Raw genomic sequence first — 57,671 nt, 5'->3', positions numbered from 1 at the left:
CGCATCGAATGGCTGAGAGCGGATTGCGACACGCCGATCTGCGCCGCCGCGCGGGTGAAGCTTCCGGTCTGCGCGACGACCACGAAGGACATCAGGTCGGTGATGTTCTCTCTCAGCATTGATGACCGGCCCTCATGACGCTCTCTCGATTATAGCGCCCGCTCAACCTCCCGCCATGACGTTGGCCGTTCCATTCGCTGGCGTCAGACTCGTCTGCCCAACCGCTCGAATGAATGGCCTCATGAGCGCCGCTCATAAGAGCGTGCGGCGAGGCAACGGTTATCATGATGCACGTTCGCGGTAGGTCTTGGGACAACTCAAGAATGAGCTCAGGAAAGGAAGATCGCCATGAAGATCACCCGCGCGGGCACCAATCCATCTAGTCCCGGACCACAGGACTGGTTCACCGGCACGGTGCGTCTCGATCCTCTGTTCTCGGCCGAGGAGCCAGGTCGCGTCGCCGGCGCGGCGGTCACCTTCGAGCCCGGAGCGCGCACGGCATGGCACACCCATCCGCTGGGCCAGACCCTGATCGTCACGCAGGGCGTCGGCCGGGTTCAGCGCGAGGGCGGCCCGGTTGAGGAGATTCGCCCCGGTGACGTCGTCTGGTTTCCGGCCGGTGAGAAGCATTGGCATGGCGCCGCACCCAACGTCGCCATGACCCATATCGCGATCCAGGAAAGCCTGGACGGCTCGGCCGTCACCTGGATGGAGAAGGTCAGCGATGCCGACTACGTCGGCTAACCGGCTGCGGCCTAAAGCGAATATCCTCCCCGGCAACATGCTCATGCGCCGCCGGGGAGGGATGGGGAGCCGCCTACATTTTGCCGCGGAAGACCGGGAAGGCGCTCGCGTCCTCGTAGTCGACGGGCTCGATGACCTTCAGCGCCGCCATATCCGCGTCTGAAATCTCGAAGTCCACATCGGCATTGGCGCGCATGTGATCCGGGTTTACGGTCTTCGGTAGCGGCAGCAGGCCGAGCTGAAGGCAATAGCGGATGCACAGCTGCGGAATGCTGACGCCGTACTTTTCCGCCATTTTCGCAACCGCGTCGTTGTTGAGGATCTTGCCGTGGGCGACCGGTGAATAGGCCTCCATCAGCAGCCCCTTGCTCGTTCCATAGTCGATCAGGTCGAACGGTGTGTTGCCGACATGGGCGAGGACCTGGTTGAGCATCGGCTTGACGGAGACGTTGTCGAGCAGATTGTCGAGATCGGCCTTCTGGAAGTTGGAGACGCCGATCGCCCTGAGTTTGCCGGCTTGATAAGCCTCTTCAAGCGCCCGCCAGGCTTCGAGGTTGCCTTCGAAGAACCGATCTTGGCCGTTGAACTTCTGCCAGGGCTGCGGGCTGTGGATGATCATCAGATCGATGCGGTCAAGCCCGAGCGCCCGCAGAGAGCCGTCGATCGCCTGTTTCGCGCCGTCATAGGTCTTGATTTCGGCGGCGAGCTTCGTCGTCACGAACAGCTCCTCGCGAGCAACGCCGCACGAGCGAATCCCTTCGCCGACGCCGCGCTCGTTGGCGTAGGCCTGAGCCGTGTCGATGTGCCGGTATCCGAGCTTCACGGCCGCCTTGATTGCCTGACCGACCTTGGCATCCTCGATCATCCATGTGCCGAGACCGAGCTTCGGGATATTGACGCCGTTCGACAGCGTGTAGGTTTCCTGCAGGATCATTCGTCTTTCCTTCGTCGAGACTCGCGGGCCGTTCGCCTTGCAACGTCAGCCGCCTCGCTCCGATGCTTATGGTTCGGGGCGTCTGACGACGGTTGGCACCGCGATCCGATCCAACTTGGCGCGTCGGGCGCGCCAAGATAACCGAGGCCGGCCTGAATAGACTTATGAAGAGAGCGCATAGACCGGGAGTGCCGTAATCCCCACTTACGCTGGATCGAAGGAGCGCAACCACCAGCATGGAAATGTCAGGAGTTGCCGATCCTATCATCCGATCGATCGGCGTCCTGTTCCAGGCGTTGCAGCCGTGGGAGCGTTTCGTCGGCGGGAGGCGTCGCAGATTGTTGCAGTTCACCCGGTATCTTTCTACCGGGATTCGTCCCAGGCACGAATCACCTTAGAGAGGCCGATGAGGCGCCAGCTGCCGCCCTGGACGGTGCATGACAGGTGGTCACCATTGATATGGTGGTGAACGGTGGCGGTGCTGCTGGACAGTCAGCGGCCTCGGTGATGGTCAGTTGCATGGCGCTGTATAGCTTCGCGGCGGGGATGTTGTGATCATCTTTGGGACCGGAAAAGCATGCAATCCGATGGGTGGTGCTGCGGCGGCTTTTAGCTCGTCGATTGTCCATCCAGCTTCGCAAGAAGCCGCTCGGCTACCTTGGTGGCGTGCGCTAGATAGGCCACCTTGTGCGCGTAGTCTTCGTCCCTGAGCGAGAGCTCTTCCATCCGTCCTTCCTTCTCCGCAGCGCGCTCCTGCAGGCATACAAGCAAGCCCCGAACAATCGAGTGCCATTGTTGCCCACGGAGAATGAAGTCTTGCAAGAATCCGACCGGATCTTCGCGTCGGTGTCCATCGCGAATGTTGGCGTGGAATAGGCGGTAGAAATTATGGACAATCAAGTTTCGGTCGTCGACGAACTCCTCTAGCTCCGGACTGGAGATCAGGAATGCATCGCCGAACACGGCGGTGATCTCTCCAAGGGTGGCTTTGAAGTCCGCTGGATCATCGCGCAGAAAAGCTTCGGGGTTTATCTGCTTGAAGCGCTTCTTCCGCTGAGCAGCCGGCAGGTGCGAGACGTGCGACGCGATGCCGTAAAGCGCCCACTCTACCTTCTGAGCTTGGTATATCGCCGCCCCGATGAGAGTAATTTCGTCTGATGTAATCGGTGTAGGTTCCAAGTTCATCGTATCCACATCGAAATTGGATGCTCCGCCTGCAAGCGGGATTTCTATCAGGAACTTCAAGTCTTAGGAGGATATCTGAATCGGTTCCACTAGGTGCGTTCGCACCGGCCATTGATGTCGCAACGGATCACGTTGCCGTAGTCTGGCTAAGAACTGATCGGCTTCGCAGTTTGATTTCCGGAGAAAGCGAGGGCTACGGCTGCTGCTGCCGGCGCCTCACAAGCGGCGTAATCATGAAATCCGCGATTCGTCTATAGAGCTCGAGGAAGCGGGCGAGCGCATCCTTTACCGGTACCGATGGGCAATCATCTCCTGAGAGTAGGTTGTCGCCGCTGAGCAAAGCCGTGAAGAACGTCAGCCGGAACCGTCCGATGGAGCGTGTTGCCCAGGTGATACCCGAGGTGCTTCAGTCCACACGCTGGCTTATCGAAGTCATTGAAATTGTTGGCGCACCCGACAGGATTCGAACCTGTGACCTCTGCCTTCGGAGGGCAGCACTCTATCCAGCTGAGCTACGGGTGCCCGGCTGCCGGGCCTGAAGGACGGCAGCGATGTCGGCTTTCGTATCTCATCGGTGTTCGGCAGGCAAGGCCGCTTGCGCGAGATAGAGGTGAGGGGGCTGCAGTGGAGTTTGTGCACACCTCCGGCGGCAGAGGTCACAGGTTCGAATCCTGTCAGGTGCGTGGGTGTGGCGGGGCTGTGGCGGAGGGGCGCTGTCACGGCCGCGACGGTTCCGGAGGGGATCGAGCGCCGGGGAGCAAGGTAACGAACGAACCCCAGCCGAAAGCGAACAGGCGAGCGATGCGGATGGCCCTGGACCAAAACCAAATGGCCGCGTAGCAAAGGCCTTCAGCCTCTGGCAAACTCGGCGCGGCTCAAAGGGACGCATACAGTGACGACGCTTACCCTCTCGCAGCTGGAGAAGCATCTCTGGCGGGCTGCGGATATCCTGCGGGGATCGATCGATTCAGGCGATTACAAGCACTACATTTTCGGCCTTCTCTTCTTCAAGCGCCTCTCGGATGTCTGGGAGGAGGAGTATGAGGAGCGGCTAGCGCGTTATCAGGACGCCGATCTTGCTGCCGATCCTGACGAGCACCGTTTCGATATCCCCAAGGGCCACTTCTGGAAGGATGTGCGCAAGCACGCGACCGACATTGGCACACATCTGAATGCGGCCTTTCATGCGATTGAAGACGCGAACATGCGCCTGCGCGGCGTCTTCCAGGATGTGGATTTCAACAACAAGGAACGCTTTCCCGATGCCATGCTGGAAGAGCTGCTCCAGCATTTCGAGACCCATCGGCTGCGCAACGACGATGTCGAGCCCGATATGCTGGGCCAAGCTTATGAATATCTGATCGCGCAATTCGCCGATGATGCCGGCAAGAAAGCAGGTGAATTCTATACGCCAAGAATGGTCGTGCGGCTCATCGTCGAATGCCTGAAGCCGGAAGAAGGAATGTCGATCTACGACCCCACCTGCGGCTCGGGCGGCATGCTGCTTGAGGCCGTGCATCATCTGGAGCGGCAGGGGAAGAACTCCAAAAGCCTGTCACTGTTCGGCCAGGAGCGGAACCTCAACACCTGGGCCATCTGCCAGATGAACCTCTTCCTACATGATATCGACGACGCTGCGGTGGCCCGCGGCGATACATTGCTGGAGCCCAAGCATCTCACCGGCGACAGCGTAAAGGCTATTCGCACCTTTGACCGTGTGTTGGCCAACCCGCCCTTTTCGCTGAAAAGCTGGGGACATGCTGTCTGGTCGAAGGGCGACGCCTATGGGCGCGATCGTTACGGCTGCCCGCCAAAATCCTACGGCGACCTCGCTTTCGTGCAGCATATGGTGGCCAGTCTGAAGGACGATGGCGTCTGCGGCGTGGTGCTGCCGCATGGTGTGCTGTTTCGCGGTGGCGCTGAAGGCAGAATCCGCGAGGGCTTAATCAAGGATGATCTAATCGAGGCCGTCATCGGGCTGGCGCCTAACCTGTTTTACGGCGCGGGCATTCCGGCCTGCATCCTGATCCTGCGCAAACAGAAGCCCGCAGCGCACAAGGGCAAGATCCTGATCGTCAACGGCGCCGAAGAGAAGGTGGATGGCAAGAACCAGAACCACCTGTCGGAAGCAAATCTTGCCACGCTTGCGAACGCCTATGGCGACTTCACCGATGCCGAGCGGCTGGCGCGTGTGGTGCCGGTCAGCGAAATCGAGGCTAACGACTTCAACCTCAATATTAGCCGCTATGTGCATCTGGGCGAAGAGGCCGAGGAGGTCGACGTCGCGGTGGAAGTGGAAAAGCTGGTCGTGCTTCAGGCCGAGCGGGACACGGCGGAAGCGCGGATGATGGGCTTTCTGCGGGAGCTTGGCTATGTCGCTTAGCCTTGAAGTCATCGAGGACCTAAAAAATGAATGGCTGAGCGAGCTTCCATCCGGTTGGCGATTTTCTCGTTTCGGTGACGTTCTTCAAATCAAGCGAAGACCGATCGAAGTCCAAGATCATGTCGAATATGTGCAGCCCGTAATCCGACGAGGACACGGTGGGATAGAGGTTCGCGAAAGACAATTAGGAGTATCAATCAAGACGAAGGCGCAATTCTTGATTCGCGCTGGCGATTGGCTAATGTCGAAAGTCCAGATTTTGCATCGCGCTTACGGGCTTGTGCCATATGATTTGGACAAAGCTATTGCCTCCGGCAGCTACTATGCTTTTGAAATCCAAAAAGATATCGACCCCAAATACCTATGGTATTTGTCTCATGCGAACGCTTTCCATAAGTCTTGCGAATTGGCGAGCGTGGGTGTTGTCATTGAGAAAATGGTCTTTCGAGCTACCGACTGGCTAGATTTCCAGTTCCCGCTCCCCCCACTCTCCGAGCAGCGCCGGATCGCCGAAATCCTGTCCAGCGTCGATGAGGCGATTACGGCAACGCGGGCGGTGATCGAGCAGACCGGAAAGGTCAAGCAGGGCGTGCTGGAACACCTGCTCACCAAAGGCATCGGCCATACGCGCTTCAAGCAAACGGAGGTCGGGGAGATCCCGGAGGGGTGGGATCTGAAACGTCTTCGGGATTTGGCGATCCACATTACCAGCGGATCACGCGGCTGGGCCCAATACTACTCAGACGAAGGCGATCTGTTTCTGCGATCTCAAAATGTGCGAAATGGCTCGCTGGACCTTAGCGACAAACAATTCGTAACGGTCCCGAAGAGTGCCGAAGGCTCTCGAACACTTGTGCGGGCCGATGATCTGGTCTTTACAATTACCGGCAACAGCGTGGGCAACATTGCCAGAATCCCGGCGGATTTAGGCAGTGCATACGTGAGCCAACATGTGGCTTTGGTGCGTTTGAGGGATAGGCAATTGTCCGCCTTTCTTGAGGCTTTCTTTTCCCCCTTAGGCCCAGGCAATAATCAAATCCTGAGCGCCCAATACGGCCAAAGCAAACCGGGCCTTAGCTTGGAAAATGTCCGATCATTTTATGTGCCGGTGCCCCCTCGTCACGAACTGGCTCAACTGAGCAAGATTGTTAAAGACCACGGCGTCTACGGGATGAATGTCGCAAAGGAACTCTCCCATCTGATCTCACTCAAAGCCGCCCTCATGTCCGACCTCCTCACCGGCCGCAAGCGCGTCACCGACGCCCTGCCCCTGGCGGCGGAGTAAGCGCCCCATGAGCCAAGGCCCCGAATGGCATTTTGCCGAGCGCCCGACGATCGAGCATCTGAAGGCCATGGGCTATGGCTTCGTGGCGCCGGCGGAGCACTCTACCTTACGCGACGGCGAGAACCAGGTTCTGTTTCTCCCACATCTGATCGACGCGCTGATGCGCATCAATGGGATTGACCGCGCTTCGGCGGAGGCCGCCTATGGCGAGCTTGCGGCGATCAGCGACAATGAGGCTTGGCTGAAGGTTTTGCGCGGGGACTATGCGCGCAAGGTGGCGGGTCAGGAAACGCGGCAGACGCTGCGGGTGATCGATTTTCTCGACGTCAGCAACAACCAGTTTTCCGTGACGCATCAGCTTAGGGTCAAGGCGGAGCATCCGCGCAAGCCGGATGTCGTGGTCTGTGTAAACGGCATTCCGCTGGTGGTGATCGAGGCGAAAAGCCCGCTGAATGTGAAGGACAAGACCGGCGAGGCGTTCGAGCAGATCAGGCAATATGAGCGGGACATTCCGCGCCTGTTCTTCTCCAATGTCTTCAACATCGTGACCGACGGTGCGCTGGTGCTCTATGGCGCGACGGGCTCCGGCTCGAAATATTTCGCCGAGTGGCGCGACCCGTGGCCGAAGTTTGACGCCGATTTTCCCGATACGCTTGCCAAAGGGCTTTGGTGCCTGCTGGAGCCGAGCCGTCTGCTCGACCTGATCACCCATTTTGTCGTCTTCGAAAAGACGGATGAAGGCACGATCAAGAAGATCTGCCGCTACCAGCAGTTTCGCGCGGTCAATCGCATCGTCGACCGCGTGATCGAGGGCAAGCACCGGCAGGGGCTGATCTGGCACACGCAGGGCAGCGGCAAATCGCTGACCATGGTGTTTGCGGCGCTGAAGCTGAAGACACACCGGACGATCCAATCCGAGACGCTGACCAATCCGAACATTCTGGTGCTGACCGACCGCATCGACCTGCACAGCCAGATCAGCGGCACCTTCGTTGCCTGCGGCTTGCCGAACCCGATACCAGTCGAGAGCGTCAAAGATCTGCATGCGCTGATCCACAGCGGCAAGGACGGGCACACGGCGCTTTCCACCATCTTCAAGTTCCAGGGCTCGGAGAAGCCGATCGCCAATTCCGAGAACTGGATCGTGATGGTGGACGAGGCGCACCGCACCCAGGAAAAGGATCTCGGCGCCTATCTGCGCGCAACCCTGCCGCATGCCCGCTTCTTCGGCTTTACCGGCACGCCGGTGAAGAAGGACGACAAGAACACCTACGAGAATTTCGGTGTGGTCGGCGAAGGCTATCTCGACAAATACGGCATCGACGACGCGGTAGCCGATGGCGCGACCGTGCCGATCTACTATACCGGCCGCAAGACCGACTGGCATATCGATGAAGCCAAGATCGACATCCTGTTCGATACCTGGTTTGCCGAGTTGGACGACGACAAGCTCAACGAGATCAAGAAGCGCGGGGTGCAGATCGAGGATCTGGTCAAGCACCCGCGCCGGATCGAGTTGATCGCCTACGACGTCTGGACGCATTTCAAGGAATACGCCAGGCCAGACGGGTTCAAGGCGCAGATCGTCGCCATCGATCGCGAGGCGGTGATCCTCTACAAACAGGCGCTGACGAAAGTCATTGCCGAGGACCTTCAGGCCGACGGCGTGGAAGCGGCGGAGGCACAGGTTCGGGCCGACGCCATGTCGGCCTGCGTCTATTCGATCAACCAGGAAGACGGCAAGCCGAGCGAGGATGCCCACAAGCAGGCGATCCGAACCGCGCTCAAAGCGAACTATCTGGATGCCGAGGCCGAGAAGCAGACGAAGAAGGCCTTTGGCCGCAAGGGTGACGACCCGCAGTTCCTGATCGTCTGCGACAAGCTCTTGACCGGTTTCGATTGCCCGATCGAAAGCGTGATGTATCTCGACAAGCCGCTGAAGGAGCATGGTCTGCTCCAGGCGATCGCTCGCACCAACCGCGTCTCGGACGCGAAGAAGCGCAACGGCCTGATCGTCGATTACATTGGCGTGTCCGGACATTTGGAGGAAGCGCTCTCCTCCTACCGCGCCGATGACGTGAAGAACGCCATGCGCGACCTGGACGACCTGCGTAACCAACTGCGCGCCGCCCATTCAGCTGTCGCAACCATGATGAAGCCGCTGAAACGCACGGCAAGCGACAAGGACGGGCTGAAGGCGGAATACGATGCCTTCGTGAAGCTGCTGGGCACCGAGGACAAGTGGTTCGACTTCAAGGCCAAGGCCCGCAGCTTCATCGCGCTCTACGAGACACTGAGCCCGGACCCGAGCGTTCTCGAATTCACCGCCGACCTGAAATGGGTCGCAAACTTTCTGCTCTATGGCACCCAGCGCTTCGAGAAGCGCCAGGCCTTCGACCAGATGAACTACAGCGAGAAGATCCGCGAGATGCTGGAGAAGCATCTGGAGGCAACAGGTCTCAGCGTCACCGTCAAGCTGCGCCACATCACCGATCCGAAGTTCTGGGAGGACTTCGAAGCTGAAGACAAGTCTGAAGAAGAGCTGATGACGGCCGCAATCCGCAAGACAACGGAACTGCGTAAGACCGTCACCGAGCGGATCGACGACAGCCCGCATCAATATGGCAAGTTCTCCGAGCGCCTGCGCCAGCTGCTGGAGAAGCTCGAAAGCGCCCAGCTCTCTTGGTCGGGGAAGCTGAAGGCAGCCGAAGAGCTTGCGAAGGACATCGCCGCCGAGGATGCCGCCCATGTCGAGGCAGGTCTGTCTCCCGGAGCCTATGGCATCCTGCAGATCCTGAATGACTTCACGTCGGGCCCAGAAGGCGAGGATCTGGCGATCCGACTGGAGAGGCTTTACACGGACCCCGCGACCGCGTCCGCCGGCTGGTGGGAGAAGGATGGTTTGCGCAAAAGCCTGCGTCAACAGGTGCGCTCTATGGCGCATCTGGCAGGGCTGACACAGCTCAAGGAGATCCCGGAAGAGGTGGAGGCCTACGCGCTCAAGCATTTCGCGGGGCAATGACGTGCCTGTTTATCGCATCGGCAGCCAAGAGATCGAATACACGCTGAGGCGATCAGCGAAGGCACAGAGGGCGAGCCTCAGCATCACGCCGAAATCCTTTGAATTGCTGGTGCCGGAGAACGCCACCGACGAACAGATCAGTGCCGTGCTAGGGCGCCGGCGCGCCTGGATCATCGAGACCGTGCAGGGCATGGAAAAGCGCGCTAAAGCTCAGACGCGCGTCTACCAATTCGTGTCCGGCGCAAAGATCCCCTATCGCGGCCGAATGAGCAGACTGACCATCGAACCATTTGAGGGCTCCCTGGTCGAGGTCAGCTTCCGCAACAGTTTCCAGATCCGCAAACCGTCCGATCTGTCACCCGACTCGTCTGATGCCATCATCGAGAGTGCCCTCAGGCTCTGGCTGAAGCGCCGTGTGCGCGATGATGCTCGCGACTTCGCCCGACGACATGGCGAGCGGCATGGATTGAATCCGCGCGGCGTGCAGATCAAGGACCAGAAGCATATGTGGGGCAGCTGCGGCCAGGACCGTCAGATCAATCTGAACTGGCATCTGATCTTCGCGCCAAAGCCCGTGCTGGAATATGCGGTGGTTCACGAGATGTGCCACCTGAAGCACCGCAACCACGAACCGGAATTCTGGGACCTTGTGGGCCGCGTGCTGCCGGATTGGCAGGAGCGCAAGGCCTGGCTCGACAAAAACGAGCACATGCTGGGGTGGGAGAAAGTGGAGCCGTCGCCGTGAGAGGCCGCAATGGCACGCGCCGTTGAATTGGACAGCTGATGCCGCTGCGCAATTGAACCGACCTTTCAGCCGGTTCTTGCGCGAGACGGTTCGCTCAAGCGCCGCGCGGGCTGACCGGCGCCCTCTGAAAGCGATGCTTTCAAAGGCTCGTCGGTATGACTTACTCGTTGCGCCCAGATATGCTCGAATTGGCTCGCAGCCGCTCACCGGCTCGATCCTGCGGTCTCGTCGCATCCATTCTTCATCCGGCGAGGAGCGCGCGCCTGTGACTTTGCCTGTGCGTTTCGGCGAATGTCCATTCGAAGGGAGGGCGGCGTTTGATCTTTCGCCGCTGAAGCGCTCGCCAAGGTAACGCGAGCTAAGACTTCGGTAATCGCATTGAGCGGATGCAAGGCTTTGGGACGCGGATCGACGCCGCCGCCTCGGTCCTTGGTTCACAAAAAAACGAAGAATCGATCGTTACATCTGTTGTAACGGTCACGATTTTGAGCTATATGCTGTCTCAGCAACGGAGGCACGCACATGGTAATGACCAGCGCCGAACGGCAGCGAAAGCGGCGCGAGCGGATCGCGCGGGAACAGAAGGCAATGCCGGACGAGGCGGCACCGTATATCCGGCGCCCCTTCTCGGAGTTCTTTTGGCTCCATGACGGTGAGCACATCGAAGGGTGGCAGAGCGCCGAAGAAATGTGCGCTTATGCCGGCATCGAACTCCCCTGGTTCAGGACGGAGGACTGGCCGGAATTCGACACATACGATTTGAGCAGCGCCGACATTGAAAATCGGGGCTCGATCTCAAAGGCCGAGCTTCTTGTGGGCGCGCTTCACGAGGCCCTCGACGTGCTGACCCAGAAGATCAACGCGTTCAAGCGGGAAGAGATCGAAGCTCGGATCAAGGAGCTTGAAGAGTCCGACCTGTCGGACCCTTCGGAGAAGAAGCGGGCGCTTCGCGAAATCGTCCGCCTGAACAAGATCAAGGATCAACTAGGGAAGCGAGTCCGCCTCGAACACCCGGTGACAGAGGTCAAGGGCTGAGGCCCTTGGTGCTGCCGACGCGACTGCAACCGCGCCGGCAGCTTTACGAGCCGTCGCGCTCCAACGCGACGAATCTTACTCACGGCTATGAGCAGAAGGACCATAACATAATGGGCACTACCAACACGACCTCCGCAGTCGCGGACTTCCTGAAGACCGACGAAGCGACTTCACTCCTGTCGTCGGCGGGGGAGCACATGGAAATGGCTGACGAGGTTAAGCAAGGCTCTGCCTGGATTGCCTCGTTGATCAATGATGCGAGCTCCGGCGCTGGCGATAAAGGCATTTTTGACGAGATTGCGACCGTGACGGAGTATCTGGAGGGCGCGGTCGTGGATCTTCATGCATTTGTCGATCTGGCGCATGAAGCGCTTGGGCATGTTGCTTTGACGAGAGAGGCGCTGAGGGCGCTCGCTGCCGATCCAACTGAAGGTAATCGCAAAAAACTTGCTATTGCGGCAGGGCTCTTGGAGGGTAGCTCGGTGCCCATGAGTTCTGAAGATAAGCAGCTCCTTCGCCTGTTCCTCCCGAAGTGCTTTCCGCGCCCAGGAATTACCCTCGGCAATCTGCATTTTCTCGTCAACGACCGGCGAACCTTTAAGTTGGCTGCGCCGGAGGCCAAATGATGCGCTACAACCCGTCGCGCGGTGGACACGCGCCATCCAATTTACGTCATCGGTTTGAGATCCTGATCGCGCGCTACGTTCGCGGCGGCGCAATGCGGCTCGACGACCTCCAAGAACTTTTCGGGCTTTCCGGCCAGCTCTGGAACTGCACCGATCCACTCTCCATCGGGCTCTACGCTTCTGAAGGAGCGACCGCAGCCAAGGGCGTGCGGTTCAATATGGCTCTGAGAACGTATGCCGAGGCATCGCGCTACCTTCGCCGACACCTGCGGTCGCACAAGCCTCGCGTCCGCATTCCGACAGAAGGCCGACCGCCAGCGGCTTGAGCGTAGCCGCGACCAATTTGATCTCAGCGAGGGCGTCCATCGTGACGCCCTTCTTCGCCTAAGTGCTTTGGCATGACACGACCAAGGACTTTGGAGACCGGCGCCGGCCGACGCAACGCCGGAGAGAACCATCGACAAGCACGACAGGAATTGGTCCAGGGAGTGTTCTGACCGATGTCAGGCCGAGATGGCAGTGAACTTTCGCGAGCGGAGTTCCGGCGCCAAAACCTAGATCGACGCAACCGAGCAGGCAGAACGCGGTCGAGTGAGCTATCCGGTCGTCCGAGCCATATCGAGATCTTTGGTCCGGTCTGAACAGCAGCACCAATACGAGAAGCCACCTCAGTCACACCGGAAGTTGACAGAATACCGGAAATTCCGAAATCGTTGAAATCCGTCAACTTAGTGTAAACTTTGTGTAAACCCTCAAAGTGAAATCAATGACTTAGCGCCGAAACGAACCTGCCATTCGCGGCCTCAATGCCGGCGATGTCAACCAAATACGCCGCCCTTCGGGGCTCATAGCGACCTGATGTCAACTTCTGTCAACCGCCGTGTCAACCATGATGCGACTTGGGAGGCTCTGCTGCCCGGCAACGCCCCATCCCGAGCCGGACGCTCGTCGATGCACGATCGCGTGCGGACTTAGCCACCCGCACGCTGAAGCGTCATAGGAAGCCGGCGGCGAGCATTCTTTGTTCGGACGCAGAAAGACGCACTGGCAGCGCGAATGCGCGCCGGTGAGTCTCTCTTGCGATCTGAGTCCGACGACACGCTTGGGATCGCAGTTCGAGCAGCCAGTCGATTTGTTGCAACCGGAGTTCCGGACGTTACCGGGATTTCAGAACCCTCAGGCGGCATTCCCTCCCGTGGACCGCGTATTTTCTAGGACTTCGCACTCTCCGGCACAGTGATACCTCCGCGATCAGGGATCAACGCAATCATGACGGCTTCCCCGATCTCCGCTGAGGTCGTATCGGGTCCATCCACTTCTGCTGTTTTGATCCAGGATCTTTACACGTGCCGCTACGAAATATTGCCGTGAAGTTCGCCAAGAGCAGCAGGACCCCGGTGAATCTGACATACTTCGATCAGAAGCTCGCTCAGTCGCAGGAACGGCTAGCCAATCGCTTGGCGATGGTGCCGCAGATTGATCTCGGTGACTTTCATCGCCGCGCAGTTATCGATTGGGTCGATATCGGCTTTTGGATTTCTCGGCGCACGCAGGCAATCCACGTGAAGCGCACAATCGACAAAGCGCTTGATACGAATTGCTTCACAGATCTCGTGCCGCTCGATGAGGAGGAAAAACGTAGCCAAACCGGAACCTACTTCTCGGTAATACTACAGGAACCAACGATCGCGTTGATGCTCACCGCAGTGGGGGCGATGGAGCAAAAATTCAGTTTGGAGATGCAGGGCGTGATCCGGGCGATGGAGATCAGTGTCGATTTCCGGCCGAGAACTCCATCGCCGGATGCGCGAACGAGAATGCTGACTGTTTTGCAGCGGCACCATGTTCCTCCTCCGGAGGTTCTCTCAACGCGCCCGGACAGACCTCGCTTTGCTTGGGGGAACAAAATGGATGGGGAACGCTATGCTGCAGTGCTCCCGCTGTCGCGCGATAATTCTCTGAATGAGCATTTGGCGATAACTACCGATCACGACCGGCAACCTGTTGGAGATGCTAACTACTATGTCGGGCGAAAATACGGACCGGCGATGTGGCGCATCATGGATAAGGAGATCGACCAGCAGAACCGGGCAGCAGGCACGGCTCGGATTCTCACTGAGGAAGAGCGCCGCGTCAGAATGGAGGTGACGCTAGAGACGGAGGAGGTTCGGCGGCTAGGCGTTATATTCATCGACGACCTGCGGCGATTTCACTTCGAAGGGCTTCAGAATACATATTTCCGGTTCATGCTACCAACATTCAAGTGCTCGCACGGTGGCGTTATGGGTCTTGTGTCGGAGAGGCTCGAAAACGACCGGCGCCGGAAATTCATGATGACCGGAATGATTGGTTTGCGTGAGATGGACGATGCGCTTCAACGAAGGAGAGCCACTCACCGCCGAGGCCTCATTAAGCACCTTCGCGAGCGAGGCTTAGCAGTGAAACCCGAGAAGCGCGCCGGACGCGGACCTTCAAAAACCTACGTCGCCTACAATGATCTCAACAAGGCGTTTGAGGTCGCGCTGCGAAATTTGCGCGAACGTGAGCAGAGAGAGCTTCAGCATTTGTGATGGAGAGGCAGGAAGAGGACATATTCCTAAACAAGTTATTAGAGGTTCAAGCGAGCGATAGAACGGAATTCAACGTTCTCAGCGCATGCGCGAAGGCGCGCGAACGTATTTCTCGCCCGAATTAGTGGGAAAAATTTGCAGCAGGCTCTCTGGCTGACAACGCCCACCATGCTGGACCTCGCCGCCAGGAAGTGGAAAAAAGCGGCCACGGAATAGGTCCGTTGACGTGCTGCGAGCTTCGAGTGATCGCATCGTGAGCGGCACGGGCCGGGCGTCACAGGCCTCTGTAAGGCTCAGGGACACGATCCGGCGCTTCAGGCCGTGTATTCCACCGAAGCCCAAGAAGCTGGCCACGGCGCATCGGCATCGAGAATCCAGTCATGCGCCGCCTGATTGACGGCGATCTGGGCGTCAAATTGTGCCGGCGTTTCCGCCCGCGCGGCGGCTGCACCGACGAGCACGCACAACGAGACGAGCCCGATTTGTCGGAGAGGCATGGTGACCATTGCGACATTCCTTCAGCATTCACGCTGCCGGCCGATCCGACAGCCTCAAGCTGATAGGACGCGGGGCACGGGGTGCAAAGGAAAATCCCGGCGCGGCGAACGCTGCCTTCTGGTGCGCTGCTACAGGCGATCGACCAGATCGACAGCCTTGATATGAGCATAGCGCTGGAGCATGCGAAGCTCTTTGTGACCGGAGATCGTCGCGGTCTCGATGACGTTGAAACCACGCTCCAGCAGGCGTGTGACCGCTTCGTGCCGCAAATCGTGAAAATGAAGGTCCACTGACCCGGCGCGCGCCCGCAGGTGCGCCCATGCTTGCTCCACGGCAGATTTGCTGGTGTCGATCACCCGTTCTCCAGTGCGTTCGCCCTTGAGCTGCCGGAGGATCTCGGTGGCCCTCTGCGACAGCGGCACGTCACGCTCTTCGCCGTTCTTGGTCATAGGCAGATGGGCGATGCGCTTTTCGAGATCGACGTTTTCCCAGGTCAGGGACAGCAACTCGCCCTGCCGCATGGCGGTCTCAAGCGCGAGGATGATCAGAGGGCGTATCCATGGGTTTCGACCGCTATTGGCAGCGTCCAGCAGGCGTTGCTCTTCACCGGGCTGCAGGCGCCGATTGCGGCCACGCGGCGGCGAAGGTCGCCGGATGAGCCGGCAGGGATTTTGCGGAAGATGAACACCCCACTCCTTGCGAGCGATGTCGATGGCGTGGCCGAGCGTGTTCAGCTCGCGAATGACCGTCGCCGGCGCAACGTGCGTGAGTCGTTCATCTCGATAGCCGGCAACGTCGCCCGGTGTCAGGAGCGCCAGCGTGCGAAAGCAGATCGACCGGGAGAGCATTCCCCGGATACGGTAGGTCTCGGTCGAAGCGCTCCTCTTCGATGGCGTGATCTCCTTGAGATAGCGCTCCAGAAGCTCCCGGACGGTCATCTTCTCGGCAAGGCGCGTGTCGGGAAGATTGCCGCAACGGTCGAGTTCCGCCTCCAGACTTCTCGCCCACTTCTCGGCGTCGGCCTTGCTGTCGAAGCTCTTCGCACGCGGCTGCAACCCTTTGCGACGAACCATCGCCTGCCATCGTCCACGAAGTCGCCTGATCGTTGCCATGAAAGCGTTCCTGTTTTGTGCCTTCACGCATAGGATGCCCCCACAGCGGCGCCAAGGAACAGACTGACGTGGCAAGAGGAATTCTTGGTGCAGCCTCGCGGGCGCGTGGCTCGTTGCCGGAGCGGCTTGCAGCCAGTGTGCCGGGAATGTGGCTTTCGATGCCAAAGGCGCTATCCGGCGAGCGCTTCAATCGTGGCAAAGCGCTGCGGCCCAATGGACCGCTGCAGCCAAATTATGTGGTATTAGAGCACCTTGTTAAGGCAGTTCTTTCTCAAGCTGGTCAACAACGGCTGCCTGCGAGCTTGGCGCTCAGTCCGGGCGCTCCGGTAGATACGGGCGTGCCAGTATCGCGCCGCAGACACGGATCCCGCAAACACACCAGTCGACTTTCGCCGAATTGTGCTGAAAATTCAAATTGTTATGGAAAGCTGCATCCGCTCTTCGCGGACAATTCGGAGGGCAGCACTCTATCCAGCTGAGCTACGGGTGCCCGGCTGCCGGGCCTGAAGGACGGCAGCGATGTCGGCTTTCGTATCTCATCGGTGTGCGGCAGGCAAGGCCATCATTGCTCTCGACCGGCGGATGATTTCCGTCTGGATTTGGTGAATGCACCTCGAGAATTGCCGGTGTTTCGAGTCAACGCGCGTTCCGCGGCTGTTCGGCGACGGGAACCAGAACGACTGCCCTGTCGATGATGACGGTTCCGCGCCGCCTGGCGCTAGGAGCTTTCGGAGGGTCTTGATCCTCATCGCGCATGTCATCCTTGGAAGCGCCTGCGGCAACGTCACGCTGACCCTCGGCGTGATTTCGAATATCATGGACCACACCGGCCTTCCCGGTTGCATCCAGCGCATGGTTCAAGGCGGGCACCATCATCCTCGCCCTTCCGACCGAGCGCTCCGCATGCGCCGGGGAAGTCAGGTCGGAAAAACGCACGTATGCGGGGGGAGCATCTGACGGCCGAAAATCGGCCGACGAGGATGGCGCGATGCCTGTTGCGTGGCTGCGGCATGAAAGACTGGTTGGAGGAAAAGCTCATGTCTTATCTCGAGAAACTGTTCGCCTTGCAGGGCAAGAGCGCCTTCGTGACGGGTGGCGCCCAGGGCATCGGCAAGTCCGTCGCGCTCGGCATGGCGCAGTGCGGCATGAACGTCGCCATCATCGATCTGAACAAGCAGAAGGCGGAAGAGGCGGCCCACGAGGTCGAGAAGGCCGGCGTCAAGGCGCTGGCCCTGTCGCTCGACGTCACCTCGCCGGAAGACACCGACGCCATGATCGCGCCGATCGTCGGCGCCTTCGGCCGCCTCGACGTCGCCTTCAACAATGCCGGCATCGCCAACAACGCTCCGAGCGAAAGCATCGACTTTTCGGAGTGGAAAAAGGTGATCGACGTCAATCTGGTGGGCGTCTTCCTAACCGCGCGGGCGGCAGGGCGGCAGATGATCGCCCAGGGCGGGGGCGGCTCGATCGTCAACACCGCCTCCATGTCCGCCCACATCGTCAACCGGCCGCAGCCTCAGAGCGCCTATAACGCCTCCAAGGCGGGCGTCATTCAGCTGACGAAATCCCTCGCGGTGGAATGGGCGCCCCACGGCATACGCGTCAACTCGATCAGTCCCGGCTACATCCGCACAGAGATGACGGGGAATCTGCGTGAGGATTGGCGCAGGTCCTGGCTGGAGCAGTCGGTGACGCCCGTCATGGGGACGCCGGAGAATTTGGTGGGCGGGGTTCTCTATCTCGCCAGCGACTGCGCGGCCTTCACCACGGGCGCCGACCTCGTCATGGACGGCGGCTTCACCGTCGTCTGACGGGGAGGTTCGGGAGGTCCTTCGTGCCTGCGGGGGAAGATGATGCACGTGGGCACGGATCAACGCCTATGAGACTATGATCAACGGTGGCCGGGGCGAAGTCAAAGCGCAGGCCTCCATGTCCTGACGTCCGTTCCAAAAAACTTGGTGATGCAATGAAATACGGAATCTACTATTCGTACTGGGAGAAAGAGTGGAGCGCGGACTGCCTGCGCTATGTCGAGAAAGTCGCCAAGCTCGGATTTGACGTCCTGGAGATCGCCGCTCACCACGTGAACGGCTACGAGCCCCGCCATCTCGACGAGATCCACCGCTGTGCCAAGGACAATGGCCTGATCCTGACGGCCGGACTTGGGCCTTCCAAGGACCGTTATCTTTCCTCGCCCGATGCCACAGTGCGCGCGGCGGGGCGCAAGTTCTTCGAAGAGACGCTGACCAACATCGCCAAGCTCGACGTTCATGTCATCGGTGGGGGGCTCTACAGCTATTGGCCGCTCGACTATTCCGAGCCGGTGGATAAGGAGGGCGACCGGGCCAGGGCCGTTGAAGGGATCACCGGCATCGCCGACTTCGCCGCGAACCTTGGAATCGACCTGTGCCTCGAGGTGCTCAACCGCTTCGAGAACCACATCCTCAACACGGCCGAGGAGGGAGTCGCCTTTGTCCGCGACGTCGGAAAGCCGAACGTGAAGGTGATGCTCGACACCTTCCATATGAACATCGAGGAGGACAGCTTCGGCGGCGCCATCCGCGCTGCCGGGCCTCTTCTCGGCCACTTCCACACCGGGGAATGCAACCGGCGCGTTCCCGGCAAGGGGCGCATTCCCTGGCGAGAAGTCGGCGAGGCGCTGCGAGAGATTGGCTACGAGGGCGCAGTTGTCATGGAGCCCTTCGTCAAGATGGGCGGTCAGATCGGGAGCGACATCCGGGTCTGGCGTGATCTCAGCAACAACGCCGACGAGGCGCAGATGGATCGCGACGCCAAGGATGCGCTGATCTTTTCCCGCTACATGCTCGAAGGGTAACGCCTCGTAGGGCGAAAGGCCGATCCGCCGCCAACAATGCTCGGGACACAGCCGTTCCGGGCATGAGGGCAAGTGCGCCGACTTTCGCTTCCTGCGCATTCTGCTCGAGGGGCTGCTTCGACCGTGCAAGCGTTCCGTCGAACTGGTACTCGCGAAAAGGCCGCGGGGAGGGGGCTCCCCACGGCTTTCAATGGTAGTCAGAGCGAAACGCGATCGACCGGAAGGTCGGTTCGCTCCGACGCTATGGCTCGGCGCTCTGCCTCAGGGCTGCTTGCCGATATAGGCGAGGATGCCGCCGTCGACATAGAGCACGTGGCCGTTGACGAAATCCGAGGCCGGGGAGGCGAGGAAGACCGCCGGTCCCTTCAGGTCATCCGTCGTGCCCCAGCGATTGGCCGGCGTCTTGGCGAGGATGAAGCTGTTGAAGGGATGTCCCGGCTCGCGCAGCGGCGCGGTCTGCGGCGTCTCGATGTAGCCGGGCCCGATGCCATTGCACTGGATGTTGTAGGAGCCGTACTCCGAGGCGATGTTGCGGGTCAGCATCTTGAGGCCGCCTTTGGCGGCGGCATAGGCCGACACCGTTTCGCGGCCGAGCTCGCTCATCATCGAACAGATGTTGATGATCTTGCCCGCGCCCTTCTTGATCATGCCGGGGATCACCGCCTTCGAGACGATGAAGGGGCCGTTCAGGTCGATATCAATGACCTGGCGGAACTCGGCGGCAGACATCTCGATCATCGGGATGCGCTTGATGATGCCGGCATTGTTGACCAGAATGTCGATCGACCCGACCTCGTCGGCGATCTTGGCCACCATCGCCTCGACCGCCGCCTCGTCGGTGACGTCGCAGATATAGCCCTTGGCGTCGATGCCGGCGGCCTTGTAGGCCTCCAGGCCCTTGGCGAGATGGTCGGGATTGACGTCGTTGAAGACGATCGTCGCGCCCGCCTCGGCGAGCGCCGAAGCCATGGCGAAGCCGATGCCGTAGGAGGCGCCGGTCACCAGCGCGACCTTGCCCTTCAATGAGAAGGCTGAGGAGAGTTCCATGAACCCGTTCTCCTTGTCAGATAATTCGAAGAGCCGACGCGCCTAGCGCAGGTCCTTGATGGCGATGTGATCCATGTCGGGGAACACCTGGTTCTCGCCGCCCATGGCCCAGATGAACGTGTAGGCCGTGGTGCCGCAGCCGGCGTGGATGCTCCACGACGGGGAGATCACCGCATCCTCGTTGTGAACGAGGATGTGCCGGGTTTCCTGGCCCTCACCCATCATGTGGAAGACCGCCTGGTCCTCGGGCACGTTGAAATAGGTGTAGATCTCCGAGCGGCGCTCATGGGTGTGAGCCGGCATGGTGTTCCACACGTTTCCGGGCTCGAGCTGGGTGAGGCCCATGCAGAGCTGGCAGGTCTCCAGCACGTCCGGATGGATGAACTGGTTGATGACGCGCTTGTTGGCCGACTTGTCGTCGCCCATCGGCACTTTCTTGGCGTCCGCCATCGAGAGGAAGGTGGTTTTCAGCACCTTATGGGCGGGAGCCGAGATGCAATAGAACTTCGCCGGCTTGTCGCCCGCCTTGCTCTTGAAGACGACGTTGCGGCTGCCCTTGGAGATATAGACGCAGTCCTGGAAGCCGACGTCGAAGGTTTGCCCATCGACTTCCACCGTGCCGGCGCCGCCGAGGTTGAAGAGGCCGAGCTCGCGACGCTCCAGGATGTAATCGGTGCCGAAGCTCTTCATGCACTCGATGCCTTTGTCGAGCGGCACCGCTTCGGAAACCGGCATGATGCCGAACACGACCATGCGGTCGACGTGGGAATAGACGGCGACGACGGTGTCGGCGACATAAAGGTTCTGGATCAGGAACTCGTCGCGCACTTCGTCTGTCGTGTAGCGCTTGAAATCTCTCTGATTGACGGAATAGCGAATATTCATCGGCTTCTCCTTTGGTTACAGGCGGCGGGCGCCTGTCGGATCAAAAAAGGTTGCGCCGGCAGGGCGCGGGAAATTGGTGGTCGTGTCGGCAGGGACGGACCTTCGCGTTCAGGAAGCGCGGATCTTCATAACGACCTTGCGCACCGGGCTCGGCGCTTCGGTCTGACATGCGGGACGGTGGACGTCCCAGGGATAGAAGACCGCGTAGCATCCCGCGGTCAGCACAAGGTCCGTCTCGTTCGGCACGTCCGCGAAAAACTGAACGTCCTTGTCCTCGATGACCTCGCTTGCCGCAGGCACGAGCGAGAGCGGCGCAAAGCCGATCTTCTCCTCGCCGGATACAACGTACTGAATGTCGATGTAGCGGAAATGGGCCTCGGGCTTCTTCGTCGCCTTGGCGCCGGTCTCGTACTGCTGGAAGGAGGCGAACATCGCCTCGCCATCGATCTCGACGCGGCCGGGTTCGATCGCCGCGAGGTCGGTCGAAGCGAGGAACCGCAGTCCCTTCAGGATGGCCTCAGGTAGCGTCGAGGCTTCATTTTCAAAGTTTTCCAATCGGCCGAAGATCATGGGTCTGGTCCCTGGTTGGCTCAAAGCGGGAGAAGGTTCGACACTGAGCGGTCGCTTCGTCCCGAGCCCCGCGGGTAATGCCGCGGAGCGGCCAGTTTCTGATGTATCTGATATATTTGTTGGCGGTGCAAGCCGCGCCAGCGAGAACGAATGCCGCAGGCGCGGTCTGCTTTTGGGTGTCAGCGGGCGGTCGGCGCAACCGGCGGCGCGACGACCATCGCATCGACGGGGTCCTGCTTTACTGCCGCGGCCGGGTTGACCATCCTGGCCCAAAGACCTGTGACGATCGGCACGAGAATGGCTGTCACGAGACAAGAGGTGGCAACCAGTGCCGTCGCCGACTGTGCGGCAGGCTGGAAGGCGGGCACCATGCTGGCGATGATCATCGGATTGGCGATGGCGGCGCCGGCTGTGGAGGAAGCGGCGAGGCCCGCCGTGCCGTTACCGCCGCCGATGAGCTTGTCGGCCAGCATCAGCGGGATGCCGGTCACGACGATGACGATGAGGCCGAGCAGGATGCCGCTGATCCCGGTGGTCAGGATCACGTGCAGGTCGATGCCGTTGCCCAGCGCGAAGCCGATGAACGGGATCAGGGCGTGCACGCACTTGCCGAAGAACTGGCGAAGGTCGCTGTCGAGATTGCCGAGGGCGAAGCCGACGAGGAAGGGCAGCACCGCTCCGACGAAGACATGAGGCTCAAAGGTGGCCACGCCGGCCGCGCCGAGGATGACCATGGACATCAACGGTCCGGATTCCAGCGACATCAGGATGAAGGCTCCAGCCTCCTCCTTGGTGCCGTACTGCTGCATGACGGCCGCGTAGAGACCGCCATTGGTCATGTCCATCGCGGAACAGATGGCGATGGCCGAGAAGCCCGCGAAAAGGCCGGACTGGACGCCTTCCAGCGGCAGGAAGCGGGCGGCTAGCATGGTGCAAATCCAGGCGACGATGATCTTGACGATCACCAGCGTGCCAGACTTGCGCAGCACGGTGCCCGTGGCGCGCAGCTCGATCGTGGCGCCCATACAGAAGAACCACACCGCCAGAATGGGAACGGTGCCGGTGATCAGGCCCTTGGAGAAGGAGCCGAGATAATCGCCCGCTTCGGGGAAGAAGGTTTTGCAGATCGCGCCCAGGATGAGCGGGACGAGCATGACACCGCCAGGAATGCGGTCGATGGCTTGCTTGATGCGCATTTTTTTCAAATCCGGATCAGGGAGGAGGGCGCAACCGGCCGCTGGGAGCAGCGTCTGGCGCTGCGCCCTTGAAGCGGGAGGTTGCGGAAGCTGTTGGTCTGTGCCCTAGCGCACCAGGCCGAACGCGCGGGGAAGCGCGAGCGAGAGGTCGGGAATGAAGGTGACGGCGAGGAGCATCACCACCAGGATCATGAAGTACGGCAGAAGAGATCTGACGACATCCTCGATCCTGAGATTGGCGATCCGGCACCCGACGAACAGAATGGGTCCGACAGGCGGCGTGATGGTGCCGATGCAGAAGTTGAAGACCATGATCACGCCGAAGTGGACGATATCGAACCCGAGCGACGTGGCGATGGGCAGGAAGATCGGCGCGAAGATCAGAATGGCCGGCGTCGGGTCCATGACGCAGCCGAGAATGAGCATGATGATATTCATCATGATCATGATCAGCACCGGGCTGTCGGTGATGCCCAGAAGCGATTCCGCGATGATGTTGGGAATGCGCGCATAGGCCATGATCCAGCCCATGATCGCCGAAACGCCGATCATGAAGATGATCATGCCGGTGGTCTTGGCGGTTTCCAGGAGGAAGCCGGGGATCATCTGGACGGTGATCGTGCGGTACACAAAGGACAGGATCGTCACGTAGACGACCGCGATGCAGCTCGCCTCGGTGGGCGTGAAGATGCCGGAAATGATGCCGCCGACGATGATGACGATGAGGAGCAGCGCGGGAAACGCCTCGATCGTCACCTTGAGATTGGCGCCGAAGCCCGAAAGGCGCTCCGAGCGGTAGCCCTTGCGCCGGGCGTAGATCAGCGCCGGGATGATGCAGGCCAGGCCCCAGAGGATGCCCGGGATGTAGCCGGCGACGAAGAGGGCCGCCACCGAGGCGCCGCCGCTCGCCAGCGAGTAGATGATGAAGGTGTTGCTCGGCGGAATGAGCATGCCGGCCGGCGCCGAGGCGATGTTGGCCGCCGCCGCGAACTCGGGCGCATAGCCCTCGGCTTTTTCCTGCGGACCCATGGCGCCGCCGATGGCCGCCGCCGCCGCCACGCCCGAGCCGGAGATGGCGCCGAACAGCATGTTGGCGACGATGTTGGTCTGGACGAGGGCGCCGGGAATGAAGCCGATAATGGCCTTGGCGAAGTTGATGAGACGTCGCGCGATGCCGCCGTTGGTCATGATGATGCCGGCGAGCACGAAGAAGGGAATGGCCAGGAGGGAGAAGGAATTGATGCCCGCGAAGGCGCGCTGGGCGGCCGTGATGGCCATCTTATCGACGGTGAAGATGGTCGCCATGGCCAGCACGGAGCCAAGGCCCATGGAAATGCTGATGGGCACCCCGATCGCCAGAAGGACCGGGATCGAGATGAGCATGATCAGCCCGATGTCGGCAGCGTTGGCCATGGATCACGCTCCCATTTCGCGGTTGGAAGCGCTCGAGAGCAGGCGCAGGGCCCGCAGGTCGCTCCAGATGTTGAAGAGGCAGTAGAAGATCGAGAACGCGCCGCACACCGGCAGGGCGAGATAGATCTGGCCCGTGGTGACGAGCGGGATTGCGGCATTGGTCTGGCGCATGGTGCGCCCCACCGCTTCCCATCCGCCGTAAAGCAGGATGATGGCGACGAAGATCAGGATGAGGACGCTGCAGATGATCTGGAGAATGAGGTTCCAGCGCTTCGACACGGCGTCGCAGACGAAGCTGATATTCATGTGCCCTTTTTCGCCAAAGAGCAGGGCTGCGGCGAACAGGACCAGCCAGACGAACATGATCTTTGCCAGTTCCTCCGACACCGCACCAGGACTATTGAAGACGTAACGCGCGACCACCTGCCAGGTCACCACGACGGTCAGCGCTCCGCACAGGACAATGCAGAGAAACGCCAGGATTCTGTCGACCCATTTCTTGACCGCAACCATGATTTTATCCTCTCCGATAGGGCTTGCCGGGCGCTGAGGCGCCCGGCAACGGATTCGTCACTTCATTTCGCGGATTTTCTTGTAGATCGTCTTGGTGACGTCGTCGTTGAGCTTGCTCTCGACGAGCGGCTTCACGGCCTCGCGGAAGGCGGCAAGGTCGACGTCGTTGAACTTCGCACCAGCAGCTTCGGCATCCGCCTTCGCCTTGGCGACGGAGTCGGCGAAGGAGGCGTATTCGGTGTCGACCGCCTTGGCGAGTTCTTCCTGGAAGATCGTCTTCACGTCGTCGGGTAGACCGTTGTAGAGGTCGGCGTTGATGACGAGATAGTCCGGCATCATCAGGTGCTGGGTGTAGGAGTAGTAGGGTGCGACCTCGTCGTGCTTGAGCGAGGAGAACACGATCTCGTTGTTCTCGCCGCCGTCCAGCACTCCGGTCTGGATGGCCGTGTAGACCTCGCCCTGACCCATGGCGATGCCGACGCCGCCCATGTTGTTCATCATCTGGATGTTGGTGTCGGACTGCATGACGCGCACCTTCGTGCCCGCGAGATCGGACGGCTCCTTCACCGGGCCCGACTTGCGGTAGACGTTGCGCACGCCGCCGTGGAAGGCGGCCAGAACGATCACGCCCTGGTCCTCGACCGAATGGTAGAGATCGCCGACGATCTCGGGGTCGTTCACGACCTTCTTCTGCTGCTCGATGCTGTCGAACATGTAGGGAAGGTTGAAGATGACGAAATCGGGGTTCCAGCTCTCGAGCAGGCTCGCCGCCGCCAGCGACATGGCGATGGTTCCGGTCTGGACCATCTCCACGGTCTCCTTCTGAGCGCCGAGAAGCTCGTTCGGGAAGATCTGAACCTTGTATTCGCCGTTGGTGCGCTTCTCCAGAGCCTCGCCGAACTGCTTCATGGCGATGTACTGGGGATGCGTCTCAGGCTGGTTGAACGCCACTTCGAGCACGGTTTCCGCCGAGGCGGTGGTGATCGGCGCGGCAAAAGCGGCCAGCGCCAGGGCGCTGGCACCGATCATCGCGAAAGTCTTCATGCGAAACATTTCCGTTTCCTCCGTTTCACTGGCAAGGCGATTGCGACATCCTCGATTGGCGCACTCGTTTCGGGTGACGAGCACTCGTTAGCCAATCTCGTATATCAGATATACCGATGCGCGCGCAGTTTGGCCTGATCAGCCCTATTCATTGCGCTTCCAGTCGCCGGGCATGACGCCCGGCGTGGCCGGCATGCGGTTCCCGATCCTTTGCCGGCTCCCGCTGGGACCGGCGCTGTGTTCCTTTCCTCCCTTTTTCGGCGGCACCGTCTCCTCCGGCGCCTGTGCCGATCTTCTCAGCCTCTTGGCGAGGCCGCAGCGCGGCTCATGAGCGCCGCGCGACTCCGCGACCCCATTTGATGTAGGCGGCCTCGACGTCGCCTGTGAAGTATTCGGGGCTGAGGTCTCTGATCGCGCCGAGGCTCGATCCAAGTCCATCCATGTGGCGGTCCATGGCCTGCACCGCGGCTTCCGTGTCATGGGCGGCAACAGCCTCGACGATCGCGGTGTGCTCGCTGCAGGCGCGCTCCATCCGGTTCGGCTGCGGCAGTGTCAGTCGCCGATAGCGATCGAGCTGGATCTTCAGCTGTTCAATGATCGTCCAGATCCCCGGATAGCCGGCCGCTTGCGCGATGGCCCGGTGCAGCGCCTCATCGGCGGCGTGAAAGGCACGATAATCCTCGCTCTCCTGGCTCTCGCGCTGAAGCTCGAGAATGGCCCTGAGGCTGGCGATGTCGCTGCCGCGCGCTCGCTCCGCCGCCGCACGCACAGTCACCTGTTCGAGCGCGGTCCTCGCGACGATCGCCTCGGGCAGTACGTCCACCGGGATCTTGGCGACGATCGTACCGGACTTGGGAACGATCTCGATCAGCTTCTCCTCGGCAAGGCGAAGCAGAGCCTCGCGAACCGGGGTGCGGCTGACGCCGCTCTCTGCGGCGATTTCCTTTTCATTGATCGGATCGCCCGGACGGCGGCGAAGCGACACGATTTCCTCGCGCAGTCGTTGATGCACCAGCTGGGCCGCCGTCAGCGTATGGGCCGAGGGGGAAGTTCCAGAATGGGTTATCGTGGCGATCATGCGAGCACTGTGTCCCGATCCCGATTTCGACCTACTTGTATATCAGATACACCAGAAGGCCAAGGCCGTCGGTAGGGCTGCGACATTCTTTCCTGCAGGTGCCTGGATAGTCCTTAACCGCAGGGCTTCGAGCATGCAAAAGATCCGCTCGTCCCGCCTTTCCCGTTTTCGATGGAGGATGCTGGCGCGCAGCGGCAAATCTTTGGAGCAAAGTTCTGGTATTCGCCCGCGAGGTATCCTATACGGGCCGCTGCGGCGGCGCCCGATGGGCGAAGTCCGAATGCGGGTGTGGCGGAACTGGTAGACGCGCTGGACTCAAAAAGTGGTTTGTCTACCGTATGCACAGAATTCACGACGAGTTGAAATCGGCACGATTTCAACGAGTTGGCAAAGAGGATGCTGGAGACGACAAAGCTGCCGGATTGCGCTAGGTGCAGCATAGGTGCATGGAGCGCGGTCAGAATCGGCGGCAATAGGCGGGTGTGGCGGAACTGGTAGACGCGACGGATTCAAAATCCGTTTCTGGTGACAGAGTGTCGGTTCGAGTCCGACCACCCGCACCAATCGAGATTATTGCCAAGGTTGGGGTCAAGGGTTCGAATTCCTTCACCCGCTCCAAATTTTCTGTGTCCGGCCCGGACACTGTTTCATTTATCTCCAATACGATCCGGGCGTCGGCTGGCTTCACACCAAGATCTTCCTGGCGCTCCTCCTGTCGGGCTATCACGGCTTTCTGTCGGCCTCGCGCAAACGCTTTGCGGCCGACGCAAACACCCGAACCGCGACGTTCTGGCGCGTCATGAACGGGGTGCCAATGGCGCTAATCATCGCCGTCATCATCCTCGCCGCCGTCAAGCCGTTCTGACCGGACCTGCGCGGGAGGGTCAGAATTACGGCATTACGTCATGGTACCGATGGCCGAACGGAAGCGCGCTAGGGAGATGGCAAAGAGGATCGCGCCGATGAGCGCGATGGCGAGGAACTGCGGCCAGACGACGTCGAAGCCGGCGCCACGGTAGAGGATCGCCTGGGCCAGGCTGACGAAATGGGTGGTCGGCGCGCCCAGCATGAGGGTCTGGACGAAGTCCGGCATGCTCTCGCGCGGCGTCACCCCGCCCGACAGCATCTGCAACGGCAACAGGACCAGCATCAGCAGCAGGCCGAACTGCGGCATCGAGCGCGCCTGGGTGGCGAGAAAAATGCCCATGGAGGTGGTGGCGAACAGATGCAGCGCGGCGCCGGCGAGGAACAGCGCGACCGAGCCCTCGATGGGAACGCCGAGCAGTCCCTCGACGATGAGAAACAGCGACCCGGTGCAGGCGGCGAGCACCACCACGCCCATCGACCAGACCTTGCTCGCCATGATCTCGGCGGGCGTCAGCGGCATCACCAGAAGATGCTCGATCGTGCCATGCTCGCGCTCGCGGATCAGCGCGGCGCCGGTCAGCACGATCGACAGCATGGTGACGGAGTTGATGATCTCCATGATGCCGCCGAACCAGGCCGGATCGAGCGACGGATTAAAGCGGGCGCGCAGCACAAGGTCGATCGGCAGGTCCTCGACCGTCCGATAACGCTGGGCGAAGGCGGTGACCTCCTGGTTCACGATGGACTGGATGTAGCCCGCTCCGATGAAGGCCTGGGAAATGCTCGTGGCGTCCACGTTGAGCTGGGTCGTCGGCTGCCGGCCGGCCAGCACGTCGCGCTGGAACTCCGGCGGCACGACCAGGGCGAAGGTGTCGAGCCCTGCATCCATGCGTGCATCCATGCCAGCCGGGTCGATCATCTCCGGCGGTGAGAAGTACGGAGGCTTGAAGGCGTCGACGATGCGCATCGAAAGCTGCGACTGGTCCTCGTCGAGGATGGCGATGGTCGCCCGGTTCATCGTCTCGGGCATGGCCGTAGCGGACAGATAGATCGAGACGGTGAAGGCGAAGACCACCAGCACGAGCATCATCGGATCGCGCGCCAGGCTGCGCAGCTCCTTGACGCCGAGATGCCAGATGTTGGCGAAGCTACCGCTCATCGCTCCTGCTTCCTCAGGAACGCCGCCGCTGCGGCCAGAAGGACCGGCACGGCGAGGAGCAGGGGCACGAATTGCGGGGCGAGGTCGGAAAAGGTCAGCGCCTTGGAGAACGTGCCGCGCGCGATCGTCAGGAAATAAGTGGTCGGAAACACTTCTCCGACGAGGCGTCCCATCCCGGAGAGCGAGGAGACCGGATCGATCACGCCGGAAAAGCTGACCGCCGGCAGGATCGTCAGGATCGCAGTGCCGAACATCGCCGCGATCTGGCTGCGCACGAAGGTGGAGATCAAGAGCCCGATCGCCGTCGAGGCGCCGACATAGACGATCGCGGCGGCGAGCAGGGTCGCGAAGCTGCCCTTGAGCGGCACGTCGAAGACGAATACCGTCAGGGCGACCAGCAGCACGAAGCTGGCGACCGACAGCACCACGTAAGGCAGTTGCTTGCCGATCAGGAATTCCAGCCTTGTCGTCGGCGTCACGGAGAAGTTGACGATCGAGCCGAGCTCCTTCTCGCGCACCACGGAGAGCGCGGCGAGCATCGCCGGGATCAGCATCAGGAGGATCGGGATGACGGCCGGGGCGATCGCCTTCAGGCTCTCGACGTCTGGATTGTAGCGATAGCGCGTCTCGACGTTCGCCAGGCTCGCGACCGCCGCGGCCTGGCCGGCCTTCTTGGCGCGGCGGGTCAGCCAGTTGGCGTGCATGCCCTGGACGTAGCCGCCGATCGTCTCGGCTCGGGTCGGCATGGCACCGTCGATCCAGGCCGCGACCGCCACGTCGTCGCCGCGGGCGGCACGACGAGCGAAGCCTGGCGGGATCTCGATCGCCAGCGAAATCTCGCCGGCGCGCATCCGCCGGTCGAGGTCGGCATAGCCGGTGATCGGCGGTTTTTCGTCGAAGTAGCGCGAGCCGGCGATATCGAGCGTATAGTCCAGGCTGAGCGTCGTCTGATCACGGTCGAGCACCGCGAAGGTGAGGTTCTCGACGTCGAGCGTGATGCCGTAGCCCATCACGAACATCAGGAGGACGCTGCCGAGGATCGCCAGGGTGAGACGGATCGGATCGCGCTTGAGCTCCAGGGTCTCGCGGTGCGCGTAGCTGAGGGCGCGGCGCGGGCTGAAGAAGCTCCGCCAGCCGGCACTGGCCGCAGGTGCGGCGGGCTCGGCGGTCGGGGGTTCGTTAGCCGCCGCGAGCTCTGGCGCGGGCTGTTCTCCGTTGGCTCCCTCACCGGTAGCCTCCTCCAGATAGCCGATGAAGGCGTCTTCCAGTGTAGCGACACCGCGCGCCGCGACGATGGCGTCGGGAGCGTCGGTCACGAGCACCGTGCCGGCATGCATCAGCGAGATGCGGTCGCAACGTTCGGCCTCGTTCATGAAATGGGTGGAGATGAAGATCGTCACGCCGTCCTCGCGCGACAGCTCGATGAGACGCCGCCAGAAGGCGTCGCGCGCCACCGGGTCCACCCCCGAGGTCGGCTCGTCGAGGATCAGCATCTCCGGCCGGTGGATCATCGCCACGGCCAGCGACAGGCGTTGGCGGTGGCCGAGCGGCAGAGCGTCGGGATAGGCGTCCTCGACCTCTCCGAGGCCGAAGCGCTCGATCATCTCGCGCACCCGCTCCGACACCTCGGCTTCGGCGACATGGAAGAGGCGCGCATGCAGCGCGAGGTTCCGGCGCACGGTGAGTTCGCCGTAGAGCGAAAAGGCCTGCGACATGTAGCCGACGCGGCGGCGGGTCGACAGATCGTCCGCGTCGACCTCGTGGCCGAACAGCCAGGCCTGCCCTTCGCTCGGCGGCAGCAGGCCGGTCAGCATCTTCATGGTGGTGGTCTTGCCGCAGCCGTTCGAGCCGAGAAAGCCGAAGATCTCGCCGCGACGGATGCGGAAGCTGACATGATCGACGGCGGTGAAGTCGCCGAAGCGCATCGTCAGATCGCGCGCCTCGATGGCGGCGCCGTCCGCGCCGGTGTCCGGATGCGATGGGATGACGATCGGGCGGTGCTCGCGGCGCTTGTCCTGCGGCAGCAGCGCGACGAAGGCCGCCTCCAACGAAGCCGTACCGGTGCGCGCCAGAAGATCGGAAGGGCTGCCCGTCGCCAGAACTCGCCCGGCATCCATCGCCACCAGCCAGTCGAAGCGCGAGGCCTCCTCCATGTAGGCGGTGGCGACCATGACGCTCAAGCCGGGGCGGTCGGCGCGGATCGCCTCGATCAGCTCCCAGAACTGGCGGCGCGACAAGGGGTCGACGCCGGTCGTCGGCTCGTCGAGGATCAACAGGTCAGGATCGTGGATCAGCGCGCAGCACAGGCCGAGCTTCTGCTTCATGCCGCCCGACAGCTTTCCGGCCGGGCGGTCGAGGAACGGTGCCAGGCCCGTGCTCCGGGTGAGATCGAGAATGCGTCGCCGCCGCTCGGCGAGGCCGTGGCCGAAGAGCTGACCGAAGAAGTGCAGGTTCTCGGCCACCGACAGGGTGGGATAGAGGTTCTTGCCCAGGCCCTGCGGCATATAGGCGATGCGCGGACAGGTCCGGCGGCGATGACCCTTGCTGGCCATATTGCCACCCAGCACTTCGATCGTGCCTGCCTGGATCGCTCGGGCCCCGGCGACGAGCGAGAACAGGCTCGACTTGCCCACCCCGTCCGGTCCGATGAAGCCGACCATGCAGCCAGCCGGCAGATCGATCGTGACGCCGTCGAGCGCGCGGGTCTTGCCGTAGCTGAGACTCACGTCGGCGAGGCGGACGACCGGCGGGGCAGCGGACTCAGGCGGGAAGGAGCCGAGTTCGTCAGCCATCGGGCAGCTTTACCTCAAGGCCGTCCGGCCAGTCCTGCCTCGGATCGAGCTTGACGTAGGCCATGCCGGGCAGGCCGGTCTTGACGTAGCGGATGTATTCCTGGAGCAGCTCCGGGCGCACTCGCGCCTTGACCCGGAAAGTGAGCTTCTGTCGCTCCTCGGCGGTCTCCACCGTCTTCGGCGTGAACTGGGCGACGTCGGCCACATAGCTCACCGAGGCGGGAACGACGAATTGCGGCGCGGCGTCGAGCACCAGGCGGACCTCGCTGTCGACGGCGACCTTGCCCGCCGCTTCGGTGGGCAAGAAGAATGTCATGTAGACGTCCTTGAGGTCGACGAGGTTCAGGATGGCGCTGCCGGCGCCGACGATCTCGCCCGGCTGGACGACCCGGTACTGCACCCGGCCGGCTCGCGGCGCGCGCAGCGATGTGTCGGCTATGCTGGCGTCGATGCGCTCAAGCGTGGCCTCAGCCGCCTCGACTTCCGCGCGGGCGGAGACGACCCCCGACTGGGCGGTGCTGATCGCCGCCTCCGCCGCGGCGACCTCAGCCTCGGCGGCGGCCAGCGCCGCCTTGGCGCTGGCCAGCGTCGCCGTGGCGTTGTCGAGCTGCTGGACGGACGCGGCGTTCTTGCGCACGAGCTCTTCGGCGCGGGTGAAGCTCTTGTCGGCCGAGTCGAGCTCGGCCTTGCGTTGCTCGACCAGGGCGTCGGCAGCCTCTTTCTGCGCCTCCTGCTGGCGAACCTGATGCTCGGCGGTCTCCACACCGATGCGGGCGCGCTTGAGATTGGCGGCCGCCTCGCGCCGCTGGGCGTCCAACGTCTCGGTGTCGAGCCGGGCCAGCACCTGGCCCGCATCGACGAAGTCGCCGTCATTGACGGTGATCTCCTCGACCCGGCCGGCCGTCTTGGCGGCGACGTCGATCTCGGTCGCCTCGATGCGGCCGTTGCTGGCGGCGATCCATTCCGGCACTTCCGAAGGCTGGAGCTTCAGCCAGGCCAGATAGCCGAGGAACGCCCCGAGCGCCACGACGATGACTGCCCGCGAGGAACGGGACCTTTTTCTCATCACCGGGTCTGCCCCGACCTGTGGCGTGTCCCAAATCTTCGGTCAGTGACGCCGCGAGGATAGCGGAGACAGGCCTCGCCCCGTCCGTTCGCAGCCATAGTGACGCTCGGTCGACCATGGTTGAAGCAGGAGCGGGCGGACTTGCACAAAACGGGCATTGGCACCTTCGGCCCAACCTGGATAAAGATACGTTATGGTACCCTTTTTTCTGACGGCACGCAAGCAGGCCCTCCGCCTTGCCCGGACGAAAACTGCGCGGATGCGCCCTCCACGCGGAGTGACATGGCAGATGGCGTCGCCGCGGTAGACCCCTCCGTGTTCTCGCGCATTTTCGACTGATCGTCGCGGAAATCGCATGGAGGCCGATGGCGTCATGAGCATCTTGAAATCCGCACCTGCGAAGCGATCAACCGAATTTCGTATCAGAGCCGAATCGCTTGCGCGCCTTGGGGGGCGGCGGTGTGCGGATCGCAATCACGAGACAGAGCGCTGGCTGATATAGCCGTTCCTGAAGATCAGGATCGCACGGCGCAGATCCTTGCGGATCTGGTCGGTCATCTTAGGAGGCTGCAAACCGAGCGAAGCGCGTCGCAAAGGAGACTCGGCGGTAAGCGCCAGAAAGGTTTCGGCCAGGAAACGGATCTCGTCGTCATCCACTCCCCGCAGCACGGAATCTTGCCTGAGAACTTCGGCGATCAGCCGAATCGTCGGTTCCCATCCCTCTTCTTCCAAGATGCGCGGCAGGTTTGGGAACTTGTCGCTTTCGCAGACGAGAAGACGGTATAAGGAGACGGTCTCCGGCGTGAGCACTTGCTCGAGGAACCGTTCGCCTAGAGAGAGCAGCGTCTGTGTCGGTGTCTCGTCAGCCGATTTAACGCTTTGCACGAACTGGAGCCGTTCGCGGATGAAGCTGATGATGACGGTTTCGAACAGCGCCTCCTTGGACGGGAAACGCGCGTAAAGGGTGCGTTTCGAGCTGTGCGCCCGCGCGGCCACATCATCCATGTTGGTGGCCGCCAAGCCGCGCTCGAAGAAAAGCTCGGTGGCGACAGCGACGATTTGTTCGGTCACCAGCCCCGCGGTGCCCTTCTTGGGGCGGCCACGCCGACCTTCTCTCGGTTTGCTGAGCGCCGGGGAAGGTCGGGCGATTGTTGCTGTCTTGGCCATGGCGCCAATCTGAACGTCGCAGCCCTGGCAGGCAACCCTTTTCCGGTCGTTGGAGCGGATGTGAGAGCTTCTCACCGGAGCGCCAACTTCGGTTCCGGCGGCGGAGGCGCGAGGAGCGGCCTCCATCCCAGTCCAAGGCTCTTCTCCAGTGCGATGAAGGCGTTGGTGAGCTGCGCCTGCCCCTGGGCCAGTCCGCGCTCGGCCTGCAGGCGTTGGCGCTCGACATCGAGCACGTCGATGACGCTGACCGTGCCGGCCTCTTGCATCTGTCGCATCAACTCGGCCGCTTTCGACGCGGCGGCATCCGCCTCGGCGAGATGGGAGACATTTTGTTGCCTGTGGCGGAATTCGGAGAGGGAGGATTCGGCGTCCTCCAGCGCCGAGAGCACCGACTGGCGGTACTGTGCCAGTGCCGCGTCGAATCCGGCTTGCGCCTGTTCGACGCGAGCCGCCGTCCGTCCGAAGCTGAGGACGTTCCATTGCAGTGTCGGGCCGCCGAGGAGGGTGAGCGAGCCGGCGTCGAACAGCTTGTCCGCGTCCGTGGAGCCGGACGACGCCAGGCCGATGAGCGTGATCTTGGGAAAGTATTGCGCGACGGCCTGGCCGATCGCGGCGTTGCCGGCGGCCAGTTTGCGCTCGGCCTGCCGGATGTCGGGCCGCCGGCGCAGCATCTCCGCCGGATCGCCGATCGCCACTTTGTGTGGCGGCCGCGGAACTGAGCGCGGCGACTTCAGCCTGGCGTCGAGTTCGCCGGGTTCGAGGCCGCACAGCACGGCGAGCCGGTTCAAACCCTGCTCGACCTCGCTCTCCAGGACGGGAACGTCGGCCTTGGTGGTGGCGAGCTGGGTTTCCAGCCTGGCGATGTCGAGGTCCGAGGCGGTGCCTTGCTCGGCCTGCTGGCGCGTCAGGTTCAGCGACGTCTGCTGCAGTTCCGCGGAATGGCGGGCGATCGCCAATTGCTGCTGCGAGGAGCGAAGACTGACATAAGCCTGCGCGGTCTCGGCGGCGAGCTGGACCTGGGCGTCGGCCAAAGCCGCCTCGGCGGCCTCGGCCTGCGCCGCCGACTGTTCGGCGGCGCGCCGATTGCCGCCGAAGATGTCGATTTCCCAGGAGGCGTCGAAGGCGGCATTGTAGAGATCCGTCGACACGTGGTTCGGGACGCTCGGGGCCTCGACCGGCAGTCCCGTCAGATCTTCGGCCGCCGATGCCGCGCTTCGCAGACCGTCATTGATGCTGTCGGTGTCGCCGAGGCCGAGGCGCGCCTGCGCGGCGACGGCCGAGGCCGATCCCTGCGGCCGAAGGTTCGCACGCGAGCCGGCGTAGGCTGCCCTGGCCTGTCGCAAGCGGGCCTGCGCCATGTCGATCGACGGACTGTTGGCGAACGCCGTCTCGACGAGGTCAGTCAGCACGCGGTCGTCGAACGCCTTCCACCAGTCGTCGGCGGGGTGATAGGCGGGCGTCGTGCGATCGGCCCGGAGGAAGGCCGTCGCCGCGCTGGCACGGGGGGCGGCGTTCGGCGGTCCGAGATAGTCCGGCCCGACCATGCATCCCGAGACGAGAGCGCTGGCCAACAGCGGTGGAGCGAAACGCCGAACAATCATGGGACCACCTCAGTGCACGGAAAGGCCGCCCTGATCCTTCGGCAAAGGCCGCAGAAGCAGAACGAGGGGAACCGATGCCGCCAGGATCAGGGCGAACACGAAATAGATGTCGTTGAAGGTCATGACGAGCGCCTGCTGCTGGAACGTCATGAACAGCGTCCTGAGAGCGGCCCCCATCGCATGCGAGTCGCCGCCGGTCATCTGCGCCAGCCTCTCCTGGACCAGGACCGAGTTGACGTCGACGGTCTCGGCTATCCGCTTGAAGTGAAAGCTCGAGCGCTGCTCCTGCAGGATCGAGATCATCGCCAGGCCGAAGGAGCCGCCGAGATTGCGGGCGGCGTTGAAAAGGCCGGAGGCGTCGCCGGCCTGCTCGCTCGGCACCGCGCTGGTGGCCGCCTGGTTGAGGAAGAGCAGAGCGAAGGCCTGTCCGACGCCGCGCAGCATTTGCGACACGTAGAAGTCCGAGCCGGCGGATTGGGCCGTCAGGGACGTGTCAATATAGCAGCTCACGGCGTAGATCAGCAGCCCGAAACCGATGGCGATGCGCACGTCCAGCGTTTTCACCAGAAAGGGAAACAGCGGCATGATCATCAGCGTCGGCACGCCGCTGATGAGGGCGATGGTACCTGACTGATAGGCGTTGTAGTCGGGGATCTGGGCCAAGAACTGCGGAATGAGGTAGAGAATGCCGTAGAGCGCCGCCCCGGTGACGAGGCTCAGCAGGAAGACGCTGCCGAAGCCGCGCTGGAAGAGAATGCCGAGGTCGATCACCGGCTCGTCGGCGCTGAGTTGGCCGATCACCAGCAGCGCCAGCCCCACCGCCGAAACGGCGGCAAGGACGATGATGAGTTGCGACTCGAACCATTGCTCGCGCTGCCCATCTTCGAGCACCACGGTCAGGCAACCCAGGAACAGGGCCAGCCCGACGATGCCGATCCAGTCGGCATTTAGGAAATCACGAAGGCGCGCCTTTTGGGTTTCGAGCCCGAAGAGCAGCAGCACCACCAAGCCCCCGGCGATCGGGACGTTCAGGAAGAAGGCATAGTGCCAGCTCAACCGCTCGGTGAGATAGCCGCCGATCAGCGGCCCCAGCACCGGGCCAAGCACGGCGGTCAAGCCGAACAGGGCAACGCCGATCGGCCGCCGGTCCGGCGGCAGGCGCGTCGACACGATAGTTAGCGCCGTGGGGATCATCGCACCGCCGGTAAAGCCCTGACCGACGCGGCCGATGATCATCATGTCCAGCGAGTTCGAGATGCCGCACAATACCGAGAACGCCGCGAAGGCGACGGTCACGATCAACAGGAAGTTGCGCAACGTGAGAACACGCTCGAACCAGCCGCTCAGAGGGATCATGATGATCTCGGCGACCAGATAGGCCGTCGAGATCCAGGTGCCCTCCGACCCCGTGGCGCCGATCTCGCCCTGGATGGTCGGCAAAGCCGCGTTGACGATCGAGATGTCGAGAGTGGCCATCAGCGCGCCGATCGTGCCGGCGGCCACCGCGATCCAGGCGGCACCGCTCGCCTTGTCGCGACCTTCCTCAGGTGAGGTGCTCCCTGCTCCTTGGTCAGCGACGGCGCTCACGGAGCGTCATCCTGTCTGGCCTCGGTCCGTTCGCCTTCCTCTTCCATGCGTTCGGCGTCGTCCCTCGCGCTGCGCGTATCCACCTCGACACTGACGGAAAGACCGGGAATGAGAACCTTGCGCGCCTCCGGCCCGGCCTCGATGCTGATGCGCACCGGCACCCGCTGAACGATCTTGGTGAAGTTGCCGGTGGCATTTTCCGGCGGGATGAGCGCGAACTGCGCGCCCGTGCCTGGCGAGAAGCTCTGCACGTGGCCGTGGATGTCCTCCGAGCCGAGAGCATCGACCTTGATGGTCGCCGGCTGGCCGACGCGCATCAATTCGATCTGCGTTTCCTTGAAATTGGCTTCGAGATAGAGATCCTGGACCGGAACGACGGTCATCATCCGCGTCCCGGCTTGGACGAATTGGCCGATGACAACGGTCTTGTCGCCAACCCGCCCCGCGATCGGGCTGCGGATCACGGTGGAGTCCAGCTGGATCTTCGCCGAATCCAGCCGCGCCCGCGCCTGCTCGACGGACGCCCGCGCCTGGGCCACCGCGGCCTTGGCCGTATCGACCGCTTTCGTCGCGGAAACCACCTGGGCTTCGTTGATCGCGACCTGCGCGTTGGACTGATCGCGCTGGCTCTTCAGTTCCGACAGGCGCTCCTCTGGCTGCGCGCCGGTCTTGACGAGCGGCGCATAGCGGTCCACCTGGCTCTGTGCGAAGGTCGCCTGAATCTTGGCCGAGGCCAACTGAGCCTTGGCCTGATCGACGGCGGAGGCCTGACGGGCTTCTTCCGTCTCGGCGCGGGCGACGTCCGCCTGCGAGGCCTCGACATTCGCTTGTGCCTCGTTGACCTGTGCCTGGTAGTCCTCGTCGTTGATCTTCACGAGAATGGCGCCGGCCTCGACGACCTGGTTGTCCTCGACCGGCACTTCGCCCACATAGCCGTTGACCTTGGGCGCGATCGCCACCTGGTCGGCCTGCAGATAGGCGTCGTCGGTCGACTGGATGAAACGGCCGACGGTCCACCAATGCCAGAGCCACCAGCCGCCAAAGATCAACACGGCCAGGACGGCGAGAACGATGAGAAGGCGGACCCACCACCGCTTCCAGAAGGGCCGCTTCTTGGCTGTCGGCCGGGTCTCCTTGTCGGCTCCGGCGTCCTCGTCGTCCCGGCCATCCTCCGGACGCGATTTCGGATTCTTTTCGGAAGGTTGGTCGCGGTCTTCGCTCGAGCCGTCAGCGTCCGCGGGGGGGGCCTCTGCATTTCCGTCCCGTCCCTCAACCTCTGTGTCCGGCGGGTTCTGCCGCTCTCCCGTCGTCTCATCCGTCGTGGTGCTGGAGCGGCGTCTCGTGCTCTCCTCTCTCGAATGCGTGGCTTTGACTCGCGGGTTCGCGTCGCTCCCGTCGCCGGCCGTCGCCTCGCGGGCATCGGAGTCGGCCTGCGCATTCTTTTCCGTCATGGAGCAATCTCAAAAAAGGAACGACATCGTACAATATCTACATGGAGCCGGCCCGTGGCAAGCTGCTTCGGGACGGTCGCCAAATGGCGAGCCTCTGCCGTGACCGACCGGTCACAGTCACGGTCGCAGCCACTGAGATTGCCGAACCATTTGAGGCGGCCGGCGGATTTTAGGGGGCTCGGCGCGAAAGCCCTCCACTTCCTACTGGCCGATGGCGGTCTGCAGCGTGCCGCCGAGGCTTTGGCCGACATTTCGCACCCGATCGTGAAGAGTCCGTCGTGCGTCGGGATCGATAACCGCGATCGGCAACGTGGCAACGGCACCGGCGGCCGATCCGACCGCTTGGGCAGCCCCGAGCGTGGCCGCTTCGATCCGCTCGCCCACGCTGATATCGGCATCGGTGATCTTCTGGCCGGCGATCAGACGGTCGCCGATCAACCGCACGACCTCCGGGCTTTCGGCGAACTTGGTGTGATTGACGCTGTCGCCGGCTTTCAATGCCGACAGATCCAAGACGGTAATTCCTTTTGCCTCCAACCCCGAGCGATACGGCTCCTGGGCAGGATTGATTGCACCGAGGCGGTCGACGCCGCCGGCGATCCGGCGCGAAAGGCCGAGCGCGCGGTCGTCGGTAGAGGTGAATAGGGTGATCCTGGTGCGGTGAGTGTCTATTTCCTGGAGTTGCTTACCGAAGACGTCGACGTCGAGATCGGGCGAGGCGAGGATGACGTTTTGGAGTTTCGCTGGCAGATGGCCGTCGCGGATCGCCAGTTGCCTCAGTGCTTCCATCGTCAGCCAGCCGCCCATCGAATGGGCCATCACGGTGACGCTGTCCACTTGTGGGCTCGTGGCGGCCTCGCGCAGGATCGTTTCGAGCGCGGTGCGGGAGTAGTTGGCGCTCTCGCGGTCGTAGTTGTAGTCGAAGACGCTGCCGCCCGACGGCCAAGTGAAAAGGACGGGAATCACGTCGGCACCCGAATCGTGAACGATCTGAGCGAAGCGATAAACCGCATCCTCGTAGCGATTGTTGAAACCGTGTACGAAGATCAACACCCGACGCTTCCCGCTAGCGGCCCGGTTGAACCACTGCTCGGCACCATCGACGGTGAGCGGGATCACGTGCAGCGTGACGAACTCGTGCGCCGGATCGCCGGGATAGCGCTTTGGCCAGACGACGTCGCCGATCGTGCGGTTCTGGTCGGGCGGGATTGAAACGACGATGTTGTCGAGTGAAAGGCCCGCGCCGCGCTGACCCGAAAACAGGATGCCGGGATCGGGCGACTTCGCCCGCGTTGTCGCAACCAGCATGTCGACTAAGCTGGCGCCTGGCACGGTTGCAGGTACCGGCAGCAAAGCTTCGGTCGGCCGGGACGCACAGGCGACCAGCGACAGGCAGAAGGCTATGGCCAGCGCCGTGCAGCCACGAAGACGACGAAAGCCGGTCGCAAAACTGCTCATGGGATCTTTCGGTTGACTGGTCTTGAGAACTCGGGAGCGAAGTCCAGGTGGGCGATGTCGCCGGAAGTGACGATATACGGAAAATCCCATCCGCGAGGCTAAAGGTAACGGAACATATCCGTACCCTTTCAGTTAAGGCAATAGGATTTTTCCATAGGTCGATCTTCGGCGGCGACGGTGCCGTACGCGGGTGGCCCGAGCGATCCCGCGACTGGAACGTACCGAGATTGTGCCGGGACTTTCGAGGAAAACTCGCGGTGCTCGGATCGAGCGTCGGGGTCCCGGCGAGGAAGCGAATGCGCAAACGAGAGATAATCATGACCGTTCGACATATTCACGTCTGGCGACAGTGTCTGGCGGCCCTCGTCTTGGCCGGGCTGCTGGCAGGACCGGGGGCCGGCACCGGTGCGGCCGCCGATGTCGTGGCCGTCGCGGCCCGGGACGGGCGCTTTGATACCTTCGTCAAGGCGCTCGACACCGCCGGCATCACTGACGTGCTGCATGGCGACGGCCCGATGACCGTCTTCGCGCCGACCGACGAGGCATTCCGCCGCCTACCGGCGGCGATGCGCCAGGCCCTGCTGGACCTGGCGCATGCCGCTGAGCTCAAAGCGATACTTGGCCTGCACGTGGTCCCTGGCCATGCCTACGAACAGAACAACATCCCGGTCCAGTTGCATCCGATGAGCGGCGGTCGGCTGGTGGCGACCTACACCGATGGTGCGCTGACTGTGCGTTTGGCGCCGGCCGATGCGGTCATGGATCCCTCTGCCGTGGTGAAGCGCCGCGAGCAGACGGAGGCGCGGGTCCTGCCCGTCGAACTACGGGCCGACAACGGGATCGTGCAGGCCATCGATACGGTTCTGCTGCCGTCCGACTTCGAGGAGCTGGGACCGGCGGAGCAGATCGTCGACATCGGCGCGCAGCCGAGCCGCGGTTCGGCCGGGACTGCGCCGGCGGGTGCTCTGCCCGTGCAGCGCGATGTGGGTGTTGCGCAGACCGGATCGTCGAAGGACGGACCGCTGACGGGCGATGACGATGCCGCCACCGTCGGTCGAGAGGCTTCCGAGCGATCGGAAGCTGGTGGACAGATGGCGAAGGCCCCGGGACGCTTCGGCAACGCCTCACCGGTCGTGGATCCGTCCACGCCGTCCACGCTCGACGAAACGCCGGCGAGAAAGATCGTCGGCGAAGGCGGGCCCGGCGAGCATCTGGCCGTGATCGAGAGGACGAAACCCCAGACGCAGACCGGGCGCACAGAGCCGGAGTCCAACGTCACCGACAAGGGACGGGAAGAGGCACTATCAGTGAGCCCGGACAAGCTCTCCGTCAAGGAATTGCTCGGACGTAAAGTAAAGGCTCGAAACGGGGAGGAGATCGGCGAGGTGGGCGACCTCCTCGTGTCGTTGACGACCGCACGGATCGAGACATTCATCGTAGACGTGGACGCAGGCTTCCTCGGTCTGCTCGACGAACCCCTGGCCGTCTTACCTGACGAGATCAGCATCGATCCGCTCGATGACAGCATCCGAATCGATCGCTCCGCCAAAGCGATAGAGAATCAAGCGGGCGGCGACTGAGCGTAGCCCCGGATGATATGATTGCTGCCGACGGATCGGTCGCCGATCGTTTCGATGTGGCGGCTGGGTAGCGCGGTTCTCTCGAAATCAAAGCTAAGCCTTTCTCCTCTCGACCTCCTATGATTCTGCGGTCACGGGGGGCGTGTGATCGTCGTCGATGACGGCGGGAGCGGACACGCTAGAATTTTCGGGTATTGCTCCGAGCGTCCACGGCCGTTAACGGTACATTAGTGTACTAAAGTTGCGCCGGGGATCTCTTGTTCGCAGACGCTCATACGCCCCGCTTCCTGCATTCACATCTTGACGGGCCTAGCAACGGACGACGGCCGTCAGCGATAACGACCGATCCCCAGGGTTCCGCTGACGATCATATCGGGAGTCGGACGGTCCGGCCGGTGCTTCTGCAATGGCTCGTGCTGTTGCTCCTGGCCGTCGTGGTTGCAGGATGCGCGACACCCCCGCGCTCAATTACGCAAGAACAGGCGAAAGCCGCCACCGTGCCGGGATTTGCCGCGGTCCGAGTTCCTCTGGATGCGTCGCCCGCCGAGTATCAGCGAGTTTTCAGGCCCTCCAAGATCGAACGGAAGAGACGCCTTACGTTTCTGGCACTCTCGGGCGGCGGCGCCGGCGGCGCATTCGGGGCCGGCGTGCTGTGTGGCTGGACCGATCGCGGCGACCGGCCTCAGTTCGACATCGTCTCGGGCGTGAGCACCGGGGCGTTGATCGCGCCGTTTGCCTTTCTCGGCTCGGATTACGATCCGGTGATTCGGAAGATCTATACAAGAGGCTTCGGAAAACGCCTGATCGATCAGATCGATTTCATGGGTCTGTTCGGCGACGGGCTGATTCCGCAAGACAAGATGCGCCAGATGGTCCGCCCATTCGTCGACGAGGCGCTCCTGGCCAGGATCGCAGAGGAATATCGCAAAGGGCGCCGCCTCGTCGTGTTGACCACCAATCTCGACAGCGGCCGGGCCATCGCCTGGAACATGGGAGCGATCGCGGTAACCGGCGGGCCGCGAGCGGTGGCGCTGTTCACGGCGGTGCTGGCCGCCTCGGCCAGCGTTCCCGTCGCCATGGCGCCCGCCTTCATCCAAACGGTCGCCGATGGTATTCCGATCGAGGAAATGCACGTGGACGGGTCAACGACCCAGCCGATCTTGACGATCCCTCAGTCCCTGATGGTGAACGATCGCGGCGAATGGTCGGGCCAGACTGTCGACCTCTACCTGGTGGTCAACGCCAAGCTCGAGCCGCCATTCAAGGTGGTCGACGGAAGTGTTCTGGACATTGCCTCGCAGGCCGTTGCGACGCTGATTCGCTCGGCTGAACAGGCGCAGGTTTTCGCCACGTACAATTTCGCTCGCGAACATCGATTTGGCTATCATCTCGCTGCGATCGGACCCGATGTCGAAGACCGCGATTTCGTCGACGAGTTCCAAACCGCATTCATGCAGCGTCTGTTCGAGAACGGATACCGGCGGGCACGCTCCGGTACCGCCTTCCGCACGCGACCATTGCCCGACGCGCCGCCCTCCCGGCAGGCGGAGTCTCGACAGCCCCGGCTTGTATCGGCCGAGTAGTGACTGCCAATGTTAATGGTACATTAACGTTTCATTGATGGGATTGAAGTGCGGCTTTGTCGGAGGGCCAAGCCGACGTTGTGGATCGGCAACACCAAGAAAAATGAACATTCTCGTACCTATTATCCGTGGTGCTTCGGGCCTACGCTATTTTTGCGGCTCCGACCTGCCTTCGGGTCTCTCGGCGGGACGTCTTCACGGGAACAAGCGTCGCTGCGGCGACTGATGGAGTAATAGACATGAAACGCATCGCTTTGCTTCTTGCTTCCACCGTTATTGTGACACCAGCGCTGGCTGCCGATCTCGTCTACGACGAGCCGCCGGCTCCGGCTCCGGTGGTCGTCGCGCCCACCTATAGCTGGACGGGCTTTTATGTCGGCGGCCAGGCCGGTGCCGCCTTCGGCGGCGACGTTTACGACTCTGGTGACGACGATGCCGGGTTCATCGGCGGCGTCCATGTCGGCTATGACTACCAGGTGGACAACTTTGTCTTCGGCGCCCTGCTCGATCTCAGCTACATGGACGCAGATACGAGCCGGACGTACGACGTCACGAACAATGCAGGTACAACCATCGGTTCGGTCACCGCAGGTCAGGAGATCAACTTTCTTGGCACGGCGCGCCTGAAGGCCGGCGTGGCGTGGGACCGGGCGCTTATCTATGGCACCGGTGGACTGGCCTATGCCAACGTCGATGATTCGGCTGCGAGCGCTCTCGAAGATGCCGGATACGACGTTCACAGCGACAGCGACGACTTTGGCTATACGGTCGGCGGCGGTGTTGAGTTCCTCGCCACACCGAACCTGTCGCTCGGTGTCGAATATCTCTATACCAACCTCGGCGACCACGACTTCGATGTCGACGGCGGTGCCGGGGACGTCGACTTCAAGAGCAGCAGCGATCTGGACTTCCATACGGTCTGGGCGAAAGTGTCGTATCGCTTCAATTGACGCAATACAGCCATCGGTTCTATCGATAAAGAGGCGAAGAGAAATTGCGCCTTGATTCTGCTGCGCAGATCCGGCCGTGAAACCGGTCCGTCGATAATGAATTCGTAGGTGGTCGGCATCGATCCGAGGTCCGATCACCCTTCTTCCCTAATTGCTGAAGTGCAGGCTAACGCAGGTAACAAGATCGTACCTGTCGCCGCCGACCTGACTAATCCCGCAAATGTCGACGCGGTGATGACCGCGACAGATGGGAAGATCGACGTTTTGGCCAATGTGGCGGGCATCATGGACAGCATTCTCGGACTTGCGGAGGTGGATGACGAGACGCAATGCCGCTCACGTAGCAGACTGGAGATGGCGTTCACGATCTCCCGCATGAGCTGCTTCGGCGACCTTCCGTGTCCACTCGGCTTTGGCAGCAGTGGTTCGATTATCGCCCCATTCTCGTCGATCGGCCGCCGGCTTCGAATCTCAGTTGATTGCGGCTATGCTTCCGCCGGGTGGTTAGAGCTAGATTGGCACTTCCAGAATTAGGATTTATATTTAGAAACCTTCTAAATGCATTATAATCCCGATCACGGAGCCCTTCTTGGCCTCTGAAAATGTACAAGATGACTCCCTTCCGCCAGCGGCGCTAATCTCTCCGCCACTGCCAGGCGACGAAGTTGGAACGAGGTTAGCGAATCCAGATTCGTCAAATAATAACTGTATTTTTTCGGAAACAATGATTTATATGTTTTCTGATAATCATCACACGGAATTATAATAGATATGCAATAGAATTATTTTGTAGAAATACATTATACCACTATGATCGTCGCGGAAAATAGAATGACTAGTAATTTCAGCGAATCTTTTAATGAAAAATATCTCATATTCCTTCTTTCGGTAGCGAAGGTCGGAAGTTTTCGGGAAGCAGCTCGCGCTCTTGGCGTACGCCCATCGAGTGTAAGCCGCGCCATCCGACATCTTGAAGATAATCTTGGCGTGGCGTTGTTCGAGCGGAAGACTTCTGGCGTACGCCTGACGAACGCAGGAAGATGTTTCCAGAACGAAGTAGCTATCGCATTGGCTCAGATCGAGCGAGCAAGGAAGACAGCCGCAGCGGCGGGGCGTGGAGAGATCGGCAGGCTCAGAATTGGTGTTCTCACTTCGCTGGCTGGCGGCTTTCTGCGAGGCCTCCTGGCCGCACACGCTCTGGAGCAGCCCGCTATTTCGGTCGACATTCATGATGCAAGCCGGCGCGATCAACTCGCGGCCATTCGATCCCGCGCTTTAGACATCGCATTTCTGACCGGTGCGAGCGTCGTGCGAGGCTGCGAAACCGCAGAACTGTGGCAGGAGCGACTTCATCTCGCGATGCCTCGAGATCATCGCTTGGCAAGCCGCAGGAGGCTCGACTGGTCCGATCTCCACAGCGAGCGTTTCATCGTCAGCCATTTCCCGCCTGGTCCGGAGGTCCACGACTACATTGTCCGACGAGCTAGCGACTACAGCACATATCCAAGCATCGAATTTCAAGCAGTGCGGCTCGGCACACTTCTGAACCTCGTCGGACTGGGTCAAGGTATTACCGTGGTCTCGGAGGCCGTAGCTGCGGCAAAGCTGCCAAATGTGGTGCTGCGCCCGCTGACGAATCCGGAGGACATGATGCCGATGAGCGCTGTTTGGTCTCCGAAGAACGACAATCCTGCTCTGCGGCGCTTCATCAGTCTGGCGCATGTTCTCGCTGGCCGCGTCCGGCCTGGAAGCTCCGACTGGACGCATCGCGTCGCCTAACGGTTAACCTTCCGTGCCCTCGCAAATCCGCGATCGGTTGCGATGAAGCGCTGGAGCATGGGGACGATGAGGCGGACGGGATCAGCGGCAGGCTGCCCGGTCTCGTGAGCGAGGATCTCGGCATAGGCGGCCAGGTCGCGGTGTAGGCTGGCGGGAAGCTCCAGCGTGACCTTGACGGGCTTCTCGTCAGCCAGGGGACCGAGCTTCAGCTTGACCATGGGTATGCCTTTCCGATTTTGCGATCGGCGCAGCAGTGCCGTGCGGCTGTGGGATCAACTGCCGTAGGGCTCAAGCACGAGATCGCGGGTGACGATGATGCGGACGGGGAAGCCGGGGCGGATGGTGAGCGTCGGGGCGACGTCGAGTTCGCGGCGGATGATTTCCTGGCCGGCGTCGTTGACGGTGTCCTCAGCGCCGTTCTGGATCGCCTGGACGAGGCGATCGTCATCGTCGGTCGCGAGCTCCGCGCCGACGCCGAGGAGGGTCGAGAGGCCGGCGGCCTTGGCGAGGTCCCACCAATGGTGGTCGACGCCGTCTTCGAGACCGGCATAGCCTTGGGTGTCGGCACCTGGCAGACGTTCGAGAACGATCGACTTGCCGTTCGGCAGGATCAGCCGGTTCCAGACCAGCAGGATGCGCCGCTGGCCGAACTCGACACCGTGATCGTAGGTGCCGATCAGGCGCGTTCCCTGGGGGATGAGCAGGAAGCGGCCGGTGGGGCTGTCGAAGACGTTCTCCGTCACCTGGGCGGTGATCTGGCCGGGCAGATCGGAGCGGATGCCGGTGACGAGCGCGGCGGCAATGACAGCACCGGCCTGGAGGACGTAGGGGCTTGCGGGAGCGGCCAGTCGCTCGGCCGAGACGGTGCGGTGATCGGCCGGGGCGTTGACGAAGGCGAACTGCCGATCCTGATCAAGCGGCAAGCCGGCATTCTCTGCCGCGGATGCTGCTCCTCCGTCGCTTCCTGCTGCTCCACGGCCCCCTTGCTGGGCGACGAACAGGCGACTGGTGAGGGCCGCCTCCTGTTCCTGCGCCTGCCGCTGCTCCTCGCGGGTCGCGCCGGGCACGGCCGGGGCCGGCACCGGCTTGCCCTCGTCGCGGGCGCGAACGATCGGACGTCCGAGATCGCCGGGCAGCGGGGGCCCGAGCTTCGGGACCTGCGTGTAATCGGACGGCAGACTGCGCAGCCCGTCCGGGGTCGGCTGGCGATCGGTGGTCAGCGCCTCCGATGGCGCGTTCGAACGGTGCTGCCCCTGCAGGGCGTAGACGAGTGCGCCGCCGACCAGGAGACCCGCGCCGAGGCCGAGGGTGGTGAGAACCTTGCGCGACAGGCGAGTCACGCGCGGCGGGGCCGGACGCAGGCGAAACGCCTGTGCCGAGCTCTCCCTGTCGTTCGCGGCGGGACGGTCGGTCGGATCGCTCATCAGACCCGGCCCTCGCTGCGGATCCCATCGACCCGGAGAATGCGGACGGTCTGCTGATGCTTGCCGCCAAGGCGCAGTTCCGCAGCGCCGAACAGGCGGTCGACGATGAGGACGTTGCCGAAGACGCGGGTGTTGGCGAGCTGCGGCTCGCCGTCAGGCCCGGTGACGAAGAGCGGCGGCATCTCGCCCTGGACAATGCCCCGCGGGAATTCGACATAGACCCGGCGTCCATCGTCATAGACCGTGACAGGCCGCCACGGCGGGCTGTCGCCGGAGAGCGCATAGCGATAGCGCCGCATCGCCATCGTCGGCAGAACGGGCGTGGTGGGCGCCGTTGCAACCTGCTTTGCCGCCGAGCGCGGATAAGCCCAGGCGACGGCCGGCATGTAAGGCTTCTCGCGCGAGGAAAGCTCGATCAGATAGGTGCGCCGGTCGGTGTTGATGACGAGATTGGTGGCGATGTCCGGCCGTGTCGGCTTCACCAACACATGCGTCTGCTCGCTCTCGCCGGTGCCGCTTGTGGTGTCGCCGATGATCCAGCGGGCAGTGTCGCCGGCGGCGATCGGGCCGGAGCCGGCGAGGATCTTGCCGGGCTCGAGCGCGATATCGGTGATCTCTCCCGGCGCGGCGTAGACCTGGTAGAGTGCGCCTTCGCTGTAGGGATAGATCTGGATGGCGTTGTAATAGCCGCCGCGGCGCGGTTCGACACGGGCAGCGGCGTTGGCAAGTTCCACTCGCGCGGGCGGATCCTTGGCGTCGCTGGCCCCGCCATGGCTCGGCGTCCAGGCCGGCGGCACGTGCAGCGGCTTGCGCGTTTTGTCCGGCGCGATAGGTGGTGCCGGCGGCAAAGGCGGTGCGTCGTCGTCATAGGCGATCGCCGGCGGCTTCTGCGCCGTGGCGCAGCCAGCCAGTGCCGAGGCGGAGAGCAACAGCGCCGCGAGAACACCCCGATAGCCGTTGGCCAGTTTGCAGCTGGCGCTTCTCATTGCCCGAGCTCCTTCGACCAGTTGATGGCGGTGACGAGGATGCCAAGCGGGTTCTTGCGCAGGCGCTCATCCTCGTGCGGAGGATGGATCGTGACGGTGACGATGGCGGTCCAGCGTGAGGTCTCGGCGAGGGAGCCGTCCCGATAGTGCCGCTCGCTCCAGGCGATGCGGAACGACTCGGGCGAGGCCCGGATGACGCTGGAGACGTCGACGGCGATCTGCTCCTTGCCGATCTTGGCAAAGGGGTCGTTGGCGCGGGCATAGTCGTTGAGAGCCTGCGCGCCGCTGCTGGCGGTGAAGTCGTAGGCCCTGAGCCAGTTCTGGCGCAGCACGACCGGATCGGCGGGGATCGAGCGGACATTCTCGATGAAGCGGGCCAAGTGGAAGGCGATCTGCGGATCGGTTGGACGATAGTCGGCGGTGGCTGGCGAAACGGTTTGTGCTTCGCCGAGCCTGTCGACCTCGACCACCCAGGGCACGACGGTGCCGCGCGCCGACTGCCAGACGAGGGCCGAGGCGAAGCCGGCGGTGAGGATCAGGCAGCCAAAGGCCATCAGTCGCCAGTTCCTGGCCTGGACACGGGCCGAGCCGATGCGCTCGTCCCAGACCTGGGCAGCCTTTTGGTAGGGCGTCTCGGGCTCGGGCGTCTTGCCGTAATGGGTGGCCGGTCGCTTGAACATCAGCGCTTCTCTTCGGAGAGATCGATGGAGGAGCCGGCGCCGTGGCTGTCGCCGGCGCGCACGGAATGGGCGGTCAGGGTGACGCCGTGGCTCATCGCCTGGTGGCGCTTCATGCGCTGGGCCCAGGCGGGCGGGCTATCGGCGGCCGTGGTCGAAGGAGCCGCACTGTCGCTGACAACGCTGCCGGCTGCTGTGGTTGCACTGCTTCCCTCGGTGACGAAACGGCCGCCTTCGGCAAAGCTGGAGCGCAGGCTGCCGGCTGCACTGGATGCCGCGCGGCGGAGCGGTGAGAGTGCAGCCTGTCCGGCAGCGCGGCCGACGCCGGCAACGCCCGAGGCGACGCCAGCCGCACCCGATTGCTCTCCTGCGCCAAGGCGATACGCCGTCGACGCTCCGCCTGCGACCGCGGCACCGCCCCGGGCCGCGGCGGCTGTGCCGCCGATCATGCTGCCGGCGCCGGAGGCGGCAGCACCCATGGCCGCTCCTCCCGCGACCATGGCCCCGCCGGCGGCAAGGCCCGTGCCGATAGCGGCTCCCGCTCCGAGTTGCGGCCCGCCCGAGACGAGGCCGTTGGCAATGCCGGGACCGAAAATGCCGAGGCCGAGCAACGACAGCGCGGCGAGGACGATCGCCATTGCCTGATCGATGGTCGGATTGACGTCGCCAAAACCGGCGGTGAACTCGGAGAACAGCGTCGAGCCGATGCCGATGATGACTGCGAGGACGAGCACTTTGATGCCGGATGAGATGACGTTGCCGAGCACCCGCTCGGCCATGAAGGCGGACTTGCCGAAGAGCCCGAAGGGGATCAGCACGAAGCCTGCGAGCGTCGTCAGCTTGAACTCGATCAGGGTGACGAAGAGCTGGACGGCGAGGATGAAGAAGGCGAAGAGCACCAGCGCCCAGGCGAGGAACATGCAGGCGATCTGGATGAAGTTCTCGAAGAACGACCAATAGCCCATCAGGCCGGAGATCGAGTCGAGCAGCGGGCGCCCCGCATCGAGACCGGTCTGCGCCACCTTGCCGGGGCGCAAGAGGTCGGCGGCGGTAAAGCCGGTGCCGGACGCCTTCAGGCCGAGACCGGCAAAGCTTTCGAAGATGATCCTGGCGAGGCTGTTCCAGTTGGAGATCAGCCAGGCGAAGACGCCGACGAAGAGAGTCTTCCGGACGAGGCGCGCGATGATGTCGTCATCGGCGCCCCAGGACCAGAAGAGGGCGGCGAGCGTCACATCGATGACGATCAGCGTGGTGGCGATGAAGGCAACCTCGCCGCCGAGCAGGCCGAAGCCGGAATCGATATAGCGGGTGAAGACCTCGAGGAAGTGGTCGATGACGCCGGTGCCCTGCATGGCGCTAACGGGCCTCCGGCTTTATCCGCGGCGGGACCGGCAGGCGGTCGCGGATCCAGTCGTCGTTCGCCGACAGAAAGCGGCGGCGGTTCTCCGCCCAGGTCTCGAGACAGGCGGCATCGTGTATGGCGGCCTCGCCGATCCTGGCACAGCGGATCATCTCCGCCCGCAGCGGATTGGCCGGGATGGCCGAGCTCGGCACCGATGCCTCTGACGCTGGTTCCTCCTCCCTTCCGGCCCCACCCAACACCGCGACGGCCAGAGCGACGGCCACGAAGACGCCGGCAGCGAGCCGGGCAAAGTGCTCCGCCTGCATCTCAATCGCCGTAGAACATTTGCGCGCTGCCGGGTTCATAGCCGGCGCCAGGCGTCAGGAACCGTCGGCGCTGCTCGCGGCCCTGATCGGCGGCTGCCGCCTGTTCGGCCGATTGCAGCGCGTGGGCCCGTCCGTCCGCGGCAACGACAGCAACGAGATCGGCGAGCTGCTGGGCCTGCAACGCCAGGAGCTGGTTGCCGGCCTGCGTCGCCTGCAGGGCACCGGTCGCGCCCTGGCTCTCGCCAACGAGCGCCGACATCTGGGTCCGGTTGGTGTCGAGATTGCCGACGACGCCGGCCTGAACGCGCATGGCGTCCTGCAACCCCGCCACGGTGTTCTGCCAGCGAGTCTTGGCGGCTGCGATCAGGTCCTGATCGGAGGTCGAAGTCGAGGCCGCGCCATAGGTGGAGGAAAAGGCCTGGTCGATCTCGCCGACGTCGAAGGCGATCTTCTGGGCCTGATCGAGAAGCTGCCGGGTGCGGCTGATCGACTGCTGCAGCTGCTGCAGCGAGGAGTATGGCAGGCTCGCCAGATTGCGCGCCTGGTTGATCAGCATCTGCGCTTCGTTCTGAAGCGAGGTGATCTGGTTGTTGATCTGCTCCAGCGCCCGGGCCGCCTGCAGCACGTTCTGGGCGTAGTTCGTCGGGTCGAAGACGAGCCAGGCGGCCGCAGCAGGTGTGACGGTCATCGGCGACAGAGCAACGGGAGCGATAAGCGCCGCAGCCAGCGTCTGACAACGCAAAGCATGAGGGATCATGACGGCATCTCCAGATTGGCGAGATCGGCGGCCCAGGCAAGGCCGCGGCGCTTCAGCCAGGCGGCAAGGAAGCCGTCCGGGCCGTATTGCGCGAGGACATCCTCGATCTCGGTCTGGTCGGTCTTGGCGGAGGCGGCGCAAAGGGCGAGCGCGATCTCGCCGAGGCCGAGCTCGAACAGGCGGTTGCCGCGCCGGCTCTGGCAGTAGTAGTCGCGCTTCGGCGTCGCGCGGGCCAAAATCTCGATCTGACGATCGTTGAGACCAAACTTGCGGTAGATCGATGCGATCTGCGGCTCGATCGCCCGCTCGTTCGGCAACAGGATGCGGGTGTGGCAGCTCTCGATGATCGCCGGCGCGATCGGACTGCCGTCGATGTCGGAGAGCGACTGGGTGGCGAAGACGACGGAGGCGTTCTTCTTCCTCAACGTCTTCAGCCATTCGCGGATCTGGCCGGCAAAGCCCTCATCATCGAGGGCGAGCCAGCCTTCGTCGATAATGAGAAGTGTCGGTGAGCCGTCGAGCCGATCCTCGATGCGGTGGAAGAGATAGGCCAGCACGGCCGAGGCCGCGCCGGTGCCGATCAGGCCCTCGGTCTCGAACGCTTGAACGGACGCTTCGCCCAGATGCTCAGCCTCGGCATCGAGCAGCCGGCCATAGGCGCCACCGAGACAATAGGGCTGCAGGGCCCGCTTGAGGACGTTCGACTGCAGGAGAACGGAGAGCCCGGTGATGGTGCGCTCGGTGATAGGCGCCGTACTGAGCGAGGTCAGTGCCGTCCAGAGATGCTCCTTGACCTCCGGGGTGATGGCTATGCCCTCGCGCGTGAGGATCGCGACGATCCAGTCGGCCGCCCAGGCGCGCTCGGGCGTGTCGGGAATGCGCGCCAGCGGCTGCAGAGAGACAGAGGCACTCTCGGTCAGCCCGCCGCCGAGGTCGTGCCAGTCGCCGCCCATGGCCAGCGCCGCGGCGCGAATACTCCCGCCGAAGTCGAAGGCGAAGACCTGAGCGTTTCGATAGCGGCGGAACTGCAGCGCCATCAGCGCGAGCAGCACGCTCTTGCCGGCGCCGGTCGGCCCGACCACCAGCGTGTGGCCGACATCGCCGACATGGAGCGACAGGCGGAACGGCGTCGAGCCCTCCGTCTGCCCGAAGAGCATCGGCGGCGCGCCGAGATGCTCGTCTTTGTCTGGTCCCGCCCAGACCGCCGAGAGCGGGATCATGTGGGCCAGGTTCAGCGTCGAGATCGGCGGTTGGCGGACATTAGCATAGACATGGCCCGGCAGCGAGCCGAGCCAGGCATCGACCGCGTTGATCGTCTCGGGCATCGCCGTGAAGTCGCGGCCCTGGACAACCTTCTCCACCAGCCGCAACTTCTCCTCGGCAATCCGGGGATCCTCGTCCCAGACGGTGACCGTCGCGGTGACGAAGGCGGCCCCGGCATAGTCGGCGCCCAGTTCCTGCAAAGCGAGGTCGGCATCGGCCGTCTTGTTGGCGGCGTCCGTGTCGACCAGCACCGAGGCTTCGTTGGTCAGAACCTCCTTGAGGATGGCCACAAGGGATTTGCGCTTGGCGAACCACTGCCGGCGGATTTTGGTCAGCAGCCGGACGGCATCGACCTTGTCGAGGAGGATGGCGCGGGTCGACCAGCGATAGGCGAAGGCGAGCCGGTTCAGCTCGTCGAGAATGCCGGGCGTGGTGGCGGTCGGAAAGCCGGTGATGGTGAGAACGCGCAGATGCGCGATTCCCAGCATCGGCTCCAGGCCGCCGGTGAGCGGCTGGTCGGCGAGCAGCGCATCGAGGTGCATCGGCACCTCGGGTACGCGCACGCGCTGGCGCTTGGTCGAGATGGTGGCGTGGAGGTAGGAGAGCGTCTCGTGATCATCGAGCCATTGGCACTCAGGCATGAAGCTTTCGATGAGCTGCAGGACACGGTCGGTGCGGTCGATGAAGCCGCGCAGGACCTCGCGGGCGTCGATGCCCTTGCCGCTCTTCCCCTCGTAGAGCCAGCCCTCGGTGCGCGCGGCCGTCTCCGCCGGCGGCAGATAGACGAAAGTGAGAAAATAGCTCGACTCGTAATGTGCGCCTTCGGCTTCGAACTCGGCCTTGCGCTCGGCATCGACCAGCGCCGAGGCCGGATCGGGAAAGGTGCTTTCCGGATAGCGCTGCGCGCCGAGCCGAACGGCCTCGACGAAGAGTGCCCAGCCGGAGCCGAGGCGGCGGAAGGCGTTGTTGAGCCGGGCGGCAACCGCCACCAGCTCGGCCTCCACGGCGCTGTCGAGGTCAGGCCCGCGAAACCGGGCGGTCCTTTGCAGGCTGCCGTCCTTGTTGAGGACGACGCCGGCCTCGACCAGGGCGGCCCAGGGCAGGAAGTCGGCGAGCCGAGTGGCGGTGCGGCGGTATTCGGCAAGGTTCATCATTGTGCGCGCCTTCCTCAGAGATCCAGGTGGCCGGGAATGCGCAGATGCCGGCGCACGGCATCGGCAAACAGCGGATCGCGCCTCGCCGCCCAGACGGCGGCGAAGTGACCGATCGCCCATAGGGCAAGTCCAACCAGCCAGAGGCGCAGGCCGAGCCCGAGGACGGCGGCGAGCGTGCCGTTGAGGATGGCGATGGAGCGTGGCGCGCCGCCAAGCAGGATCGGCTCGGTCAGCGAGCGGTGCACGGCCACGCTGAAGCCGGCGACCTCGCCGGCGGAAGTGAAAGAGGCGGCCATCAGACCAGCGCTCCGCCGCCGAAGGAGAAGAACGACAGGAAGAAGCTCGAAGCGGCAAAGGCGATCGACAGGCCGAAGACGATCTGGATCAGCCGGCGAAAGCCGCCCGAGGTGTCGCCGAAGGCCAGCGACAAGCCAGTGACGATGATGATGATCACCGCGACGATCTTCGCCACCGGCCCCTCGATGGATTCGAGGATCTGCTCCAGCGGCTCCTCCCACGGCATCGATGAGCCGGCAGCGTGGGCGGCCGAGGCCAAGGCGATGTTGGCTGCCCCGATGGTCGCGGCTGTTGCAGTGATGCGCCGACCAAGAGATCGGCGAAGGCAATGAGGGCGAGAGATCATGCGCGGTCTCCGGTGCGAGGCGGAAGGGTGGGCGTGATGCGGTAGTCGCCATGGCGGTCGAGACCGACGACGCGGGAAAGCTCGGCGAGGCGGCGTGAGGATCCTCGGCCGGAGAGCACGGCGACGAGATCGATGGTCTCGGCGATCAGCGCCCGCGGGACGGTGACAACGGCTTCCTGGATGAGCTGCTCCAGCCGCCGCAGCGCGCCGATGGCGGAGCCGGCATGAATGGTGCCGATGCCTCCAGGATGGCCGGTGCCCCAGGCCTTCAGGAGATCGAGCGCCTCCGGCCCCCGCACTTCGCCGATGGGTATGCGGTCGGGCCGAAGGCGCAACGATGAGCGCACCAGATCGGAGAGCGAGGCGACACCGTCCTTGGTGCGCAAGGCGACGAGGTTTGGCGCGGCGCACTGCAACTCGCGCATATCCTCGATCAGCACCACGCGATCGGCGGTGCGGGCGACTTCGGCGAGCAGCGCGTTGGTGAGCGTCGTCTTGCCGGTGGAAGTGCCACCGGCGACAAGGATGTTCTTCCGCTCGGTGACAGCCTGGCGCAGCTGCGCGGCCTGATCGGCGCTCATGATGCCGGCAGCAACGTAGTCCTCCAGTGTGAACACGGCGACCGCCGGCTTGCGAATGGCGAAGGCCGGTGCGGCGACGACCGGCGGCAGCAAACCCTCGAACCGCTCACCGGTCTCCGGAAGTTCGGCCGAAACGCGCGGCGCGCCCGCATGAACCTCTGCGCCGACATGATGGGCGACGAGCCGGACGATCCGCTCGCCGTCGGCCGCAGAGAGTCTCTCGCCGGTTTCGGCCAGCCCTTCGGCGAGCCGATCGATCCAGAGCCGGCCATCGGGGTTCAGCATCACCTCGACGACGCCCGGATCCTCCAGGTATCCGGCAATCGCCGGTCCCAGCGCCGTGCGCAGCATGCGCGCCCCGCGTGAGACCGCCTCCGAATGCTGATGCGAAGAAACCGCCATCTTGTCCCCATTGCCGGCGGCCCGCCGACGGCGGCTCCGGATCGGGGACGATTAAGAGAACCGGAAAAGGGACGAGTTCAACAGGTCCCGGACAGCCGTCGTAGCCTGGCGAAGAAAGACAGGCGATCGGCGAAGTGGCGTTCAGCGAGGGTGTGGACGACGACGACCTATCACTCGTTGTGCTATGGATCGATATCCTCGGAGATCTCTTGCCTGAGCTTTGGGCCCTTGGCGAGCCGTCGGCCGAGCGCCGCGACGAAGGCATCGTAGCGTTCGCCGGCCTGAGCGCGTGCGGCCGCCTGCGTGGTCTCTGGCAGCGGCGGATTGGAGATCAGCCAGAAGCGCACGAAGAGGGCGAGCATCTCGACCGAGATGCCGAGATCACGCTCGATCCGTGTCAGCCGGCGATCAAGCTGGTCGAGACGCTTGGTCGTGGCCGCTTCCTGCCGCTCGGCAGCATCCGGGGACAGGAAGGAGGCGATCGCCGCTTCGGCGACGAGGGACCGCGAATGGTCGCGGCGGGCGGCATATTCGGCGAGAGCCTTCATGATCGGCGGATCGAGATAGACCGACAGGCGCTGCTTCTTTTGCGGCTTGTTCATCGGCGCCTCACAAATCCATGCCGTCGGCGGGATCGAGCGAAACCTGCCGCGCCACGCCCTGCATCAGCCGGTCGACGCGGCCGATCCGCGCCGCGTCGTCATCAGCGTCCGCATCGAAGTCGAGATCGAATTCGTTGGTGGGCGGCATCGCCGGTTGTTCGATCGGTTGGACGCGGGCCAGCTCCGGCTGCTTGCGGCGCTCTGAGCCTGCGGGGTCCTCATCGTCGCCGGAGGCGCCGTTGGCAGTCTCTGCGGCGCTTGCCGGCTGGGTCGGCATCGGCAATGTGCTCCAATCGTCGGCAGCCGAAGCGTCCTGCTTGATCAGCACCGGCGGCGGCAGCACCCGCTCGGCAAACCTCGCGTCCTCGAAGTACCGCGCCTTCTTCGCCCGGATCGGCGGTGTGCCTGCCACCATGACCATCTCGTCCGCCGGCGGCAGTTGCATCACCTCGCCGGGCGTCAGCAGCGGCCGCGCCGTCTCCGAACGCGACACCATCAGATGGCCGAGCCAGGGCGACAACCGATGGCCGGCATAATTCTTCATCGCCCGTAGCTCCGTGGCGGTACCCAGGGCGTCCGATACGCGTTTGGCGGTGCGCTCGTCGTTGGTCGCAAAGCTCACCCGGACATGGCAGTTGTCGAGGATCGAGTTGTTCGGTCCATAGGCCTTCTCGATCTGGTTCAGCGACTGCGCGATGAGGAAGGCCTTCAGCCCATAGCCCGCCATGAAGGCGAGCGCGCTTTCGAAGAAGTCGAGCCGCCCCAGCGCCGGAAACTCGTCCAGCATCAGCAAGAGCCGATGTCGGTTGCCCTTCGCTTGCAGATCCTCCGTCAGCCTGCGGCCGATCTGGTTGAGGATCAGGCGGATCAGCGGCTTGGTGCGGGCGATGTCGGAGGGCGGCACGACGAGGTAGAGCGTCACCGGCTGTGCACCGCTGACGATGTCCGCGATGCGCCAGTCGCAGCGCCGCGTCACCTCGGCCACGACCGGATCGCGGTAGAGGCCGAGGAACGACATGGCGGTGGAGAGGACGCCGGAGCGCTCGTTGTCCGACTTGTTGAAGAGTTCGCGCGCCGCGCTGGCAATGACGGGGTGCGGCCCGGCATCGCCCAGATGCGGCGTCTTCATCATCGCGGCGAGCGTCGCCTCGATCGGTCGGCGAGGATCGGAGAGGAAGGCGGCAACGCCAGCCAGCGTCTTATCCTCTTCGGCATAGAGGACATGGAGGATGGCGCCGACGAGCAGCGCGTGGCTGGTCTTCTCCCAGTGGTTCCGCTTCTCGAGCGAGCCTTCCGGATCGACCAGGATGTCGGCGATGTTCTGGACGTCGCGAACCTCCCATTCGCCTCGACGAACTTCGAGCAGCGGATTGTAGGCGGCCGACTTCGGATTGGTCGGGTCGAACAGCAGCACGCGGCCGTGCCGCGCACGAAAGCCGGCGGTGATCTGCCAGTTCTCGCCCTTGATGTCGTGAACGATCGCCGAGCCTGGCCAGGTCAGCAGCGACGGCACGACGAGACCGACGCCCTTGCCGGAGCGTGTCGGGGCAAAGCACAGCACGTGCTCAGGTCCATCATGGCGGAGGTAATGGCAATCGAGCTTGCCGAGCACGACGCCGTCGGACCCAAGCAGCCCAACCGCCTTCACCTCATCCGGCCGCGCCCAGCGGGCTGAGCCGAAGGTCTCGGCGTTCTTCGCCTCTCGCGCCCGCCAAACGGACAGGCCGATCGCGACTGCGATCGCGAGGAAGCC

51 protein-coding genes and 2 tRNA genes (1 of these 53 running past the window's edge) are annotated in these 57,671 nt (G+C 62.9%); 18 read left to right on the top strand and 35 right to left on the bottom strand.

What is annotated here, in order from left to right; genetic code table 11:
* Positions 1 to 119 carry the 5' end (the start) of a LysR family transcriptional regulator gene (locus B5D38_RS11435; RefSeq protein WP_078708563.1) on the bottom strand. It extends 775 nt beyond the left edge of the window, so 119 of the gene's 894 nt are visible here — the first part of the coding sequence; its start codon is at positions 117 to 119; its stop codon lies beyond the left edge, outside the window.
* Between the two features lie 229 nt (positions 120 to 348).
* Here B5D38_RS11435 and B5D38_RS11430 point away from each other — a divergent pair, with 229 nt between their 5' ends.
* Complete coding sequence (locus B5D38_RS11430) at positions 349 to 744, top strand: (R)-mandelonitrile lyase (protein ID WP_078708562.1); 396 nt, start codon at positions 349 to 351, stop codon at positions 742 to 744.
* A 73-nt stretch (positions 745 to 817) separates the two neighbouring features.
* Here B5D38_RS11430 and B5D38_RS11425 read toward each other — a convergent pair whose 3' ends face one another.
* The 3 genes from B5D38_RS11425 to B5D38_RS11415 all read right to left on the bottom strand — a co-directional run bounded on the left by B5D38_RS11425 (position 818) and on the right by B5D38_RS11415 (position 3,385).
* Positions 818 to 1,678 (bottom strand): aldo/keto reductase, encoded by an 861-nt coding sequence (locus tag B5D38_RS11425; protein WP_078708561.1) that lies wholly within the window; start codon positions 1,676 to 1,678, stop codon positions 818 to 820.
* Positions 1,679 to 2,287: 609 nt separating this feature from the next.
* A complete protein-coding gene (locus tag B5D38_RS11420; protein WP_078708560.1) occupies positions 2,288 to 2,923 on the bottom strand; it encodes a hypothetical protein in 636 nt (211 codons plus the stop codon).
* Positions 2,924 to 3,308: 385 nt separating this feature from the next.
* A tRNA-Arg gene (locus tag B5D38_RS11415) sits at positions 3,309 to 3,385 on the bottom strand.
* Between the two features lie 370 nt (positions 3,386 to 3,755).
* Between B5D38_RS11415 and B5D38_RS11410 the strand changes: the two genes are divergently transcribed.
* The 8 genes from B5D38_RS11410 to B5D38_RS11375 all read left to right on the top strand — a co-directional run bounded on the left by B5D38_RS11410 (position 3,756) and on the right by B5D38_RS11375 (position 14,529).
* Positions 3,756 to 5,246, top strand: a complete 1,491-nt coding sequence (locus B5D38_RS11410; protein ID WP_078708559.1) for a type I restriction-modification system subunit M — start codon at positions 3,756 to 3,758, stop codon at positions 5,244 to 5,246.
* Positions 5,236 to 6,531, top strand: coding sequence for a restriction endonuclease subunit S (locus B5D38_RS11405; protein ID WP_078708558.1), 1,296 nt, complete (start codon positions 5,236 to 5,238; stop codon positions 6,529 to 6,531). The genes B5D38_RS11410 and B5D38_RS11405 overlap by 11 nt, the downstream gene beginning before the upstream one ends.
* Positions 6,532 to 6,538: 7 nt before the next feature.
* Positions 6,539 to 9,553, top strand: coding sequence for a type I restriction endonuclease subunit R (locus B5D38_RS11400; protein ID WP_078708557.1), 3,015 nt, complete (start codon positions 6,539 to 6,541; stop codon positions 9,551 to 9,553).
* Between the two features lies 1 nt (position 9,554).
* Positions 9,555 to 10,298 carry a M48 family metallopeptidase gene (locus tag B5D38_RS11395; protein ID WP_078708556.1) on the top strand — a complete coding sequence of 248 codons (744 nt, stop codon included), beginning with the start codon at positions 9,555 to 9,557 and terminating at the stop codon, positions 10,296 to 10,298.
* A gap of 522 nt (positions 10,299 to 10,820) precedes the next feature.
* A complete protein-coding gene (locus tag B5D38_RS11390) occupies positions 10,821 to 11,333 on the top strand; it encodes a hypothetical protein (protein ID WP_131829907.1) in 513 nt (170 codons plus the stop codon).
* A gap of 110 nt (positions 11,334 to 11,443) precedes the next feature.
* Entirely contained in the window at positions 11,444 to 11,959 is a 516-nt protein-coding gene (locus B5D38_RS11385) for a hypothetical protein (RefSeq protein WP_078708554.1), read from the top strand.
* Positions 11,956 to 12,285 carry a hypothetical protein gene (locus B5D38_RS11380; protein ID WP_131829906.1) on the top strand — a complete coding sequence of 110 codons (330 nt, stop codon included), beginning with the start codon at positions 11,956 to 11,958 and terminating at the stop codon, positions 12,283 to 12,285. Before B5D38_RS11385 ends, B5D38_RS11380 begins: the two co-directional genes overlap by 4 nt.
* Positions 12,286 to 13,326: 1,041 nt before the next feature.
* On the top strand, positions 13,327 to 14,529 hold the full coding sequence (locus B5D38_RS11375) for a hypothetical protein (RefSeq protein WP_078708552.1): 1,203 nt from the start codon (positions 13,327 to 13,329) through the stop codon (positions 14,527 to 14,529).
* Positions 14,530 to 14,843: 314 nt separating this feature from the next.
* Here the strand turns inward: B5D38_RS11375 and B5D38_RS11370 are convergent, their stop codons facing one another.
* Complete coding sequence (locus tag B5D38_RS11370) at positions 14,844 to 15,035, bottom strand: hypothetical protein (protein ID WP_078708551.1); 192 nt, start codon at positions 15,033 to 15,035, stop codon at positions 14,844 to 14,846.
* A 120-nt stretch (positions 15,036 to 15,155) separates the two neighbouring features.
* Positions 15,156 to 16,139, bottom strand: a complete 984-nt coding sequence (locus B5D38_RS11365) for an integrase (RefSeq protein ID WP_078708550.1) — start codon at positions 16,137 to 16,139, stop codon at positions 15,156 to 15,158.
* Between the two features lie 1,037 nt (positions 16,140 to 17,176).
* Between B5D38_RS11365 and B5D38_RS11355 the strand changes: the two genes are divergently transcribed.
* On the top strand, positions 17,177 to 17,950 hold the full coding sequence (locus tag B5D38_RS11355) for an SDR family oxidoreductase (RefSeq protein WP_078708721.1): 774 nt from the start codon (positions 17,177 to 17,179) through the stop codon (positions 17,948 to 17,950).
* A 155-nt stretch (positions 17,951 to 18,105) separates the two neighbouring features.
* Positions 18,106 to 18,975 (top strand): D-psicose 3-epimerase, encoded by an 870-nt coding sequence (locus B5D38_RS11350; protein WP_078708548.1) that lies wholly within the window; start codon positions 18,106 to 18,108, stop codon positions 18,973 to 18,975.
* A gap of 261 nt (positions 18,976 to 19,236) precedes the next feature.
* Here B5D38_RS11350 and B5D38_RS11345 read toward each other — a convergent pair whose 3' ends face one another.
* From B5D38_RS11345 to B5D38_RS11305, 8 genes are all read right to left on the bottom strand, one after another.
* The gene (locus B5D38_RS11345) at positions 19,237 to 20,022 is read right to left on the bottom strand and encodes a gluconate 5-dehydrogenase (RefSeq protein WP_078708547.1); all 786 of its coding nucleotides are present in this window, start codon (positions 20,020 to 20,022) and stop codon (positions 19,237 to 19,239) included.
* Positions 20,023 to 20,064: 42 nt separating this feature from the next.
* Positions 20,065 to 20,907 (bottom strand): 5-dehydro-4-deoxy-D-glucuronate isomerase, encoded by an 843-nt coding sequence (gene kduI / locus B5D38_RS11340; protein ID WP_078708546.1) that lies wholly within the window; start codon positions 20,905 to 20,907, stop codon positions 20,065 to 20,067.
* 108 nt (positions 20,908 to 21,015) lie between these two features.
* A complete protein-coding gene (locus tag B5D38_RS11335) occupies positions 21,016 to 21,477 on the bottom strand; it encodes a NanQ anomerase/TabA/YiaL family protein (protein ID WP_078708545.1) in 462 nt (153 codons plus the stop codon).
* Positions 21,478 to 21,656: 179 nt separating this feature from the next.
* Entirely contained in the window at positions 21,657 to 22,673 is a 1,017-nt protein-coding gene (gene kdgT / locus B5D38_RS11330) for a 2-keto-3-deoxygluconate transporter (RefSeq protein WP_078708544.1), read from the bottom strand.
* A 105-nt stretch (positions 22,674 to 22,778) separates the two neighbouring features.
* Complete coding sequence (locus B5D38_RS11325) at positions 22,779 to 24,086, bottom strand: TRAP transporter large permease (protein ID WP_078708543.1); 1,308 nt, start codon at positions 24,084 to 24,086, stop codon at positions 22,779 to 22,781.
* Positions 24,087 to 24,089: 3 nt separating this feature from the next.
* Positions 24,090 to 24,599, bottom strand: coding sequence for a TRAP transporter small permease (locus tag B5D38_RS11320; protein WP_078708542.1), 510 nt, complete (start codon positions 24,597 to 24,599; stop codon positions 24,090 to 24,092).
* A 57-nt stretch (positions 24,600 to 24,656) separates the two neighbouring features.
* The gene (locus B5D38_RS11315; protein ID WP_207552935.1) at positions 24,657 to 25,643 is read right to left on the bottom strand and encodes a TRAP transporter substrate-binding protein; all 987 of its coding nucleotides are present in this window, start codon (positions 25,641 to 25,643) and stop codon (positions 24,657 to 24,659) included.
* A 325-nt stretch (positions 25,644 to 25,968) separates the two neighbouring features.
* Positions 25,969 to 26,721, bottom strand: coding sequence for a GntR family transcriptional regulator (locus B5D38_RS11305; protein ID WP_078708539.1), 753 nt, complete (start codon positions 26,719 to 26,721; stop codon positions 25,969 to 25,971).
* 476 nt (positions 26,722 to 27,197) lie between these two features.
* On the opposite strand from B5D38_RS11305, the gene B5D38_RS11300 reads away from it, so the two are divergent.
* Both B5D38_RS11300 and B5D38_RS11295 read left to right on the top strand, forming a co-directional pair.
* Positions 27,198 to 27,284, top strand: a tRNA-Leu gene (locus B5D38_RS11300).
* Between the two features lie 56 nt (positions 27,285 to 27,340).
* Positions 27,341 to 27,586 carry a CopD family protein gene (locus B5D38_RS11295; protein WP_078708720.1) on the top strand — a complete coding sequence of 82 codons (246 nt, stop codon included), beginning with the start codon at positions 27,341 to 27,343 and terminating at the stop codon, positions 27,584 to 27,586.
* Between the two features lie 33 nt (positions 27,587 to 27,619).
* Here the strand turns inward: B5D38_RS11295 and B5D38_RS11290 are convergent, their stop codons facing one another.
* The 8 genes from B5D38_RS11290 to B5D38_RS11255 form a co-directional block, all read right to left on the bottom strand.
* Positions 27,620 to 28,747 carry an ABC transporter permease gene (locus B5D38_RS11290; RefSeq protein ID WP_078708538.1) on the bottom strand — a complete coding sequence of 376 codons (1,128 nt, stop codon included), beginning with the start codon at positions 28,745 to 28,747 and terminating at the stop codon, positions 27,620 to 27,622.
* Positions 28,744 to 31,539 (bottom strand): ribosome-associated ATPase/putative transporter RbbA, encoded by a 2,796-nt coding sequence (rbbA, locus tag B5D38_RS11285; RefSeq protein WP_078708537.1) that lies wholly within the window; start codon positions 31,537 to 31,539, stop codon positions 28,744 to 28,746. Before rbbA ends, B5D38_RS11290 begins: the two co-directional genes overlap by 4 nt.
* Positions 31,532 to 32,605 carry an HlyD family secretion protein gene (locus B5D38_RS11280; RefSeq protein ID WP_078708536.1) on the bottom strand — a complete coding sequence of 358 codons (1,074 nt, stop codon included), beginning with the start codon at positions 32,603 to 32,605 and terminating at the stop codon, positions 31,532 to 31,534. The genes rbbA and B5D38_RS11280 overlap by 8 nt, the downstream gene beginning before the upstream one ends.
* Before the next feature lie 474 nt (positions 32,606 to 33,079).
* Entirely contained in the window at positions 33,080 to 33,772 is a 693-nt protein-coding gene (locus tag B5D38_RS11275) for a TetR/AcrR family transcriptional regulator (protein ID WP_165690842.1), read from the bottom strand.
* 71 nt (positions 33,773 to 33,843) lie between these two features.
* On the bottom strand, positions 33,844 to 35,373 hold the full coding sequence (locus tag B5D38_RS11270) for an efflux transporter outer membrane subunit (protein ID WP_078708534.1): 1,530 nt from the start codon (positions 35,371 to 35,373) through the stop codon (positions 33,844 to 33,846).
* A gap of 9 nt (positions 35,374 to 35,382) precedes the next feature.
* Positions 35,383 to 36,960 carry a DHA2 family efflux MFS transporter permease subunit gene (locus tag B5D38_RS11265; RefSeq protein WP_078708533.1) on the bottom strand — a complete coding sequence of 526 codons (1,578 nt, stop codon included), beginning with the start codon at positions 36,958 to 36,960 and terminating at the stop codon, positions 35,383 to 35,385.
* Positions 36,957 to 38,411 (bottom strand): HlyD family secretion protein, encoded by a 1,455-nt coding sequence (locus tag B5D38_RS11260; RefSeq protein ID WP_078708532.1) that lies wholly within the window; start codon positions 38,409 to 38,411, stop codon positions 36,957 to 36,959. The genes B5D38_RS11265 and B5D38_RS11260 overlap by 4 nt, the downstream gene beginning before the upstream one ends.
* A 201-nt stretch (positions 38,412 to 38,612) precedes the next feature.
* Positions 38,613 to 39,869: an alpha/beta hydrolase gene (locus B5D38_RS11255; RefSeq protein WP_078708531.1), complete on the bottom strand. Its 1,257-nt coding sequence runs from the start codon at positions 39,867 to 39,869 to the stop codon at positions 38,613 to 38,615.
* Between the two features lie 317 nt (positions 39,870 to 40,186).
* Between B5D38_RS11255 and B5D38_RS11250 the strand changes: the two genes are divergently transcribed.
* From B5D38_RS11250 to B5D38_RS11230, 5 genes are all read left to right on the top strand, one after another.
* A complete protein-coding gene (locus B5D38_RS11250) occupies positions 40,187 to 41,449 on the top strand; it encodes a fasciclin domain-containing protein (protein ID WP_165690841.1) in 1,263 nt (420 codons plus the stop codon).
* A 395-nt stretch (positions 41,450 to 41,844) separates the two neighbouring features.
* Entirely contained in the window at positions 41,845 to 43,032 is a 1,188-nt protein-coding gene (locus B5D38_RS11245; RefSeq protein WP_165690840.1) for a patatin-like phospholipase family protein, read from the top strand.
* 239 nt (positions 43,033 to 43,271) lie between these two features.
* Positions 43,272 to 43,982 (top strand): outer membrane protein, encoded by a 711-nt coding sequence (locus tag B5D38_RS11240; RefSeq protein ID WP_078708528.1) that lies wholly within the window; start codon positions 43,272 to 43,274, stop codon positions 43,980 to 43,982.
* 108 nt (positions 43,983 to 44,090) lie between these two features.
* Positions 44,091 to 44,516 (top strand): hypothetical protein, encoded by a 426-nt coding sequence (locus B5D38_RS11235; protein WP_078708527.1) that lies wholly within the window; start codon positions 44,091 to 44,093, stop codon positions 44,514 to 44,516.
* A gap of 297 nt (positions 44,517 to 44,813) precedes the next feature.
* Positions 44,814 to 45,761 (top strand): LysR family transcriptional regulator, encoded by a 948-nt coding sequence (locus B5D38_RS11230; protein ID WP_116002688.1) that lies wholly within the window; start codon positions 44,814 to 44,816, stop codon positions 45,759 to 45,761.
* On the opposite strand, the gene B5D38_RS11225 is transcribed toward B5D38_RS11230, so the two are convergent.
* From B5D38_RS11225 to B5D38_RS11165, 13 genes are all read right to left on the bottom strand, one after another.
* Positions 45,758 to 45,979 (bottom strand): DUF2274 domain-containing protein, encoded by a 222-nt coding sequence (locus B5D38_RS11225; protein WP_078708525.1) that lies wholly within the window; start codon positions 45,977 to 45,979, stop codon positions 45,758 to 45,760. The genes B5D38_RS11230 and B5D38_RS11225 overlap by 4 nt on opposite strands.
* A 54-nt stretch (positions 45,980 to 46,033) precedes the next feature.
* Positions 46,034 to 47,185, bottom strand: coding sequence for a TraB/TrbI/VirB10 family type IV secretion system protein (locus tag B5D38_RS11220; protein ID WP_078708524.1), 1,152 nt, complete (start codon positions 47,183 to 47,185; stop codon positions 46,034 to 46,036).
* Positions 47,185 to 48,171: a P-type conjugative transfer protein TrbG gene (trbG, locus tag B5D38_RS11215; RefSeq protein WP_078708523.1), complete on the bottom strand. Its 987-nt coding sequence runs from the start codon at positions 48,169 to 48,171 to the stop codon at positions 47,185 to 47,187. The genes B5D38_RS11220 and trbG overlap by 1 nt, the downstream gene beginning before the upstream one ends.
* Positions 48,168 to 48,851: a conjugal transfer protein TrbF gene (gene trbF, locus B5D38_RS11210; RefSeq protein WP_078708522.1), complete on the bottom strand. Its 684-nt coding sequence runs from the start codon at positions 48,849 to 48,851 to the stop codon at positions 48,168 to 48,170. Before trbF ends, trbG begins: the two co-directional genes overlap by 4 nt.
* Positions 48,851 to 50,200, bottom strand: a complete 1,350-nt coding sequence (trbL, locus tag B5D38_RS11205) for a P-type conjugative transfer protein TrbL (RefSeq protein ID WP_078708521.1) — start codon at positions 50,198 to 50,200, stop codon at positions 48,851 to 48,853. Before trbL ends, trbF begins: the two co-directional genes overlap by 1 nt.
* Before the next feature lie 4 nt (positions 50,201 to 50,204).
* Positions 50,205 to 50,516, bottom strand: coding sequence for a putative entry exclusion protein TrbK-alt (gene trbK-alt / locus B5D38_RS11200; RefSeq protein WP_078708520.1), 312 nt, complete (start codon positions 50,514 to 50,516; stop codon positions 50,205 to 50,207).
* Between the two features lies 1 nt (position 50,517).
* Positions 50,518 to 51,273, bottom strand: a complete 756-nt coding sequence (gene trbJ / locus B5D38_RS11195; protein WP_078708519.1) for a P-type conjugative transfer protein TrbJ — start codon at positions 51,271 to 51,273, stop codon at positions 50,518 to 50,520.
* Complete coding sequence (gene trbE, locus B5D38_RS11190) at positions 51,270 to 53,690, bottom strand: conjugal transfer protein TrbE (protein ID WP_078708518.1); 2,421 nt, start codon at positions 53,688 to 53,690, stop codon at positions 51,270 to 51,272. Before trbE ends, trbJ begins: the two co-directional genes overlap by 4 nt.
* A 14-nt stretch (positions 53,691 to 53,704) precedes the next feature.
* On the bottom strand, positions 53,705 to 53,986 hold the full coding sequence (locus B5D38_RS11185) for a VirB3 family type IV secretion system protein (RefSeq protein WP_078708517.1): 282 nt from the start codon (positions 53,984 to 53,986) through the stop codon (positions 53,705 to 53,707).
* Positions 53,986 to 54,333, bottom strand: a complete 348-nt coding sequence (locus B5D38_RS11180; protein ID WP_078708516.1) for a TrbC/VirB2 family type IV secretion system protein — start codon at positions 54,331 to 54,333, stop codon at positions 53,986 to 53,988. Before B5D38_RS11180 ends, B5D38_RS11185 begins: the two co-directional genes overlap by 1 nt.
* Positions 54,330 to 55,316 carry a P-type conjugative transfer ATPase TrbB gene (trbB, locus tag B5D38_RS11175; protein WP_078708515.1) on the bottom strand — a complete coding sequence of 329 codons (987 nt, stop codon included), beginning with the start codon at positions 55,314 to 55,316 and terminating at the stop codon, positions 54,330 to 54,332. The genes B5D38_RS11180 and trbB overlap by 4 nt, the downstream gene beginning before the upstream one ends.
* A gap of 182 nt (positions 55,317 to 55,498) precedes the next feature.
* Positions 55,499 to 55,918, bottom strand: a complete 420-nt coding sequence (locus B5D38_RS11170; protein WP_078708514.1) for a ribbon-helix-helix domain-containing protein — start codon at positions 55,916 to 55,918, stop codon at positions 55,499 to 55,501.
* Between the two features lie 7 nt (positions 55,919 to 55,925).
* The coding region (locus tag B5D38_RS11165) for a conjugal transfer protein TraG (protein ID WP_078708513.1) at positions 55,926 to 57,671 on the bottom strand (1,746 nt) is incomplete at its 5' end.

Origin of the sequence: Consotaella salsifontis, from assembly GCF_900167365.1 — a bacterium.
Taxonomy (GTDB): domain Bacteria; phylum Pseudomonadota; class Alphaproteobacteria; order Rhizobiales; family Rhizobiaceae; genus Consotaella; species Consotaella salsifontis.
Note: the sequence above shows the minus strand (reverse complement) of the source record. Positions and strands in the feature narration are given on the sequence as shown.

Coding starts and splice junctions, on each gene's coding strand:
- B5D38_RS11220 (WP_078708524.1), bottom strand. CDS start 47,185: ATGAGCGATCCGACCGACCGTCCCGCCGCGAACGACAGGGAGAGCTCG.
- B5D38_RS11385 (WP_078708554.1), top strand. CDS start 11,444: ATGGGCACTACCAACACGACCTCCGCAGTCGCGGACTTCCTGAAGACC.
- B5D38_RS11260 (WP_078708532.1), bottom strand. CDS start 38,411: ATGACGGAAAAGAATGCGCAGGCCGACTCCGATGCCCGCGAGGCGACG.
- B5D38_RS11240 (WP_078708528.1), top strand. CDS start 43,272: ATGAAACGCATCGCTTTGCTTCTTGCTTCCACCGTTATTGTGACACCA.
- B5D38_RS11180 (WP_078708516.1), bottom strand. CDS start 54,333: ATGATCTCTCGCCCTCATTGCCTTCGCCGATCTCTTGGTCGGCGCATC.
- B5D38_RS11400 (WP_078708557.1), top strand. CDS start 6,539: ATGAGCCAAGGCCCCGAATGGCATTTTGCCGAGCGCCCGACGATCGAG.
- B5D38_RS11250 (WP_165690841.1), top strand. CDS start 40,187: ATGACCGTTCGACATATTCACGTCTGGCGACAGTGTCTGGCGGCCCTC.
- B5D38_RS11185 (WP_078708517.1), bottom strand. CDS start 53,986: ATGGCCGCCTCTTTCACTTCCGCCGGCGAGGTCGCCGGCTTCAGCGTG.
- B5D38_RS11230 (WP_116002688.1), top strand. CDS start 44,814: ATGACTAGTAATTTCAGCGAATCTTTTAATGAAAAATATCTCATATTC.
- B5D38_RS11355 (WP_078708721.1), top strand. CDS start 17,177: ATGTCTTATCTCGAGAAACTGTTCGCCTTGCAGGGCAAGAGCGCCTTC.
- B5D38_RS11425 (WP_078708561.1), bottom strand. CDS start 1,678: ATGATCCTGCAGGAAACCTACACGCTGTCGAACGGCGTCAATATCCCG.
- trbE (WP_078708518.1), bottom strand. CDS start 53,690: ATGATGAACCTTGCCGAATACCGCCGCACCGCCACTCGGCTCGCCGAC.
- B5D38_RS11335 (WP_078708545.1), bottom strand. CDS start 21,477: ATGATCTTCGGCCGATTGGAAAACTTTGAAAATGAAGCCTCGACGCTA.
- B5D38_RS11315 (WP_207552935.1), bottom strand. CDS start 25,643: ATGAAGACTTTCGCGATGATCGGTGCCAGCGCCCTGGCGCTGGCCGCT.
- B5D38_RS11390 (WP_131829907.1), top strand. CDS start 10,821: ATGGTAATGACCAGCGCCGAACGGCAGCGAAAGCGGCGCGAGCGGATC.
- B5D38_RS11380 (WP_131829906.1), top strand. CDS start 11,956: ATGATGCGCTACAACCCGTCGCGCGGTGGACACGCGCCATCCAATTTA.
- trbG (WP_078708523.1), bottom strand. CDS start 48,171: ATGAGAAGCGCCAGCTGCAAACTGGCCAACGGCTATCGGGGTGTTCTC.
- trbB (WP_078708515.1), bottom strand. CDS start 55,316: ATGGCGGTTTCTTCGCATCAGCATTCGGAGGCGGTCTCACGCGGGGCG.
- B5D38_RS11345 (WP_078708547.1), bottom strand. CDS start 20,022: ATGGAACTCTCCTCAGCCTTCTCATTGAAGGGCAAGGTCGCGCTGGTG.
- trbL (WP_078708521.1), bottom strand. CDS start 50,200: ATGCAGGGCACCGGCGTCATCGACCACTTCCTCGAGGTCTTCACCCGC.
- B5D38_RS11430 (WP_078708562.1), top strand. CDS start 349: ATGAAGATCACCCGCGCGGGCACCAATCCATCTAGTCCCGGACCACAG.
- B5D38_RS11320 (WP_078708542.1), bottom strand. CDS start 24,599: ATGGTTGCGGTCAAGAAATGGGTCGACAGAATCCTGGCGTTTCTCTGC.
- trbJ (WP_078708519.1), bottom strand. CDS start 51,273: ATGATCCCTCATGCTTTGCGTTGTCAGACGCTGGCTGCGGCGCTTATC.
- kduI (WP_078708546.1), bottom strand. CDS start 20,907: ATGAATATTCGCTATTCCGTCAATCAGAGAGATTTCAAGCGCTACACG.
- B5D38_RS11370 (WP_078708551.1), bottom strand. CDS start 15,035: ATGGTCACCATGCCTCTCCGACAAATCGGGCTCGTCTCGTTGTGCGTG.
- B5D38_RS11270 (WP_078708534.1), bottom strand. CDS start 35,373: ATGATTGTTCGGCGTTTCGCTCCACCGCTGTTGGCCAGCGCTCTCGTC.
- B5D38_RS11325 (WP_078708543.1), bottom strand. CDS start 24,086: ATGGCCAACGCTGCCGACATCGGGCTGATCATGCTCATCTCGATCCCG.
- trbK-alt (WP_078708520.1), bottom strand. CDS start 50,516: ATGCAGGCGGAGCACTTTGCCCGGCTCGCTGCCGGCGTCTTCGTGGCC.
- B5D38_RS11350 (WP_078708548.1), top strand. CDS start 18,106: ATGAAATACGGAATCTACTATTCGTACTGGGAGAAAGAGTGGAGCGCG.
- B5D38_RS11170 (WP_078708514.1), bottom strand. CDS start 55,918: ATGAACAAGCCGCAAAAGAAGCAGCGCCTGTCGGTCTATCTCGATCCG.
- trbF (WP_078708522.1), bottom strand. CDS start 48,851: ATGTTCAAGCGACCGGCCACCCATTACGGCAAGACGCCCGAGCCCGAG.
- B5D38_RS11405 (WP_078708558.1), top strand. CDS start 5,236: ATGTCGCTTAGCCTTGAAGTCATCGAGGACCTAAAAAATGAATGGCTG.
- B5D38_RS11365 (WP_078708550.1), bottom strand. CDS start 16,139: ATGGCAACGATCAGGCGACTTCGTGGACGATGGCAGGCGATGGTTCGT.
- B5D38_RS11255 (WP_078708531.1), bottom strand. CDS start 39,869: ATGAGCAGTTTTGCGACCGGCTTTCGTCGTCTTCGTGGCTGCACGGCG.
- rbbA (WP_078708537.1), bottom strand. CDS start 31,539: ATGGCTGACGAACTCGGCTCCTTCCCGCCTGAGTCCGCTGCCCCGCCG.
- B5D38_RS11225 (WP_078708525.1), bottom strand. CDS start 45,979: ATGGTCAAGCTGAAGCTCGGTCCCCTGGCTGACGAGAAGCCCGTCAAG.
- kdgT (WP_078708544.1), bottom strand. CDS start 22,673: ATGCGCATCAAGCAAGCCATCGACCGCATTCCTGGCGGTGTCATGCTC.
- B5D38_RS11280 (WP_078708536.1), bottom strand. CDS start 32,605: ATGAGAAAAAGGTCCCGTTCCTCGCGGGCAGTCATCGTCGTGGCGCTC.
- B5D38_RS11275 (WP_165690842.1), bottom strand. CDS start 33,772: ATGGCCAAGACAGCAACAATCGCCCGACCTTCCCCGGCGCTCAGCAAA.
- B5D38_RS11290 (WP_078708538.1), bottom strand. CDS start 28,747: ATGAGCGGTAGCTTCGCCAACATCTGGCATCTCGGCGTCAAGGAGCTG.
- B5D38_RS11305 (WP_078708539.1), bottom strand. CDS start 26,721: ATGATCGCCACGATAACCCATTCTGGAACTTCCCCCTCGGCCCATACG.